This is a genomic window from Streptomyces sp. G-G2 (assembly GCF_030063135.1).
In the GTDB taxonomy this organism is placed as follows: domain Bacteria; phylum Actinomycetota; class Actinomycetes; order Streptomycetales; family Streptomycetaceae; genus Streptomyces.
On the sequence record NZ_JASISO010000047.1, the window covers coordinates 1 to 54,318 of the forward strand.

At 70.7% G+C, this 54,318-nt stretch carries 62 protein-coding genes (1 of these 62 only partly in view); 19 read left to right on the forward strand and 43 right to left on the reverse strand.

What is annotated here, in order from left to right:
- Positions 1-863 precede the first annotated feature (863 nt).
- Positions 864-3,392 (forward strand): DEAD/DEAH box helicase, encoded by a 2,529-nt coding sequence (locus tag QMF80_RS29875; protein WP_283458861.1) that lies wholly within the window; start codon positions 864-866, stop codon positions 3,390-3,392.
- Complete coding sequence (locus QMF80_RS29880) at positions 3,392-3,817, forward strand: hypothetical protein (RefSeq protein ID WP_283458863.1); 426 nt, start codon at positions 3,392-3,394, stop codon at positions 3,815-3,817. Before QMF80_RS29875 ends, QMF80_RS29880 begins: the two co-directional genes overlap by 1 nt.
- Positions 3,818-3,881: 64 nt before the next feature.
- Here QMF80_RS29880 and QMF80_RS29885 read toward each other — a convergent pair whose 3' ends face one another.
- Positions 3,882-4,157: a hypothetical protein gene (locus QMF80_RS29885; protein WP_133900393.1), complete on the reverse strand. Its 276-nt coding sequence runs from the start codon at positions 4,155-4,157 to the stop codon at positions 3,882-3,884.
- Between the two features lie 146 nt (positions 4,158-4,303).
- Here QMF80_RS29885 and QMF80_RS29890 point away from each other — a divergent pair, with 146 nt between their 5' ends.
- Positions 4,304-5,212, forward strand: a complete 909-nt coding sequence (locus QMF80_RS29890; RefSeq protein WP_283458868.1) for a hypothetical protein — start codon at positions 4,304-4,306, stop codon at positions 5,210-5,212.
- A 64-nt stretch (positions 5,213-5,276) separates the two neighbouring features.
- Here the strand turns inward: QMF80_RS29890 and QMF80_RS29895 are convergent, their stop codons facing one another.
- From QMF80_RS29895 to QMF80_RS29910, 4 genes are all read right to left on the reverse strand, one after another.
- Positions 5,277-5,747, reverse strand: coding sequence for a TroA family protein (locus QMF80_RS29895; RefSeq protein WP_283458870.1), 471 nt, complete (start codon positions 5,745-5,747; stop codon positions 5,277-5,279).
- A gap of 696 nt (positions 5,748-6,443) precedes the next feature.
- Positions 6,444-6,728, reverse strand: coding sequence for a hypothetical protein (locus tag QMF80_RS29900; RefSeq protein ID WP_283458872.1), 285 nt, complete (start codon positions 6,726-6,728; stop codon positions 6,444-6,446).
- Between the two features lie 330 nt (positions 6,729-7,058).
- Positions 7,059-7,577 (reverse strand): hypothetical protein, encoded by a 519-nt coding sequence (locus QMF80_RS29905; RefSeq protein WP_283458874.1) that lies wholly within the window; start codon positions 7,575-7,577, stop codon positions 7,059-7,061.
- Positions 7,578-8,085: 508 nt separating this feature from the next.
- Entirely contained in the window at positions 8,086-9,792 is a 1,707-nt protein-coding gene (locus QMF80_RS29910) for a replication-relaxation family protein (RefSeq protein WP_283458876.1), read from the reverse strand.
- Between the two features lie 702 nt (positions 9,793-10,494).
- On the opposite strand from QMF80_RS29910, the gene QMF80_RS29915 reads away from it, so the two are divergent.
- Positions 10,495-10,986, forward strand: coding sequence for a hypothetical protein (locus tag QMF80_RS29915; protein WP_283458878.1), 492 nt, complete (start codon positions 10,495-10,497; stop codon positions 10,984-10,986).
- A 421-nt stretch (positions 10,987-11,407) separates the two neighbouring features.
- Here the strand turns inward: QMF80_RS29915 and mobF are convergent, their stop codons facing one another.
- From mobF to QMF80_RS29935, 4 genes are all read right to left on the reverse strand, one after another.
- Positions 11,408-13,366 (reverse strand): MobF family relaxase, encoded by a 1,959-nt coding sequence (gene mobF, locus QMF80_RS29920; RefSeq protein WP_283458880.1) that lies wholly within the window; start codon positions 13,364-13,366, stop codon positions 11,408-11,410.
- Positions 13,367-13,679: 313 nt separating this feature from the next.
- On the reverse strand, positions 13,680-13,898 hold the full coding sequence (locus QMF80_RS29925) for a hypothetical protein (RefSeq protein ID WP_283458882.1): 219 nt from the start codon (positions 13,896-13,898) through the stop codon (positions 13,680-13,682).
- Positions 13,895-14,911, reverse strand: a complete 1,017-nt coding sequence (gene dapF / locus QMF80_RS29930; RefSeq protein WP_283458884.1) for a diaminopimelate epimerase — start codon at positions 14,909-14,911, stop codon at positions 13,895-13,897. Before dapF ends, QMF80_RS29925 begins: the two co-directional genes overlap by 4 nt.
- On the reverse strand, positions 14,908-15,156 hold the full coding sequence (locus QMF80_RS29935; protein ID WP_283458886.1) for a hypothetical protein: 249 nt from the start codon (positions 15,154-15,156) through the stop codon (positions 14,908-14,910). The genes dapF and QMF80_RS29935 overlap by 4 nt, the downstream gene beginning before the upstream one ends.
- Positions 15,157-15,299: 143 nt before the next feature.
- Between QMF80_RS29935 and QMF80_RS29940 the strand changes: the two genes are divergently transcribed.
- The 4 genes from QMF80_RS29940 to QMF80_RS29955 all read left to right on the forward strand — a co-directional run bounded on the left by QMF80_RS29940 (position 15,300) and on the right by QMF80_RS29955 (position 18,970).
- Positions 15,300-16,061 carry a GntR family transcriptional regulator gene (locus QMF80_RS29940; protein ID WP_283458888.1) on the forward strand — a complete coding sequence of 254 codons (762 nt, stop codon included), beginning with the start codon at positions 15,300-15,302 and terminating at the stop codon, positions 16,059-16,061.
- Between the two features lie 133 nt (positions 16,062-16,194).
- The gene (locus QMF80_RS29945; RefSeq protein WP_283458890.1) at positions 16,195-17,100 is read left to right on the forward strand and encodes a hypothetical protein; all 906 of its coding nucleotides are present in this window, start codon (positions 16,195-16,197) and stop codon (positions 17,098-17,100) included.
- 166 nt (positions 17,101-17,266) lie between these two features.
- Complete coding sequence (locus QMF80_RS29950) at positions 17,267-18,310, forward strand: fatty acid desaturase (protein ID WP_283458892.1); 1,044 nt, start codon at positions 17,267-17,269, stop codon at positions 18,308-18,310.
- A 105-nt stretch (positions 18,311-18,415) separates the two neighbouring features.
- Positions 18,416-18,970 (forward strand): GNAT family N-acetyltransferase, encoded by a 555-nt coding sequence (locus QMF80_RS29955; protein WP_283458894.1) that lies wholly within the window; start codon positions 18,416-18,418, stop codon positions 18,968-18,970.
- A gap of 122 nt (positions 18,971-19,092) precedes the next feature.
- Here QMF80_RS29955 and QMF80_RS29960 read toward each other — a convergent pair whose 3' ends face one another.
- The 23 genes from QMF80_RS29960 to QMF80_RS30070 all read right to left on the reverse strand — a co-directional run bounded on the left by QMF80_RS29960 (position 19,093) and on the right by QMF80_RS30070 (position 34,806).
- Entirely contained in the window at positions 19,093-20,184 is a 1,092-nt protein-coding gene (locus QMF80_RS29960; protein WP_283458896.1) for a ParB/RepB/Spo0J family partition protein, read from the reverse strand.
- Entirely contained in the window at positions 20,184-20,939 is a 756-nt protein-coding gene (locus tag QMF80_RS29965; protein ID WP_283458898.1) for a ParA family protein, read from the reverse strand. The genes QMF80_RS29960 and QMF80_RS29965 overlap by 1 nt, the downstream gene beginning before the upstream one ends.
- 270 nt (positions 20,940-21,209) lie before the next feature.
- Positions 21,210-21,584: a hypothetical protein gene (locus QMF80_RS29970; RefSeq protein WP_283458900.1), complete on the reverse strand. Its 375-nt coding sequence runs from the start codon at positions 21,582-21,584 to the stop codon at positions 21,210-21,212.
- A complete protein-coding gene (locus QMF80_RS29975) occupies positions 21,575-22,168 on the reverse strand; it encodes a hypothetical protein (RefSeq protein ID WP_283458902.1) in 594 nt (197 codons plus the stop codon). The genes QMF80_RS29970 and QMF80_RS29975 overlap by 10 nt, the downstream gene beginning before the upstream one ends.
- Positions 22,169-22,230: 62 nt before the next feature.
- On the reverse strand, positions 22,231-22,947 hold the full coding sequence (locus tag QMF80_RS29980; RefSeq protein WP_283458904.1) for a hypothetical protein: 717 nt from the start codon (positions 22,945-22,947) through the stop codon (positions 22,231-22,233).
- Between the two features lie 4 nt (positions 22,948-22,951).
- Complete coding sequence (locus QMF80_RS29985; RefSeq protein ID WP_283458906.1) at positions 22,952-23,434, reverse strand: hypothetical protein; 483 nt, start codon at positions 23,432-23,434, stop codon at positions 22,952-22,954.
- Positions 23,435-23,436: 2 nt separating this feature from the next.
- Entirely contained in the window at positions 23,437-24,264 is an 828-nt protein-coding gene (locus QMF80_RS29990; protein ID WP_283458908.1) for an Lsr2 family DNA-binding protein, read from the reverse strand.
- Positions 24,264-24,824 carry a WhiB family transcriptional regulator gene (locus QMF80_RS29995; RefSeq protein WP_283458910.1) on the reverse strand — a complete coding sequence of 187 codons (561 nt, stop codon included), beginning with the start codon at positions 24,822-24,824 and terminating at the stop codon, positions 24,264-24,266. The genes QMF80_RS29990 and QMF80_RS29995 overlap by 1 nt, the downstream gene beginning before the upstream one ends.
- The gene (locus tag QMF80_RS30000) at positions 24,821-25,267 is read right to left on the reverse strand and encodes an ASCH domain-containing protein (protein WP_283458912.1); all 447 of its coding nucleotides are present in this window, start codon (positions 25,265-25,267) and stop codon (positions 24,821-24,823) included. The genes QMF80_RS29995 and QMF80_RS30000 overlap by 4 nt, the downstream gene beginning before the upstream one ends.
- Positions 25,264-25,950 (reverse strand): GGDEF domain-containing protein, encoded by a 687-nt coding sequence (locus QMF80_RS30005; RefSeq protein ID WP_283458914.1) that lies wholly within the window; start codon positions 25,948-25,950, stop codon positions 25,264-25,266. The genes QMF80_RS30000 and QMF80_RS30005 overlap by 4 nt, the downstream gene beginning before the upstream one ends.
- A gap of 89 nt (positions 25,951-26,039) precedes the next feature.
- Positions 26,040-26,345 carry a hypothetical protein gene (locus QMF80_RS30010; protein ID WP_283458916.1) on the reverse strand — a complete coding sequence of 102 codons (306 nt, stop codon included), beginning with the start codon at positions 26,343-26,345 and terminating at the stop codon, positions 26,040-26,042.
- 88 nt (positions 26,346-26,433) lie between these two features.
- A complete protein-coding gene (locus tag QMF80_RS30015) occupies positions 26,434-27,231 on the reverse strand; it encodes a hypothetical protein (RefSeq protein WP_283458918.1) in 798 nt (265 codons plus the stop codon).
- A gap of 101 nt (positions 27,232-27,332) precedes the next feature.
- Positions 27,333-28,013, reverse strand: coding sequence for a hypothetical protein (locus QMF80_RS30020; RefSeq protein WP_283458919.1), 681 nt, complete (start codon positions 28,011-28,013; stop codon positions 27,333-27,335).
- A gap of 96 nt (positions 28,014-28,109) precedes the next feature.
- Positions 28,110-28,487, reverse strand: a complete 378-nt coding sequence (locus tag QMF80_RS30025) for a hypothetical protein (protein WP_283458921.1) — start codon at positions 28,485-28,487, stop codon at positions 28,110-28,112.
- 108 nt (positions 28,488-28,595) lie between these two features.
- Positions 28,596-29,147 (reverse strand): hypothetical protein, encoded by a 552-nt coding sequence (locus QMF80_RS30030; protein ID WP_283458923.1) that lies wholly within the window; start codon positions 29,145-29,147, stop codon positions 28,596-28,598.
- Positions 29,148-29,242: 95 nt separating this feature from the next.
- A complete protein-coding gene (locus QMF80_RS30035; RefSeq protein ID WP_283458925.1) occupies positions 29,243-29,725 on the reverse strand; it encodes a Pycsar system effector family protein in 483 nt (160 codons plus the stop codon).
- A 95-nt stretch (positions 29,726-29,820) separates the two neighbouring features.
- On the reverse strand, positions 29,821-30,282 hold the full coding sequence (locus QMF80_RS30040) for an RRQRL motif-containing zinc-binding protein (RefSeq protein ID WP_283458927.1): 462 nt from the start codon (positions 30,280-30,282) through the stop codon (positions 29,821-29,823).
- 180 nt (positions 30,283-30,462) lie between these two features.
- Complete coding sequence (locus QMF80_RS30045) at positions 30,463-30,771, reverse strand: hypothetical protein (protein ID WP_283458929.1); 309 nt, start codon at positions 30,769-30,771, stop codon at positions 30,463-30,465.
- Positions 30,772-31,079: 308 nt separating this feature from the next.
- Positions 31,080-31,244 carry a hypothetical protein gene (locus tag QMF80_RS30050; protein ID WP_283458933.1) on the reverse strand — a complete coding sequence of 55 codons (165 nt, stop codon included), beginning with the start codon at positions 31,242-31,244 and terminating at the stop codon, positions 31,080-31,082.
- A gap of 18 nt (positions 31,245-31,262) precedes the next feature.
- Positions 31,263-31,721, reverse strand: coding sequence for a DUF6197 family protein (locus QMF80_RS30055; RefSeq protein WP_283458935.1), 459 nt, complete (start codon positions 31,719-31,721; stop codon positions 31,263-31,265).
- The gene (locus QMF80_RS30060) at positions 31,718-33,913 is read right to left on the reverse strand and encodes an HTH domain-containing protein (protein WP_283458937.1); all 2,196 of its coding nucleotides are present in this window, start codon (positions 33,911-33,913) and stop codon (positions 31,718-31,720) included. The genes QMF80_RS30055 and QMF80_RS30060 overlap by 4 nt, the downstream gene beginning before the upstream one ends.
- Before the next feature lie 13 nt (positions 33,914-33,926).
- Positions 33,927-34,319, reverse strand: coding sequence for a hypothetical protein (locus QMF80_RS30065; RefSeq protein WP_267843865.1), 393 nt, complete (start codon positions 34,317-34,319; stop codon positions 33,927-33,929).
- 16 nt (positions 34,320-34,335) lie between these two features.
- Complete coding sequence (locus QMF80_RS30070) at positions 34,336-34,806, reverse strand: hypothetical protein (RefSeq protein WP_267843867.1); 471 nt, start codon at positions 34,804-34,806, stop codon at positions 34,336-34,338.
- Positions 34,807-34,936: 130 nt separating this feature from the next.
- Here QMF80_RS30070 and QMF80_RS30075 point away from each other — a divergent pair, with 130 nt between their 5' ends.
- Positions 34,937-35,122, forward strand: a complete 186-nt coding sequence (locus QMF80_RS30075) for a hypothetical protein (RefSeq protein WP_283458942.1) — start codon at positions 34,937-34,939, stop codon at positions 35,120-35,122.
- 383 nt (positions 35,123-35,505) lie between these two features.
- Here QMF80_RS30075 and QMF80_RS30080 read toward each other — a convergent pair whose 3' ends face one another.
- The 7 genes from QMF80_RS30080 to QMF80_RS30110 form a co-directional block, all read right to left on the reverse strand.
- Complete coding sequence (locus QMF80_RS30080) at positions 35,506-35,721, reverse strand: hypothetical protein (RefSeq protein ID WP_267843869.1); 216 nt, start codon at positions 35,719-35,721, stop codon at positions 35,506-35,508.
- A 1-nt stretch (position 35,722) separates the two neighbouring features.
- Positions 35,723-36,355 carry a hypothetical protein gene (locus tag QMF80_RS30085; protein WP_283458944.1) on the reverse strand — a complete coding sequence of 211 codons (633 nt, stop codon included), beginning with the start codon at positions 36,353-36,355 and terminating at the stop codon, positions 35,723-35,725.
- A 160-nt stretch (positions 36,356-36,515) separates the two neighbouring features.
- Entirely contained in the window at positions 36,516-38,534 is a 2,019-nt protein-coding gene (locus tag QMF80_RS30090) for a hypothetical protein (RefSeq protein WP_283458946.1), read from the reverse strand.
- Positions 38,535-38,624: 90 nt separating this feature from the next.
- Positions 38,625-38,990 carry a hypothetical protein gene (locus QMF80_RS30095; RefSeq protein WP_283458948.1) on the reverse strand — a complete coding sequence of 122 codons (366 nt, stop codon included), beginning with the start codon at positions 38,988-38,990 and terminating at the stop codon, positions 38,625-38,627.
- A gap of 102 nt (positions 38,991-39,092) precedes the next feature.
- On the reverse strand, positions 39,093-39,362 hold the full coding sequence (locus tag QMF80_RS30100) for a WhiB family transcriptional regulator (protein ID WP_283459006.1): 270 nt from the start codon (positions 39,360-39,362) through the stop codon (positions 39,093-39,095).
- A gap of 225 nt (positions 39,363-39,587) precedes the next feature.
- Entirely contained in the window at positions 39,588-40,376 is a 789-nt protein-coding gene (locus QMF80_RS30105; protein WP_283458949.1) for a hypothetical protein, read from the reverse strand.
- A gap of 643 nt (positions 40,377-41,019) precedes the next feature.
- Positions 41,020-41,400, reverse strand: coding sequence for a hypothetical protein (locus tag QMF80_RS30110; protein ID WP_283458951.1), 381 nt, complete (start codon positions 41,398-41,400; stop codon positions 41,020-41,022).
- A 189-nt stretch (positions 41,401-41,589) separates the two neighbouring features.
- Between QMF80_RS30110 and QMF80_RS30115 the strand changes: the two genes are divergently transcribed.
- The 4 genes from QMF80_RS30115 to QMF80_RS30130 all read left to right on the forward strand — a co-directional run bounded on the left by QMF80_RS30115 (position 41,590) and on the right by QMF80_RS30130 (position 45,001).
- Positions 41,590-41,949, forward strand: a complete 360-nt coding sequence (locus QMF80_RS30115; RefSeq protein WP_283458953.1) for a putative quinol monooxygenase — start codon at positions 41,590-41,592, stop codon at positions 41,947-41,949.
- Positions 41,946-43,199 carry a helix-turn-helix domain-containing protein gene (locus QMF80_RS30120; protein WP_283458955.1) on the forward strand — a complete coding sequence of 418 codons (1,254 nt, stop codon included), beginning with the start codon at positions 41,946-41,948 and terminating at the stop codon, positions 43,197-43,199. Before QMF80_RS30115 ends, QMF80_RS30120 begins: the two co-directional genes overlap by 4 nt.
- Positions 43,200-43,421: 222 nt before the next feature.
- Positions 43,422-44,435: an AAA family ATPase gene (locus tag QMF80_RS30125; RefSeq protein ID WP_283458956.1), complete on the forward strand. Its 1,014-nt coding sequence runs from the start codon at positions 43,422-43,424 to the stop codon at positions 44,433-44,435.
- Positions 44,432-45,001: a phosphotransferase-like protein gene (locus QMF80_RS30130; protein ID WP_283458958.1), complete on the forward strand. Its 570-nt coding sequence runs from the start codon at positions 44,432-44,434 to the stop codon at positions 44,999-45,001. The genes QMF80_RS30125 and QMF80_RS30130 overlap by 4 nt, the downstream gene beginning before the upstream one ends.
- Positions 45,002-45,008: 7 nt before the next feature.
- On the opposite strand, the gene QMF80_RS30135 is transcribed toward QMF80_RS30130, so the two are convergent.
- Together QMF80_RS30135 and QMF80_RS30140 are read right to left on the reverse strand one after the other, a co-directional pair.
- Complete coding sequence (locus QMF80_RS30135) at positions 45,009-45,848, reverse strand: DUF1932 domain-containing protein (protein ID WP_283458960.1); 840 nt, start codon at positions 45,846-45,848, stop codon at positions 45,009-45,011.
- Between the two features lie 4 nt (positions 45,849-45,852).
- Positions 45,853-46,503, reverse strand: coding sequence for an HAD family hydrolase (locus tag QMF80_RS30140; RefSeq protein ID WP_283458963.1), 651 nt, complete (start codon positions 46,501-46,503; stop codon positions 45,853-45,855).
- 102 nt (positions 46,504-46,605) lie between these two features.
- Here QMF80_RS30140 and QMF80_RS30145 point away from each other — a divergent pair, with 102 nt between their 5' ends.
- From QMF80_RS30145 to QMF80_RS30155, 3 genes are all read left to right on the forward strand, one after another.
- Positions 46,606-46,905: a helix-turn-helix domain-containing protein gene (locus QMF80_RS30145; RefSeq protein ID WP_283458965.1), complete on the forward strand. Its 300-nt coding sequence runs from the start codon at positions 46,606-46,608 to the stop codon at positions 46,903-46,905.
- Between the two features lie 911 nt (positions 46,906-47,816).
- Positions 47,817-49,628 carry a hypothetical protein gene (locus QMF80_RS30150; RefSeq protein WP_283458966.1) on the forward strand — a complete coding sequence of 604 codons (1,812 nt, stop codon included), beginning with the start codon at positions 47,817-47,819 and terminating at the stop codon, positions 49,626-49,628.
- Positions 49,628-50,458, forward strand: coding sequence for a DciA family protein (locus QMF80_RS30155; protein ID WP_283458968.1), 831 nt, complete (start codon positions 49,628-49,630; stop codon positions 50,456-50,458). The genes QMF80_RS30150 and QMF80_RS30155 overlap by 1 nt, the downstream gene beginning before the upstream one ends.
- A gap of 23 nt (positions 50,459-50,481) precedes the next feature.
- On the opposite strand, the gene QMF80_RS30160 is transcribed toward QMF80_RS30155, so the two are convergent.
- On the reverse strand, positions 50,482-51,102 hold the full coding sequence (locus tag QMF80_RS30160) for a hypothetical protein (RefSeq protein WP_283458970.1): 621 nt from the start codon (positions 51,100-51,102) through the stop codon (positions 50,482-50,484).
- 377 nt (positions 51,103-51,479) lie between these two features.
- On the opposite strand from QMF80_RS30160, the gene QMF80_RS30165 reads away from it, so the two are divergent.
- A complete protein-coding gene (locus QMF80_RS30165; RefSeq protein WP_283458972.1) occupies positions 51,480-51,698 on the forward strand; it encodes a hypothetical protein in 219 nt (72 codons plus the stop codon).
- The gene (locus QMF80_RS30170) at positions 51,688-52,167 is read left to right on the forward strand and encodes a hypothetical protein (protein ID WP_283458974.1); all 480 of its coding nucleotides are present in this window, start codon (positions 51,688-51,690) and stop codon (positions 52,165-52,167) included. Before QMF80_RS30165 ends, QMF80_RS30170 begins: the two co-directional genes overlap by 11 nt.
- A gap of 109 nt (positions 52,168-52,276) precedes the next feature.
- Here the strand turns inward: QMF80_RS30170 and QMF80_RS30175 are convergent, their stop codons facing one another.
- Positions 52,277-52,714 (reverse strand): hypothetical protein, encoded by a 438-nt coding sequence (locus QMF80_RS30175; RefSeq protein ID WP_283458976.1) that lies wholly within the window; start codon positions 52,712-52,714, stop codon positions 52,277-52,279.
- A gap of 535 nt (positions 52,715-53,249) precedes the next feature.
- On the opposite strand from QMF80_RS30175, the gene tap reads away from it, so the two are divergent.
- Positions 53,250-54,318 carry the beginning of a telomere-associated protein Tap gene (tap, locus tag QMF80_RS30180; protein WP_283458978.1) on the forward strand. The gene runs 1,160 nt beyond the window's last position, so 1,069 of the gene's 2,229 nt are visible here — the first part of the coding sequence; its start codon is at positions 53,250-53,252; the stop codon falls past the right edge of the window.

Genomic DNA, 54,318 nt, shown 5'->3' on the forward strand with positions numbered 1-54,318 from the left:
GCGGGGGGGGGGGGGGGCGGGGCGGGGTGCCCCGGGGCCGGCCGGGGGCCGGCCCCCGGGGGCCGAAGGCGTCCCGGCTTCACTGCGGTTGGCGGGTTCGCGGAGCGGGCCCGCCGGGCGGTGAGCGGAGCGAACCCGCTCCGCTCACGCGGAGCGGGAGCGGAGGGAGGGGCGGAGCGGGTCCCCCAGGGCTCCGCCCTGGACAGCGAGCGGTCGGGGCTCCGCCCCTCCCTCCGCTCCCGCTCCGCGTGAGCGGAGCGGTTTACTCCGCTCACCGCCCGGCGGGCCCGCTTCGCGAACCCGCCAACCGCAGTGAAGCCGGGGGGCCTTCGGCCCCCCGGGGGCCGGCCTCCGGCCGACCCGTGGCCTCCGCTCCGCTTCAGCCACCGCCCGCGCTCCGCACGGGCGTAGACCAGGCAGGCAGTAGACCAACCATCAGGCCGGATGAGGGTGAGGCGTAAGCGGCAGCAAGAGGAGAGGGGGTGACGGGCCGTTGGGGAAGGAGCAGGAACATGGGGCCAGCCTTCCAGAGGAAAGGGCCGGATTGAGAGGTCGTCAGGGGCCTTGCTTGGCTTGCAATAAGACCAGAGTAACAGCTTTACGCCACGTTAGAGGGAATCTCGGCAATCCGTGTGCGTCTTTTTGGGTGTGGAGATAGACTCTGGACTCAGAGCACACCAGCTGGGGGTGCTCTGGAAGCTTATCGAGATCCGCTGTACGGCCTCGCTGATGCTCCGGCGAGTCAAGCCAACCAGACATCAGCGCCAGTCCAAATCGTAGACCTCGCACAGAATCTAAGTGCAGGTTTCCCGCTCTTCGCCGCTCGGATCGACCGGATGGCACCCAGGAGGAAGCAGGCGGATATGTCGACCATAAACCGCACTGACCACCGCGAAACCGCCCAGCGAGAGGCCATTGACACGGTCCTCGCTGCCCTCGAATTGCCTGCAAGATCACTTGTGCCCGAACGAGGGCTTCGAACGCAAGTGATCATGGCGACCGGGTCCGGGAAAACCCGGGTGGCGGTCCGCAGCGCGGAGGAGCTCCACGCGGGCCGGGTGCTGGTCCTCGTACCGTCTCTGGACCTCCTGGCACAGACCGAGATCGCGTGGCGCGAGGGAGGCCGCCGGGGCCCGATGATCGGGGTGTCCTCCCTGCGGGGTGAGGATGTCTCCTTCCCCAACACCACGGACGTGGACGAGCTGGTGGAGTGGACTCGGGGCCTGGAGAAGGTCACCGTGTACGCCACGTACGCAAGCCTTGGACTGGGCACGCTGGAGCGGGCGCACGCCGGGGGCTTGGCGGCTTGGGACCTCATCGTCGTGGACGAAGCGCACCGCGTTTCGGGTCGGATCGGGAAGCCGTGGGCGGTCATCCACGACAACACCCGCATCCCCTCGCTGCGCCGGCTGTACATGACGGCCACGCCCCGGATGTGGCAGCTCGGAGACGAGGACGAGGCCGGCTCGCCGGGCGAGCTGGTCGCGAGCATGGATGACGACCCGGACGGCCCGTTCGGCAGCAGGTGCTTCACCTTGTCGCTCTCGGAAGCCATCGACCGGGGCATCTGCGCCCCCTACCAGGTCGTATGCGTGGACGTCACCGACACCCAGCTCCAGGCCGCGCAGCTCCTGGGCGCGGAGGGCCGCTCGGCCGAGGTCCGCGGGGCGCGGCTCGCCGCTCTGCAGACCGCGCTGGTGAAGGCGTCGGCGGAGGAGGGCTTCCGCAGGACGCTGGTCTTCCACCACGTGGTGAAAGAGGCCGAAGCGTTCGCGGCCGGCCTGACCGACGTCGCTGCCCAGTTGCACGCCAGCGACCGCGAGCTCTACCCGAAGACGGTGTGGGCGGACTGGCTGTGCGGGGAACACAAGCCGCTCCACCGCCGTCGGGTCCTCGCCGAGTTCGCCGAGGGGATCGCCACGGACGGCAGCGTCGTGGAGAAGGGCTACCTGGGGTCGGTGAAGGTCCTCGGGGAAGGCGTCGACACCAAGAACTGCGACTCCGTCTACTGGGCCGACGTGCGCGGCTCCATGCCCGACCTCGTCCAGGCCGTGGGGCGGGCCCTGCGGATGCAGCCCGGCGAAGGGAAGGTCGCCTCACTGGTGGTGCCGATCCTGCTCGGCCCCGGCGAGACGGCGGACAACATGCTCACCAGCCGGGCGTACGGCGGGCTCGCCAAGCTCCTCGAAGCACTCCGCGCGCACGACGCACGGATCGTGGAGACCCTCGCGGAGCAGCAGGCCCCGAGCCGCTACAAGCCCGTCAGCGAGGACGGCAGCCGTACGAGCGGCAACGGGACCGGCGGCGGCTCCGGAGGCGTCAGCGCGCCCGCCAAGGCCCTGCTGAAGTTCTCCACGCCCCGGGACCCGGCCGCGCTCGCCGCGTTCATCAACCTGCGGGTCCTCAACCCGGAACACGAGCACTGGCGGCGCGGGGTGGAAGCCGCCGTCATCTACGCCCGCGCCCACGGCGACCTGCGCGTCCCGTTCACCTTCCGCGTCCCGGCCGCCGACGACGCGAAAAGGGCGGGGTGGCCAGCCTCACTGGCGAACTTCCCGCTCGGGCAGTGGACCGCCGACGCCCGCCGCTTCTACAGCCGCGGCGACATGGACGAAGAGCGCGTCGTCCAGCTGGAGAAGCTCGGCATGGTCTGGTCTCACTTCGACGTCGCATGGGCGGAGGGCCTGTCGGCCGCGCGCGGGTGGGCGGCCGAGCACGGGCACCTCCTGGCGCCGTTGGACGCCGCCTTCCAGGGCGCGGCAGTGGGGATCTGGCTGAAGAACGCCCGGGTCGCTGCGCGGAAGGCGCAGGAGATCGAGCAGCGGCGTGCCGAGGGCCTGCCGGTGGAGTCGTCGGCGGGGGCGATGACGCGGGAGCGGCGCGAGCAGCTGGAGGAGATCGACCCGTCCTGGTGCCCGGCGTGGCCGGTGACGTGGCAGCGCTGCTTCCACCTCGTCCGGCAGCACCTGGACGCCGGCCAGGCGCTGCCCACCGTGGCGGGCGAGGTCGTGCGCCAGGGCGAGGACCTCGGCCGGTGGGTTACGTCCGTCCGGTACGGGTGGGATCAGCTCACTGGGGTCCAGCAGTGGATGTGCGAGCAGATCCTCGGCATCGAGCCCGCCACCGAGGACGAGAAGCCGAAGCCGCGCACCAGCCAGACAGACAAGTGGGCGATGCACCTCGCCGCCGCTGAGCAGTTCTTCGCGCGCGAGGGGCACCTGACGGTGCCGCGCAAGCACGTCGAGACCATCGCCATCGGCGGTGTCGGCCAGGCGCAGCGGGACGTGCCGCTGAAGCTCGGGACGTGGGTCGACAACCAACGCCGCCGGGCCGCCACCCTGACACCGGAACGAGTGGAGGAACTGTCCAAGGTCGGGATGAGGTGGGCGTGATGGGCGAACCGGCCCCGGCCCCGGCACTGGACGCGACGGAGGTCCTGGCGGCGGCGCAGCGGTGCACGTGGGCCTTGGCCGACCCGGGCGACTTCCTCAGCTCCGAGGCGTCGGAGGAGATCCTGACCGTGGCACTCAGCGCCGTACGCGAGGACGAGCGGGCCGGGTACGCGCAGCGCCTGGAGGCGTTCGCCGACCGGCACCGGGGGCGCCTGGAGGAGCTGCTGCGCGCGTACGGGCCCGGTAGTAAGCCCGCCTCGCACGGCCGGTACATGCTGGCCGGCCAGCCCGAGAGCCTGATCGTCTGCGAGCGCATGGAGACCGCCCCGTTCCTCCTCCGTGCCCGATGGGACGCGTCGCTGGAGGAGCTTCTGCTGGACGACCTCGAGTTCGCGTGGGGGCCGGCCACCCGCCTCAGCCGGTGAACCTCTGGAGCAGACGGCGACGGGCCGCACGGAGTCTTCCGTGCGGCCCGTCGCTGTACCCGGGTCAGGGTGTGTCGCCGGACCAGTCCCAGCGGTTCCGCTCGCCCGGGCGCGGGTCGTACAGGGCGCGGCCGCCGGGGCCGAACTGCCCGATCTCGGTCATCAGCGCGACGCCGGTCTGGATCTCGTCCGCTGTCCAGCCGGTGATGTCGAGGAGCAGGCCGTCCAGCGGGCCGCCGACCAGTTCGGCGTAGGTGCGGCCGGGCTTGGGGCCGGGCCGGGGATGGTCGTGGTCCTCGCCGTAGATCCGGCCGCGCAACAACTCCTCATCCCTGTCCATGCGTCCCAGCTGCTACCGACAGCGAGGCGCCCTGCGGTCGTACGGCCGGTACTGCTTCAGACGCTGGGGGGGTGACTTGTCTCGCGAGGCTTCTCACCCGCCTTTTCCCTCCACCTTGCGAACCGGTGGTCTTTAGCCTGGGAAGCATGCCGCAGCCCGAGTTCCGTGCAGACGACTATGTCAATCCCGAGGCCCCCGAGGACGAGCGCCGTCTCAGGCCGGACCACCCTCGTGTCCGTGACCACTCCTACGACTGTTCGCGCAGCACTCAGGAGGTGGACCTGTGGAAGGCATCGCTCGTCTCCACCGTGATGGAGCCCTGGGATGCCTACCCAGACCGGGGAGACGTCCCCGAGGACGCGGTCCCCGGCCCCTCGCTCACTCTGTTCGTCAAGGAACGGGGTCGCGGGCCTGGTTACGTCGCGGATTTCCTCTACGAGGCAGCTGACCTTCCGGTCACCGTGCACGGCATCCTGGCCAACCAGGGAGCCGGCCTCGGGCTGATCGAACTCGAGCTCTGGCGCCCGGACTGGGGGTACTGGGACGACTTCGGAGACTTCGTCGGTCCCCCCGAGGAGGATGCGCCGTTGCCCGTGTCCGCACCGATCACAAGCGATGTGCTGCGACGCATCCCGCTGGGCCAGATCATCGCCCGTGCCCAGGCCGAGCTCGCCGACCAATCCTGGAAAGAGGAAGGCATCACCGTCTTCGGTCGTCCGCGGGCGGCAGGACCAGAAATCGCTGCAGCGTCCCTCCAAGCTCTGGAGAATGCGAACGCACTGGCACAGCCCGCGCAGCGAGGGCGGCCGCCGCTCGAGGAAGAACTCCTTCACCGCGTGGCCCACGCCTATCTGCGTGAAGCCATCAACGGCCCCGGCCTCCACCGGCGCCTGGCCCACCTGTTCGACCGCCCTGAACCGACCATCAAGGACTGGATCAAAGCAGCCCGCGAGCGCGGCTACCTCTCCCCCGCCGTCCCAGGCCGCCGGGCCGCCGGCCCAGGCCCGCTCCTCAGTCCCCTTGCTGAGGAGAGCCCGCGTCCTCCGTCAGCTTGAGCTCGGCAACCGACACCGCAACGGGTCCCAGCCGTAAGGCGCCAGGACCCCCGCGGCGCAGGCGCTAGGTGGTCAGGAAGGCGTCCACTTCGTTCTTCATACGGGGCTCGACGTCTTCCAACCGTTCGTTGATCCAGGCTGCGACCTCCAACGGTGCAGCCTTCGACTCAACCCACTCCTGGAGCGCCTCGGCTAGGGAGTCGGGCAGTCCAGGGATCGAATCGACTTCGGGGAGCCCCGTCTCCTCCGAGAGGTTGTCCACCAAGATCCAGCAATTGTCCGGATCAGCCTTCGCCACGGCAGCAGAGTAGCCCTCGTAGTCGTCGCAGCCCGAGGCCAGCACGGCGCCCGTGCGCCAGTCGTTGATGGCCCAGGACGCGCGGCCGGCATCGTCGTAAGAGCCCGTCTGCCCTCCATCGATGAGGCGGTGCCCTGCGGCTTCCACTTCCGCGACCTTCTGGGCGAACTGCTCCTGCACGCGCTCGTTGGCATCGAGCCACTTACGGATGTAGCGCCTTGTCAGGTCGTCAGACACCGTTCTTACTCCAGAGCAGTAGGAGTTGGTCCGCGCGAACAACCGGCAGAGTTCATCGTCCCTCGGACGCCGCCTGGCCACGCCAGGTAGCAGTATGGCGGCTCACTCGATGAGGCGGGCCCTGCTTGAGGAAGCCAGCGCCGTCGAGACAAGCTTGCCCAGGGTCGCCTTGGGCTTGCCCACGCCGTCGGCGGGAGGCTTACCCAGGCATCAGGGGGCTTGCCCGAGGCGGAAGCGGGCCCGCCAGACGCGGGCCTTCTCGGCGGTCGTGGCTGTCGGCCTCCTGGGCAAGCCTGCTCGCCGGTGAGCTTGCCCAGGGAAGCCTTGGGCTTGCCCGACCGGGTGACCGAGCACGTGACCGGTCACCCGCGTCTGCGTGACCGATACGTCTCCCGCCATCGGCCAAACCACAGCTCAGCGCGTGACCGACCCGTGCAACTCCCCGTGGCAGATCCGGTCACCCGAAGCTGGGCAGCTGATAGCCGGACGGGTACAAGGCCATCCAGCACATGCCCGGGCCGGTGAGATGTGGCCACAGCAGCTTGACGTCGCGGGCGACCCGTGGACCACCGTGTCCGGCCGACTCCGGTGTCGTTGTCCGTGGGCGTGCACGATCCGTCCCCCGCGGAGCGCGCTGAGAGGCCCCAGCCTCCCCCCGGCCAGGGGCCCCTCACACCCGTTCAAGCGGGCAGGACGTCAGGCGCAGACGAGCCGGTCGGTCACGAGCCACTCGACGCGCACCCCGCGCCGGATCTGCTGGGCGATGCCGTAGACCTGGTCGGCGTGCGGCTGGCGCCTCGTGTAGCGACGCAGGGCGCGGCTAACCCCGTCGCGGAGCTCCGCGTCCGTCATCGTCTCCGGACGCTCCTGCAGTTCGTCCAGGAGCTGCCCGGCGCGGGCCGCACGGTCCAGCGCCGCATCGGCGAGCGGTCCTTCGGCGAAGCCGTTCCGTACGCGCAGGCCGTCCTCGATGTACGTCATGGTGCTCTTCCTCTCTGCCCGGGCGGGTGCCGTCTCCCGGATGGAGACGCGGTCACGGGACCGGGCGAGCGGGAACGTAGGGCACGGGCTTCGTTAGCGTCTCGTCCTCGCCGCCGGCCGGGCAGTGAAGCGCACCTCTTTCCCACGGCTACTGCGTGGGAAAGAGGTGTCGTTTTCCGAAACAGGCTTGCCCACCGGGCCTGACCTGCATCAACGAGCGGTCACCGGTTTGGGAGGTTCACACCTCCGGTCACACTCCCGGTCCCCCGCTGAAAACAACCGTCCAGACAACGGTCCAGCCCCCTTGCGGTGCAACCCTGTCCGCGGCTCCTACAGGCCGCCGCGGTGCTCGTAGACCGTGACCCGCAGTTCACTCATCGCCTCGGCCGCCGTCTCGGCATCCTTCCCCTGGTCTATGGCTTCCAAGGCTGCGGCCGCTGCCACCTGGACCTGGCGCGGCAGGCCCTCGTACGCGGAGAGCTGGTAAGCGACCGTCCGGCGGGCCTCGCACTCAGCAGCGCTCACCCCGCCCTGCGCCAGGGGAAATCGTGCGGCCTGGTACATGTACAGACCCGCCACCACGTTGCCGGTGTGAGCCTCCGCCTTCTCATCGCGCAGCCGGGATATCTCCCGGACGGGCCGAAGCAGCTCCTGAAAGAAGCCGACGACCTGCCGACGGGAGAGCAGCGCCCAGATCCCCGCCCCAAGACCGCCGGCCACAGCACCGACCACGGCCAGGATCCGCCCGGAGGACAGCGCCAGCCCGAGCGAGGCCCCGGCGAACGTCCCGGCCAGCGCCATCATGAACGTGATCATCAGGTGCAGGCGGACAGGCAACGGCGGCGTCATGCCCAGCAGTATGCACAACACCCCCGACACGGCGAGAGCAGCGGATGGGCAAGCCGGCTACGGCCTGGGCAAGCCGGCGGTCGGGGCTCCCTTTGGCTTGCCCGCGACGACGCGGGGCCTAGGCAGTGCTGTCGTCGACGGGCCGCACGGAGTCTTCCTTGCGGCCCGTCGCGTGTGTCGCTTCTCGTCCTGGCCGCTGGCCAGACGGGGAGGCGCTCCAGCGCCGCAAGGTGACCGCAGCGGACGTCGGTACGGGTACGGACTTCTCCAGGACCCCTCCACAGGAAGTAGTCGGCGTGCCTGCGCCCCTTCCTTGGGCGTGTGAGCTGCCTGTTTGGTGTTCCTCGGCGTGAATGGAACAGGACCCGAAACGGGACGCGAAACGCGACCTCAAAGGGGACCCGGAACGGGACTCCGAAGAGGACCCGAAACGGGACCCCCCCCCCGTCAGCCATGACCCCGCGCCCGGATCACGGTGGCGAACTACTCACGGGCGGGGCCAAGGACATCAGCGGGCTTGGCCGGGGCGGAAGCGGGAGAGCCATCCGCCGGCCTTCTGCTCGGGCAGGGCCTGCTCCTGCTCCTGCTCCTGCTCCTGCTCCTGCTCCTGCTCCTGCTCCTGCTCCTGCTCCTGCTCCTGCTCCTGCTCCTGCTGAGGGTGCCGGTCCCACCAGGCGTCGCGTATGCGGGCCTCGTACCGCTGGTCGCAGTCCTCACACAGGGTCGGGTTGGCCTCTGGAGTGAGGACGCCCCAGCCGACGCGCTCGACCGCCTTCCACCGTTCGTCGGTGAACGTGGCACCGCACTCGGTACAGACAGGCCGGCTGGTCCAACGCCGGAAGTCGTGCGGATCTGCCCCACGACTCACCGGCTCAGGCTGCTCCTGCCTGCCGGCCGCTTGGCCTTCGGTGGCAACGGCCCGTTGCTTGCAGCCGTCGCACAGATGCGGGTGGGTGTCCTTCGACCCTTCCCAGTCCGTCGCGCCGGCCACCTCCCACCGTTCGTCGGTGAACTGCGCCCCGCAGCCGGCGCAGACGGGACGACGGGCCTCACGCTCGGCTGCCTTCTTCTCAGCCTGCTGCGTGGCCGCACGCCGCAGTTGTGCCTGGTACTCCTCCTGTGCACGCCTGGTCTCGTCCCGGGCCCGGGCATCGGCCGCCTCACGCCGGGGATTGCCGACCGCTGCCCACAGGGGCTCCATGTGGTCGCGGCCGAAGCGGAGGAACACCGGGCTGTGCGGTCCGTGCTCGCGCAGCTTGGTCAGACCGGTCGCGATGATCGGGATCCTCCCCTCGTAGTCGTGGAATCCGCCCCTCTGCCGCTCGCCCTCCCACAAGTGCCGGGTGAGCTCGATCAGCCGCGGGATGGTCCGGTTGGGATTGCGCTCGCCGACACGGTTGAACACCAGCAGCACGGGCGGGTGCACCGCATCGCCGGACCAGGTGGCCGGAGCCGTCCAGCGGGTGCGCCACATCGGGCGCTCCTTGCCGTCGGTGTCCTTCATCTTCCGCCGGAAGAACCGGGCGTACTTCTCCAGCTTGAGTGCGAGCTCCTCCGCCGTCTCGTGGCAGTTGTCGACCTCGATGAACAGCAGCGGCATCCTGTCCTGCGGGGCGGTGAGGACAATGTCGGCCTGGGCGCCGCCCTTGCCGGGTGCGTTCCAGGTGCCGGTGGCGGGCAGCGGGACCTCGGTCCAGTACGAGGCGATCGTGCCGATGCCGCTGGGCGCGTCGACGGCGGCCTGGGCCGCTGCCCGCACTTCGGCCGGGTCCTCGGCGAGCTTGGCCATGTCCGGCTTCGGGCGCAGCATCGCGATGACGGTCTCGTTGACGGCTATCGGGTGGGAGCCGCCGCTGGAGCCCGCGCCGCGGGCGGTGGAGCCCATCTCCGTTACCGGGCGCCGCAGCTCGTGGGAGGCGGCCTCCAGGCCCTTGAGGGTCAGGTTCCGCAGCCTCTCCCCCGCCGTGGTGGAGCCGCCGGTCTCGGACAGGCCGTGCTTGCGCATGTCTGCGAGCGCGCCGGTGTGCGAGGCGGTACGGGCGGTCTTCTGCTCGGACGGGGTGCCCTTGTCGGCGTGCCGGTAGGTCAGGTGCGGAGCGCCGATCCGCTGGATCTGATCAGCCGTCGCGACCTTCAGCGCTCCGAGCACGCGCAGCACATCGCCGCGCAAGTTGTTCGTTGATCCCGCCGGGTTGGTCTTCCGCTTCCCCGCCATCAGCTGTGCTCCCTCGTTGCTCGCGACCGGCCGCCGGCCAGCCGCTGCCGGCCGCGCCACGCCGGGGAAGGCGTCCGGGCCCCCCGGAACCCGATGCTCTCCTCCAATACGGACATCAGTAGGAGAGAAGAGGGTTGTGACGCTGCGGTTTTCACGCCGATTCGCGCGCTGACCAGCACGTTTCCCGCCCTGCCGGGGGTCAGGCACCCAAGGGGGTTCCAAAGGACGGACCGAAGTGCCCCCTCAAGGAGCTCCCTTCGGCTTGCCCAGCCGACGCTGGGGTTGTCCGCGCCCAGCTCGGCGTGCGGCCAGCCCGGCGGCAGTGGACCGCGTCCTGGACGGCTGTGGATGGTCGCCATCGTCGTATCTCCTTCGCTTCCTTCACCGCCCCACGCAGGGGCCGTGGAAGGAGAGCGTGCAGAACGCCCCCTTGACCGCGGTCTAACGGTGGCTGGCAGCAAGGCAGGTCAAGGGGAAACGCGGTGTCCGCGTCCGTGCGGCGGCCCTGGTCAAGGGGGTCAGCGGCCGGGACCGCCATCGAGGGGGAGCCGGACAAGGGGGTCCGTTAGCCCCCCTTGTCCGCAGGGTTTGTCCGTTTCCACGGGGCGGAGAAATCTCCGGGCGCTGTCCACAGGCGGATTCGCCCACCCTCAGGGAAGCCGCCGTGATCGACACGGCGACCACCCTGTCGAGGAGACCTCTATGCCGTACCTGATCCCGCCCCGTACGCCCCTCACCCCGGAGCAGGTGGAGCGCGCGTTCGACTACCTGCTGGCCCTGCAGATGGGCGGCGGGTCCAATGTCGCCAGCCGCGCGGACGCCGACCCGGAACTGGCCTTCCTGCTGCTGCGGGTGGCCGAGGACGTCATCTGGCCCATGGCGGCCGTCGGCGAAGAATCCGATCCGCACTCCGACTCCTTCGCCCTGGAAGAGGTCGGGTGCATCCTGCTCTCCGCCCTACGGGACTGGGCACGGGACTCCCCCACCACCGGGGCACTGGGCATCGCCCGCAGCATCATCCGCTTCGTCGTGAACGTCTTCCCCGCCCCCGACGACGAGGACGTCATAATCCCCCGCTGGATGCCCGACACCGACAACCCCCACGGGGACACCGCCACCACCCTGGAAACGATCCGCGACGAGCACCTAGTGCTCGCCCACGCGGTGCACTCCGCCCCCGGAACGCACCGGTAACCGCCACCGCGCACCCGGTGCGCATCGGATGCGCATCCACTCGGTGGCATCCACTCGATCTGACGGCATCCACTCGGTGGCGCCCACCCGATGGCCTCCACCCGATGGCCTCCACCCGATGGACATCCACCCGGTGCACGATGCGCGCCGCGGATGGCCGGCGGGTGGAAGTGGCGCGCATCGGGTGGGCCCGGTGCGGTGTTCCGGGTGTGCCCAGTGCGGCGCGTTTCCCCTTGACACGGGCCTGTGTCAAGGGGAAGCGCGGCAGGGCGCCGGGGTGGATGCACGGCATCGTCCCGGCGATGTCGTGCATGGTCATCGCGATGTCGTGTACTCCGGGACGATGTCGAGCATCCATGCGGAGAGTGCACGACATCGTCGGTGGACACCGGCTGCATCGAGTGCACCGCACCGGATGCACTCAGCGGCCGGCTCCTGGCCCCTGGTGTCGGCCCGGCTGCTGAGGGCGGTGCACCCGCTGATCGTCCTCGCGCAACGGGTGCGGTGCGGGGGCGTCCTTGGGGGCGGTGTATTTCTTCGTCCTCGTGCGGGCTCCGTCGCCGGCCTTCGTGAAGGCGTCCGTCACGCGGCGCAGCTGCTCGGCGGTGAAGTCCAAGGCTTCGACATCTGTCCGCGATGCCTTCAGGGCCCGTAGCGCCGCCAGGTCGATCGCCGACCGGGGCTCGTCCTGCGGCTCCGGGCGGTCGGAGCCGGGGTCCTGGCCCGCGATCAGGAGCTCCGGCATCGCCGCTTGCTGGTGTGCGGCGACGTCGTACGTCCGGCCCCGCACGACGGTGGTGCGCAGCTTCTCCCGCACCGCCGCTGCGGCGAGCACCGCACGGTCGTAGCTCAACGGGACGCGGGGGATGTCCCACTCCTGCGCGCCCTGGCCGGGGAGCCGGGGCGCGGCCAAGGAGGAGGAGGCCGGGTCTGCCGGTGGCAGCCGGTCCGGGTTGGGCACGGGGGTCGGTGGGCGCCGGGCGGGGGCGAGATCGGACAGCGCCCACCGGGCGGTGTAGAGCCGGTAGTCCGCCTGCCGGCCGCGTGTGGTCTTCGGCTCGCTGATGTCCACGCAGTACATGGAGATGGCGGTGCGCACGATGTCCTCGTCCAGGCCGGGGTCGCGGCGGCGGCCGCGCAGGACCAGGGCGAGGTGGCGGCGGGCTTCGGCGAGCAGGTGCCGGCGGTGGAACCGGCCGCCGCCGTTCATCACGAACACCACTGCGGCGACGTCCACGGCCGCCAGGGCGACGTCGACCACGGCGGCGACCCGGGCCCGGATCCGGGCGGCTGCGGCGCGGGCGCGCTCAAGGAGCGAGTCGATGATGTCGGCGGCCACCTTGGAGGTGTCGATCGCGCTCTGCTTCCAGTCGGCGCGCAGCTGCGTGAGGGAGCGGGCCTTCGGCTTGGGCGGGCGGGTCTTGTGGGCGGCCATCCGCATCAGTTCCACCCGGGCCCGCTCGGAGACCGCGGGCAGGTACTTCAGCTCGCCGTCGTCGTCGACGGCGGTAACGTACTCGTGCTCCAGGTCGGTGAGGCAGGCGGCGATCTGCTCTCCGCGGATGGCGGTCCAGCGGATCAGCTCGTGGGGCACGCCCGCGATGTCCATGACGGGGCGGCGCCCGGCCGTGACGACCCGCGGCTCGGTCGCCAGTCCCAGCGCCTCACAGACCTCAGCGGCCACGATCTCGTTGTAGAGCGAGGACGCGGCGACCGTGTTCTCCAGCACGACCTCGGAGTGGATCGACCCCCACTTGCCGTCCAGGCGCTGCCCCTTCACCGACAGCAGCAGGTGGTCGTGGAGGAGCGGCATCCCGGAGCGTGCTTCGTAGTGGCGGAAGCGTGCGGCGACCAGACCGCCGGGCGGCCGGACCTTGTAGATGCCGTCCTTGCCGTACCGGATCACCGCCGCCTCGTCCTCGATCCACTCCAGCACCCGCTCGATCGCCCGCTCGTGCGCGGCCTCGATCACTTGCCGGGTCTCGTCATCACCCAGCGCCCACAGGAGGTAGATCGTCGGCTGCGGCCGGAAGACGAGATCGAAACCGGTGACCGTGACCCGGCGCCCGAGAGCGCCGGCTCGCACCGCCTGCTTCGGGGACTTCCCTGCGGCGAGCTCTTCGGCCTCGATGCGGTCCGCGTACGGGTGCCGGCCCCGCTCGCCGAACAGGTTCCGCAGCTGGCTCTCGGTGACCTCCTCACCCGGCGTCAGTCCGAGCACGGCAAGTCCCCGGCCCATCCATCGACCGGGCGGGACGCCGGCCTCCTCCTGAGCCTTACGGAGGGGGGTGCGGGCCGGGCGGCGGCCGTCACCGACGACGACCTGGCGCAGGTAGTAGCGGTACATCTGACCGGCTCGAATGATCGCGATATCCATCATGGAGACCACGCCACACGGCTCTGACCTGCAAGGAAAGGCCGATCAGTCGTACGTCCCGCCAGGCGGGAGCAGCGGCCGAACTTTCTTCCCCGCGTCCCGTCAGGCGGGAAGCGGCCCCGGGCGGGAGGCGAATGTCATCGCTCTCCGGCAGCCCTCCACACCACCCACCACCGTCACCTGACGAGTGGCCTTGCCCATGACCGACCAGGCGTCGCCGTCGGCAGGCGATCCGGCCTGTCTGGCCCGTAGGTACGACGAAGCCCCTGGCGGTCGCCAGGGGCTTTCGTGTCTTGCTCTCGTACGGCCAGCCTGCTCAGGATGCGCCGAGGGGTTCGATGTTGGCGAGGGCGGTGGGGAGCTCCCTGCCTCCGTCTGTGGGGCGGATGTACGCGCGCCGGGTCGTGCGGGGGGTGCCGGTGTGGGTCGGGAGGTCTTCTTGGACTACGGCCATCAGCCGGCCCTCGGTGCCGGAGGCGATGTCGCGAACGAGGCGGCCGATCAACGGGTGTGCCTCGTGTCCGTCGCCTTTCACCGGTCTGCCTCCGCCCTGTCCTGGTGCCCGTGTTCGCCGCTGACGAGGCGGCTGAGGCCGTGGCTGGCCCGAGCCAGCAGGGCGGGTGTGGAAGCCCCGTAGGCGGGCCTCTGGAGTCCCCTTTCGCCCTGCGCGGCGGCCGTGGGCCATGCGGTGCGGAGGCGGACGGTGCCCTGGGCGGTGAGGTAGGCCGGGCCGGTGAGTCTCATGGTCCCGTCGGTGGCGACGTCGACCAGGAGGCGCCCTCCGGGGGCGTCGACGGTGTAGCGGACGGGACCGCCCGGACGGGGCGTGCGGTGGAGGGCTGCCGCGACCGCGGCGCAGGCGCCCGTTCCGCACGAGGGGGTCTCGCCGACGCGGCGTTCGTGGACTCGGAGCACCAGGTGGCGGGAGCCGATGTCGCGGACGAACTCGACGGTTGTGCCGTGCGGGTAGGCGCTGTGCGGTGTGACGGCCGGGGCGGTGTCGAGGGTGCCGGCGTGGTCGAGGTCGTCTACGAAGGCCACGGCGTGCGGGTTGCCGACGTCGACGTGGAGGGCGGGCCAGCGTCGTTTGCCGACGGCGACGGTGATCCGGTCCGGTCCGGGAAGGGCCGGGATGCCCATGGTGACGCTGACGTCGCCGTGGTGGGCGTCTTCTCCGACCAGCACGTGCAGTTCGCGTACCCCGGCCCGGGTGGCGAGGGTGAGGGGGCCGCCCTGGTGGAGTCCGGTGGCGGCGAGGTAGCGGGCCAGGACGCGGGCGCCGTTGCCGCACATCGCGCCGAGCGAGCCGTCCGCGTTGCGGTAGTCCATGAACCATTCCGCCCGGTCGGCCATGGCGAAGGCTTCCGGGGCGGCGGTGCAGCGGACGAGGCGCAGTACGCCGTCGGCTCCTATCCCCCTGCGGCGGTCGCACAGCTGGATGGTGTCGGCGGGGGTGAGGTCGAGCGCGTCGCCGGGGTCCTCGAGGATGAGGAAGTCGTTGCCGGTGCCGTGGCCTTTGGCGAAGGGGATGCCGATCGGGATGTTCATGGGCGGGTTGTCTCTCCCAGCTCGATGCGCAGCCAGACGACGCTCGCGCCGGCGGCGGTGGTGGTCATGCCGTAGGAGGTGCCGGTTTCGAGGACCGCGACGAGGCGGTGCCAGTGTTCGGCCGGGACGCGGGAGGGGTCGGCCTGGAGGATCAGGAGGCCGTCCTGCTCGGCGGTTTCGGGTGGCTCGCCGGTGAGTTCGGTGAGTGCGGCTATGGCCGCAGCGGCGCCTAAGAGTTCGTCCATCGCTCGCCCCGACTCATCCGTCAGTTACTTGATGCACTTCTAGTCAACTAGTTTTGAGCTAGTGGACTAGATTGTCAAACGAATCGGATGTACGAGTGGAGAGCGCGCTGACCCCCGGTCAGCTGCGGCAGGCAAGGGAGACCATGTCCTACAAGAGGCGCGCAGCCCCGTACCTGGGGGTCGCGGAGACCTTCCGCAGGCTCATCGCTGAGGGCGAATGGCCCGTCGGCTCCCGACTCCCCTCCCGGGACTTCCTCGGCGAGACCTACCAGGTCGGCGAGAACGTGATCCGCCGCGCCCAGGAACTCCTCATCACCGAGGGCCTACTCGAAGGCCGCCCAGGGGCGGGCACCTACGTCCGCGCCCCCAAGGAGCGGCTGCGCATGCTGCGCTGCCCGGCGCCCGGCCACCCCAGCGCCCCGCTCGCCCCCGCCGGCATCTCCACCTGGGACGCCCAGAGCACCGCCAAAGTCCCCGCCCCCGACCCCATCGCGGCCCGGCTGGGGATCCAGCCGGGCGAGCACTGCGTACGCACCGCGTACGAGTTCCTCGATGAGGACCAGCGGCCCGCGATGAGCAGCGTCAGCTGGGAGCCGATGTCCATCACCGGCAAGAGCGCCGTGGTCCTGCCCGACGGCGGCCCCTTCGCCGGCCGCAGCGTTGTGGAGCGGATGGCGCACCTGGGCATCGCCGTGGTCCGAGCCGTGGAACGGACCCGGCCCATCCAGGCCGATCGCGACCAGGCCCAGCAGCTCGGCGTGGCCGCCGGCTCCCTCGTGACCCTGATCGAGCGGACCTACTTCGACAGCGACGACCGCCCGGTGGAAACCGCCGACCTGGTCATCCCAGCCGACCGGTGGAACATCGACTACGACATCGCCCTGAGCGACACCCCCACCGGCTGAAACCCGACCCGCCGAGTGCACCGAACTGGCCGATGACCACGGCGAATCCCCCGATCGCTTGAGGCCGCACCGACCCCTCGGGAATCATGAAACCCGCGGCCCGGCCCGGGGCCCGCCCAGGGGGAGGAACCACATGTCCACAGCACAGCCGAGTCCACGCGGCAGGGTCACCGCCGTACTGAATTCGCCGGCCCTCCAAACGGTCCTGACCATCGCCGGGTTCGCCGTCCCCGTCGTCGGCTGGGCCATGGACCGGGTCAACCTGAAGGTGCTGCTCGTCGTCCAGGCGGTGCTCATCCTCATCCTGGCCTCCGGCCACTACTGGACGCGCAGGACCTACATCCAGCTGCGCCGGGTGACTAACCTCAAGGCCATGGATGACGTCCAGTACTACGACCGGGTCCGCTCTCAACTCGAAGCAGAACTCATTTCGGACTACGGCGAGATCGCCGACGGCCACCTGCGCGTGTACGCGTCCGAAGTCCCGCGCCTGTCCACCCTCCTGGTGAACACGGTCACCGAGGCCCAGGCCCAGCCGCAGCGCATCCTGGCGGCCGACCTGACGACCAACCCGACGCTGCTCACCAGCCGTCGCGAGTACATCGCCGCGCAGCGCCGGTTCACCGAGGCCGGCGGGCGCATCGACCGCCTGTTCATCGTCTTCGCCGCCGACCTCGCCAAGCAGGAGTTCGCCGCTTCCCTGCTCGCACTCGTCGGCCAGCACCGCGACCTCGGCGTCACCTGCGGACTCGCCGTCCGCGACCGGCTGCGCGCCGACCAGGCCGTGGACGTCGTCGTGTTCGCGAGCGCCGCCGCCCTGGTCGAGGAGGAGCAGGGTGACGCCGACTACCAGCGCGGCCGTTCCTCCGTGTACTTCAAGGGCGTCGGCCGGTGGGCCGGCCGCTTCGAGAGCGTCTGGGGCCACGGCGCCGACTCCGCGCCCCGCGTCCTGCAGGCGTACGAGGCCGCCGCCCGGCCGATGATCGACGCCGGAACCTGGGACGAGCGCCGCATCGGCACAACGGTCGCCGGCTTGTAGAAGTCCTTCCACCGCCAAAGAGGCGGCCCACCTGACCGGTGGGCCGCCTCTTTCGTGTTCCGGGGCGCTGATTCCGCCCCCACCCCACCGTAATTAGTGCACTAGATGTACTTTGGGTGATCGTCGGGTGGGAGATGCCCGCCCCTGCTCACCATGGGACCGCCGCATGCTGCTCGCTTTATCCCTGCTCACAGCCGGAATTCTGCTGCGCCAGGCCGACCGGGTCCGCTTCCGCCTGGGGCGTCCCCGTACCGCGAACGCGGCGCAGCTCATAGCCGTCCAGCGCGCCCGGGCCAACAACTGGACCCCGACCGCCCTTCTGGCCGGGCAGTGGGTGCAGATCGCCGGGTACTGGCTGCTCGCCGCGCACGGCTGGCTGGGCGCCGTGATCGCGGCGGCCGGTGTCGCCGTCCAGTTCCGCCACCTTCAGGAGATCAGCCACCACGCCGTGCACGGGGTGCTGGCCCGGACCCGCCGCGCCAACCACGTCCTGGCCGAGCTCGGCGCGCACCTGCCCCTCGGCCTGGCCCCGGTCGCGGTACGCCGACGCCGCCACGTCCGCGACCACCACCCCAACGCCACCCTGGCCTCCGACCCCAACCTTGCCGAGCTCGCCCAGGCCGGCCTGGGCCCGGGGGCCGCACGCCGCCGCTTCGCCGCCGCGCTGCTCTTCCCGCTCACGGCCCGGGGCATCCGCACCACGGCCGTCACCCTCGCCGCCAACCTGCGCCCGCAGCCCGGCCGGTACGCCGCAGCCCCCGCGATGATCGCCGTTCTCGGCGCCGCGTACCTGACCGGCGGATGGGCGGCCCTCCTCGCCGGGGTACTCATCCCGCGCCTGCTGCTCTACCCCCTGCTGGCGTGGTGGAGCCTGCTGGTGGAGCACACGTGGTTCGACCCCGAGCACCGCACCGGCACCGCGGCCGAGATCGAAGCCGGCCGCTGCCTGCGCCTCTACCCGCACAACCCCGCCCTGGCCACGCTCGCCGCCGCCACCTGGCTCCCCTACGGCGACCTCCACCACTACGCCCACTCCGCGCACCCGGGCCTGCGCTGGAACTACCTGCCCGCCCTCGAACGCCACCTCCCCCCGGCCCACTTCACCCCTGGCGCCCTGTTCCTCAGCCCGGCCTCCGTCGCCCGCCGCCACTACCGCGCCCTGACTGTCCAGGCCGAGGACAGCCGCCGCCAGCCTGCGCCCCGCCCATAGCCCGCCCCGCACTTCGGCCCCGGCCCCCGACACACCCGGGGGCCGGGGCCGCGGCAGTTCACGGCACCTGTCCCACGCCCTCAACCCGCGTGGCACGCTGACTTGATGATCGAGACTCCGCGCCTGCTGCTTCGACGTTTCCGGCCCGATGACGCCCCGGTCCTCGGTGCCTACCGGTCCGACCCGGACATAGCCCGCTACCAGGTCTGGCCCTCGCCTCTCACCCCGGCGGAGGCCGCTGAGACCGTCCGCGGATACGCCGAGGCCCAGCCCGAGGACCCGGGCTGGTTCCAGTACGCGATCGAGCTGCAGGCCGACGGCCGACTGATCGGCGATCTCGGAGTCAACCTCCACGAGAACCGGCTGCAGGCCGACATCGGCTTCACCCTCGCCCCGGCACAGCACGGCCACGGCTACGCCACCGAGGCCGTCCAGGCCGTCATAGGCCATCTCGTCGCCCAGGGCCTGCACCGTTTCGCGGCCTACTGCGATGCCCGCAACACCGCCTCCATCCGCGTCCTGGAACGCACAGGCTTCCGCCTCGAAGGACATGCCGTCGAAGCCGTGCTGATCCGCGGCGAATGGACCGACACCTACACCTTCGGACTCCTCGCCCGTCACTGGAAAGACTCCGCGCCATCACCCGCGCTGCTCGCGTGACAGCCCTCGTTCTCTAGGGACGGCAGATATTCAGCAGGTCAGAACGGTCTCCGCTGCGGTGCAAGCACGGCGGCGGCCCCATCAGCGGGGGCCGCCGCCGTAGACGCGCTCACGTCGGCCGGTCAACCGGCAAAGACGGTCTGACTTTCCTTGTGCTGAATGAGGAGGTCCAGCATTGTGCTGAACTCATCAGTCGGCATCTTGAGGATCAGGTAGCGCGCCGCGTCGACGCCATCTTCGTAGGGGAACAGCTTGGGCTGTTGATCCTTCCCCTCCGCGCCGGCTTCACCAGGGCTGGCCTGTCCCGGTACGGATGGCGTGCCCTCCAGCGCTGCGCTGGCGGGCGGCTGCTCCGTTACCTCCGATTCTGCTGACTCTGGGTTGGCGGTCTCCGTTTTACGGCCGTAAAACTGATCGGCGCCCGGCTGGTGAGGTCCGGCAGCCGTTGGGCCTGTCAGCTGCTTGGGAGCGGCGGAGGTCTTGGCCGCCTTCTTGGTGGCCGACCGCTCGGCGGATGCTGCCGCCCGCTGCTTCTGCTCGTCTTGCCACCATGCCAGCTGTTCCGTGCTGTCCCAGCCGTTGTCCCGGGCCAGCTTGCCCAGCGACCGCGCGACCTCGAGCGGCATGGTCTTCTTCCGCACCAGCTCCTGAGCCTTGGGAGCCAGATGGGTGAGGAGGATGCGCTGGGTGACCCATCCGTCGACCCGCTCGAAGTGCTGAGCAACGGCGCGGTTGGAGCCGAACTCGGCAACGAGGGATTGGACGGCGTACGCCTCTTCGATGGGGTTGAAGTTCTGCCGGTCGACGTTCTCTGAGACCACGGTCTCTACGAACGTTTTGCGGTCTTTGGCGCACCCGTCATCGACAACACAGTTCAGGGTGGAGCTGCCGACGGCTGTGGCGCCGCGGTACCGACGCTCACCGGTAACGAGGACGTAGTCGACATCACCGATCTGCGTCGCGTGGTCGGGCCACAGTTTCAGGTAGGCGCTGCGGCTGACGGCGGGGCACGCCTGGATCTGGCGGCGTTGCAGGCTCCGCCCAAGGTCGATCAACTCGTCTTCGGTGCCGAAATCGGTACGCGGGTTGACCAGGTTGGGGGCAAGCCGGCTGAGCGGGATACGGAGCAGTCGGCCGTCAGCTCGGGTGTCGACGACTGGAGAGTCGTCAGCGTCCTCGCCGAAGAAGTCGTCGAACTCATCGCGCTTGGCCATCATCGGCCTCCTGCGTACTTCTGGCGGCGGAGCTGGTGCTCCAAGGCGAGAGACACGAAGTCCTGCTTGGCCTTGGTGGCGATGTGGTTGGACTCGTACTGGGTGCAGAACCGCCCGTTGGTGATGCCGCGGGTGTGCGGCTTGTAGTGCCGGACGGTGGCGTTGTACAGCTCCCAGTTTCGCCGTTTGGCGAGGCTGATGGTGCGATCCCTGTCGGCGGTGCCGTCCCGAGGGTCCCAGTTGTTGACGAAGACGCCGTAGGGAAGCTGGCGGGGGATCAGGACTCGCTCGATGGTGACCCTGGTCGGGGTGAAGGCCGACCCTTCAGCTTCGAGAGGGACGATGACGTCGTCGGCAACGTCGAGGACAGCGCGCAGCGCGTCTCCGGTTGTTCCATCGCCCAGAGGGTCGATGGACTCGTCCTCGTCGTCTTCAGCCTTCAGAGGCATGAAACCAGGGGTGTCGACGATGATGATGTCCGCCTTGGCGCGGCGAAGGCGCCGCAGCCTCTCGACGTCCTGGCTCGCGTCGACGACGCGGAAGGGGACTGGCCTACCGGCCTGCCGGACCTTCTCGGCGTGTTCGATGCTGGTGCCTTGGGGGTCTATCGAGACGACCGCCACGGACGGGCCATCGCCTGCGACCTCTCCTTCGACGCAGCCGAGGATTTCGGCGTAGACCGCAGCGAGGTTGACCGACACAAGCGACTTGCCGACCCCGCCCTTACGGTTCAGGACAACGGTGATGTAGGGCATGTACTGCTCTCCGACTACTTCCCGGGAACCCGGTACTTCGGATGGACGGGGAGCATCCTCTCAGATGATCAGAGGGGTTCAGGTGAGGCGTCGGAGCGTCCTCGTTTTACGGCCGTAAAACCGAGCGTGTCTCAGAGGGCTGGACGCCCTATCGAGCAGCCCCAACGCATCGTGTTTTACGGCCGTAAAACAGCTGGCCTCCCTAGAACGCAAAAAGGCGGCCCCCGCCGCCCGGATCGAGGTCCGGGCGGCGGGGGCCGCTTAATGTGCTCAGCTGCTCAGTTCGATTTCGGGTGGGAGGTCGCGCCCGGCAAGGGCGTGGGTGAGGAGTCGGTAGGGCTCGGTCCACGCGCCATGGATTCGAGTCCTGGTGCAGTGGAGTGTGCTGGTGAGGGCGGTCCCGGTGTCGGGGTGGATGAGGACCAGGGCGACGGGATCAGCGTCCGGTTGCTGCTCGGGGAGCGGGCGTCCACGCTCCAGGCCGCGCTCGCCGATCCGTACGGCGACGTCGCCGCGGCCGGTCCAGGGGGCCGGCCTCTGGCGGGCGGCGAGCATGGCGGTGAACTCCGCGACGGCCTTCTGGTCGCCAGGGTGCAGGGGGCCGTTGCCGTGTCCGCAGCGGCGGAAGCGGGCCGTCACAAGCATGCCCGCTGGCGACGGCGCAGCCGCGTCCGGATCCGGTAGCGGAGGGAGGCGTGCTCCTCGCGCTTCTCGATGGCGTCGGCGAGGAGCTCTTCCAGCTCGGTCATCTGCTCTTCGGCGAACCAGTCGGGCTGGTAGTCGTCGCCGTGGCAGACCGGGCACAGGTGATCGTGTCCGGCGAACTCGAGCCACGGTGCGCAGCCGACGTCCTGGCAGTCCGGTCGGGTGGGGTCCTCGCCGATGCCGGAGCAGTAGGGGCAGCGGGTGAAGCGGTAGTCGACGGGGGCACCGTGGTGGAGGTCGGAGTGGAGCTGGGCGAGGCCGCGGACTCCGAGCTCGCGCAGCAGGGCGTCGGCGGCGAGGACTTGGCGGTCGATGCCGGTGTCGTGGTGGTCGGCGAGCATCTGGACGGCGGTGCACCAGGCGAGGGTGGAGCGGTCGATCGGGACGGCGTAGCTGCTGGCCCATGGGTCGGTGGGATCGGCAGTTGGTGCGGTCGGCGCGGTGAATGGGATGTCTTGGGCGGCGAGGCGGGTGGTGACGTCGGTGACGCGGCGGGTGAACTGGTCGAAGACGGTGGTGGGCATCGGCCCTCACATTCGACGGGGCCGCCGGGGCCGTGGTGGTTCCGGCGGCCGGGCGGGTGGGGTCAGCGGGTGGCCGGGGTGAGCGCGGCCTTGTGGCTGTCGCGGTGCGCGCTCTGCGCCGGCTCGGCGAGGACCCGCAGGGTGCGCGGCTCGCCGACCGGGCCGCAGGCGCTGCACACGACGGCGTAGTTGCGGCGGCCGGCGCATCCGGAGTCGGGGTCGCGGGGCTTGCCGGTGGAGGTGACCGGGTGGGTGCATTCGGTGCCGTCGGGGTGGAGCGGGGCGATCTTCACGGTGATGCGGGCCATGGGCTTCGTCTCCTGGTCGTGGTCAGGTAAGGGCAGCTGGTGGAGTGCGACCGCGGGGGCGCGGCCTCGGGCGGGGCGCGGCGGGGTGGGTGGCTCGGTGCGGGCGAGCGCGGTCTCGGGGAGGAGTCCGAGTTGTCCGGCGGCGGCCGCGCGGGCGGCGAGGGTGAGGGAGCGGGTGACCCGGTGGTGTCCGTGGTCGATCCGCAGGTGGCAGAGCTGGCAGGCGGCGAGCAGGTTGGTCTCTCGCACGTCTTCGGGGGTGTGGTTGAGGTGGGCGGTGGTAAGGCCGACCACGGATCCGGTGTCCGGGTGGATCTCTTCATGGACGGCCGGGCAGCGGTCGCCGGGGTGCGCCAGGCCGCAGTGGCCCGTGCACTCGCAGCGGCCGCCTGCCCGCTCGAACCGGATCCGCGCGCTGATCTTGTTCCAGTCGCGCGGGTAGCGGTGCAGGTTCTCGGGACGGATGGGCACGGGTTCACTCGCCGCCGGTGGCCTGGCGCTGTTCGAACGCTTCGAGCAGTTCGCCGAGGTCGTTGGGTGCGGGTGCGGTGCCGACCCACGTGCCGTCCTCGGTGAACACCTCCACGCCGGTGGTGTCGGCGTCGAACCAGCAGACGTACGACCCGTACCGCTCGATGACTGCCGTGGCGGCCGGGTCGGACAGCAGGGGCGCGGTCTCCAGCACGGTGAGCGTGTTGACGACCAGCCACATCGGCTCGTCCGGCGTGCGGGGCAGCCGGAGGTAGCCGGTGACCCGGAGCTTGTCGCCGGGGACCAGGTCGTGGATGACCGCGTGCGCCAGCTCGGAGTCGGCGACGCTGCAGGGCAGGATCATCTCGTCCGTGCGCTCGTCCGTGGGGGAGACGGTGAGCCGGAACCGCGCCGTCGACCCGTGCAGGTCGCCGGGCACGGTCTCCTCGTCCAGGAAACCGTCCAGGGCTATCGCGTCGTCGGCCACGGTCAGCCGGCCTTCCGGACCGGCGCCTGGTGCGCGGCGTCGTACGCCTCCAGGACCGCCTTGCGGACGATGCCCGCGTCCGCGACCTGGTGGCCGTTGGCGCGCGCCCAGGTCCTGATGGCGGTGAGCTCCTCCCGGCTGCGGCCGCTGCCCAGGCCCGCGCGGATCGGGGTCGGCGCGGCGGCCGCCGTGGTCGTGGTGCGGGTGCCGGCCTTCACCGTGCGCAGCTCCTCCTGCGCCCGCTCCAGTTCGGCCTTGGCCTTGGCGACCTTCTCTTCGGCCTCGCGCTGGGCGGCCTCGGTGTCGCGGCGCTCGGACAGCTCGGAGAGGTCGGCGGTGATGCGGGCGGCGCGGCTGCGGACCTGGGCGGCCGGGTGCGCGGCGGCCCAGGCGAGCAGCTTCTGAACGTCGGTGGAGACGGCGAGCGGGATGACCGGGACGTCGGCGGCCGCGCGGGGCAGCCCGAGGACCTGGTCGGCGATGAGGTCGCTGTACTCCTTCTCGCTCAGGCCGGTGGCCTCGCAGATGACGTCGGCGCCGTCGCCGTTGTTGTGCATGGAGATCGCCATGGCCTCGTGCGCGGACGGGGCCGGGGCGGCGGGGGTGTTCGTCATGGTGGGTGCGTCTCCGGTTTCCGGAAGGAGGGGGAGCAGGGCGGTGAGGGTGTCGGTGTCGGTGGGCAGCCCGAGGGCGTCCAGCAGCAGCGCCATGTCGTCGGTGTCGCGGGAGCTGCGGGCGCAGGTCCGGGCCGCGGCGGCGAGCTGTTGCGCCGGGGTCGGCTCCAGGGGCAGCGACTCGGCTTCGAGGGCTTCGGTCCAGTCGGTGAACATCACGCGGCCTTGCTGCTGGTGGCCAGCTCCAGCACGTGGCGGTTGGTCGCCGCCTGCCGGGGGGTGATCGGCTGCGTCCAGCGGTTGTACGGCGTAGGACGGGTGGGGATGTCCTCCAGCTCCAGCCGGGCGAGGGCCAGCTCGCGGGCGGTCGGCGGGACGACGCGCGCGGCACGCTGCCGCTGCCGCCGGAGCCGGTCCTGTTCGGCCACCACACCGATCCAGTCCTTCCCAAGCCGCGCCACGAGCTGCTTGCGCAGCTGGTTGCGCTCCCGGACGTTGGTCGCCGCCCACATCCCGGTGCGGGTCAGGCCGGGGTTGGCGAGGGCCCACTTCAGGCAGCCGGTGACGATCGGGCAGCCGGAGCATGCGTGCTTGGCCTTGACGAGTGCCTTCTCGCGGGCGCGGGGGTCTTCGTCGGTGTCGTGGATGTCCTCGATCGCGAACAGGTCGGGTTCCGTGCGGCAGCGCAGGACCTGTTCGGTGTGGGGGAAGGGGATGCGGTCGTCGGCGGTGCGGATGGCCGGCGGGTTGGGGACGCCGGTGCGGTTGCCGTTCATGAGAGTCCCTCCGGTGCGCGTAGGTCGGGGAGCTGGAGGCGGACCTGGTCGACGAGGTCCTCGCTGGGCTTCCACGGTCCGAGCGCGCCCGCCGGGATGGGGATGGGGAGGGCGAGCTTCTGGACGTCGGTGAAGACCAGGTGGAAGGGGCTGGCGGGTTCGGCCCACTCGGTGCAGCGCCCGTCGCCGGGGTGGACGTCGGCGAGGCGGGCGACGCCGATGATCGCGCCCCGCTCCAGCTGGCGGCCGCGGATCGTGGTGGCGACCGGCGGCAGGCGCAGCGCGGTCTGTTCGACGGCGAGTCCGGCGTGCAGGAGGTAGAGGCCCAGCGGCCAGCCCGGGGAGGGCCGGTTCTCGATCGTCTTGTTGCCGGTGAGGAGGCAGGTTGCCCAGGGCTGGCGGACCGTGATGCCTCGGATCCAGTCGACGCGGGTCTGGCTCATGCCGCCCTCGCCGGCGCGTGGGTACCGATGCGTCCGGCACGCCGGCCGTTCACGCTCGCGGCGTTGGCGTGCTCGGGCCCGGCCTGGACGGCGACGCCGCCGTGCTTGCCCTTGAACATCGCGACGTCCGCGGCTCGCATCAGCGTCGACCGGTCGCGGGTGCCGATCGCGTCGGGCGTCGCGGCGCCGACGGACACGCCGACGTCGACCAGGCGGCCGTCGTCGGTCGTGATGGGTGCGCTCAGCGCCTGCATGAGCTGCTGGAGGAGGGACGCGCGCCGGGCGGCGGGGACATGGGCGGCGACGAGGAATTCGTCACCGCCGTCTCCTCCGAGCCGTCCCACGATGCCGCGGCTGCCCGCCCACTGGCTGATCCGGGCGGCCGTTACCGCCAGGACCCGATCACCCATGGCGTGGCCGAACTGGTCGTTGAACCGCTTGAAGTGGTCGACGTCGCAGACCAGGACCATGGCCTGGTCGCGGTGGCGGTTGATGAACCGCTGCACCCGGGGCTCGAAGGACTCGCGGCGCAGGGCGCCGGTGAGCTTGTCGCGCTGGGCGTGGGCGAGCTGGCGGTGCAGGGCCACCGCGTGGACGGTCCAGCCGGTGAGCGGGACCGCGAGGGTGGTGATGAGGAGCGCGCGTTGCCCGGGACGGGCCTGTACGCGGGCGATGGAGGTCATACTGGGCTCTCCCTCTCGTCTTGTACGGGATGGGTGGCCCGGGACGGCCGACTGGTTTTCCGGCCTTTGGCGGCCGTCCCGGGGCGGATCTACAGCTGGAAGTAGCCGCGTTCGCGGGTCCAGCCGTAGGGGTTGTTCCAGGGGCCGGCCTTCGCGGCCTGCCAGTCGAGCGCCCAGTCGGGCCGAAGCCCACGCGCTCCCCAGCCCCCGGCCTGCATGCCGGGAATTTCGAGGCCGGCCTGCTGCGCGGCGAGCGCCGCGTCGTACACCGCGTGCGCGATGCGCAGGGCCTCGCTCTTGGACGACGCCTCGCCGGTGAAGACGTGTACGCCGTGCAGCTGGTGGTTGGTGGTGTGGTGTATCGGGACGTCAACCTCGAAGTAGCGAAGCGGCATGACGACCCTCTCCCTTCCGTGCTCGTGCCTGACGGGGCCACCACGCTGCCCCGGCCCGTGTCCCGGGCCGGGGCAGCACAGAAGGCCGTCAGACGGCGACGGAGGCAGGGGTGTCGAGGCCGGCACCGAGCAGCAGGCCGCGAATCGACTGCTCGTACTCGCCGGTGCGGATCCGGTCGAACATGAGCTGTCCGGCGACCAGGCAGCAGGCCCGCAGCCGGATCAGGGCGACGGCGTGGGGTTCGCCGCCGACGTCGGCGGCGGCCTGCCCGGCGGCGTCACTGGCGAGCTGGTTGGCCGCCTGGAGACCGGCCTCGCGGCGGGAGTACCGCGCCCGGCAGAACGCCCAGGAGGTCAGCGCCCTGGTGTCGTCCACCCGCGCCTCCCACGCCTTGTACCTACGGCGGGTGCCTTCGGGGTCGGCGGCCCACTCCGTCGCCCACTGCCGGGCGAGGTCGGGCAGCTGGGCGATGGCGGCCAAGGTCTGCGCACCGCGGTACCCGAACGCACGCCACGCCTCGGTCTCCTCCACGACGCGGAGCTGGTGGGACATCAGCCAGTACGGGGCGAATTCGGCGCCCCAGTTACCGGTCTTCCCGAGCGGCTCCACGACGAACAGCCGTACCGGCCAGCCGTCCTCGATGCGCTCCAGGATCTCGCCGGGCCGGGAGTACATGTGGAAGTAGCTGAAGGGCTTGTCGGTGTACCACTTCTGGCCGGGGCTGGGGTGGTCGACGGTCTCGCCGATGTGGTCGGTGAGGTTGACGGTCGGGATGGTCTCGCCCAGGCCGCTGTAGTAGGCGGCGAGGTGGGGCGAGGTGGGCGGGACGGTGCCGTCGGGGCGGGTCGCGATGTAGTGGACGGCGGGCCGGGCGCTGCGTGCCATGGGAGTTCCTCCAGGTCGGGTCAGGACGTGCAATCGATCGGTGGGCTGATTGGCCACCGCACCGCCCCGGCCGCGAAGGCCGGGGCGGAACGGGCAGTCCGTCAGACCGCGTGGACGCCGGTGAGGTCGTCGTCCAGGACGTCGGCCACGTCGCTGTCGGCGGTCACCGGGACAGCGGGGAGGCCGGCGGCGCGAGCGGCGAGGTGGTGGCGGATCTGCTCCACGCCGGTGATGACCACCGGCTGTTCACCGTCGCCGGTCAGCAGCGTGAAGCGGGGGTCGCCGTAGCCGTGCTTGTCCTTGTCGTTGCGGTAGTGGAGCCAGACGCCGGGGGCGAGGTAGAAGGACGCCTCGCCGTTCTCGTAGCCGCGCCACCGGTCCTCGTTGCGCAGGAAGTTGTCGCCGTGGTCGATCCGGATCGAGGCGCTGGCGGCGCGGTTCGCGGCGTCGTCCTCGGTCGCGGCGGCGACCTGGGTGAGGGCCTCGTCCAGGGTGCTGGCCGGGGCCGGGGCCGGGGCGCGGGTGACGCTGAGCGGGGTGCGTCGCATCAGCCGGCGCAGGGGGGCGAGGAGGAGTTCGGCGAGTCCGTCGACGGCGATGGCGCCGACGACGGCGGCCGCCCCGGCGAACGCGATGCGGGCTCCTTCGGACCAGGAGGCGGGGGCGAGCTGGTAGCCGAGGTAGGCGCCACCGGCGCCGCCGATCAGCGCGGACGCCGTGCTCGCGCCTTCGATCATCGTGTTGGCGACGGTGTTGGCCGTCTGGGACAGGGTTGCGGTCATGATGTTGGGGCTCCTTCTTCTGTCAGTGCGCTCTGGGAGGGGAGGGGGCATTGCTCCGGGGCGGCCAGGTTCGATGCCTGCGGCCGCCCCGGGCGCTCAGCTGGCCGCGTGGAGGGCGGTGGTGCGGACGGTGTCCGCGAGGAGCACGGTCAGCTCGTGGCCGTGGTCGACGGCGTCCTCCAGTCGCTCGATGAGCTCCGGGGGCAGGCCGCGGTTGCGGGCGCCGGTCAGGACGCCCTCGAGGTAGAGAACGTCGGCGAGGACGCGGCCGCGGACGTCCAGGACGCCGGGCTGCACGGCGAGGACGTCGGTGTTCTTGACGGTCGCGAGGGCGGCGTGGTCGACGGTGTCGGTGTACGCGGTCTCGGTCTGCTCGGTCAGCAGACCGTCGACGTCGGCGGTGTCGGCGTAGGCGCGGCGCCATCCGAAGCGGGCGGCGGCGGCTTCCATCAGGGTGCGGCGGGCGAGGGACACGGTGACCTCCGGGGGAGGGCCGGTCGCCTGGTCTCGGCTGACCGGGCGGACACCGCCCGGCCCCGGCCGCCGGCGCGCGACGGGCGGGGCCGGACGGCGAGCGGCCGGTCAGCTCTCGGGAAGCTTCTGCAGGTAGAACTCCGTGCCCCACTCGTTGACCGACACCTTCAGGACCTCGGGTTCGTCGTCGGCCAGACGCTCCAGCTCGCCCACGAGCCACTCGTTGGTCCGCTGGAGGCTAAGGCGGTGCGTGTCGAGGTGGTACAGGCACAGGCGCAGGCCCTCGTCCCGGCAGCGCAGGCCGCGCACGAGGGTGCGCAGCAGGTCGCGAGCGGCTTCGTCGTCGGGGCGGGCGTGGATCTCTCGGGGCAGCGCCCGGCAGCCGGCCGCGTGGGTGTTGGCGAGTTCGGCTGCCTGCTCCAGGGTGAGCGGGCTGATGTCGCGCTTGCGGTACGCGGTCGCCTGGTAGTGGCAGCCGAGGCAGGACACCACGTGGTAGCCGCTGCTGCGGTGGACGAGGACAACCGCGTTGCCGAGGTTGTAGTACCGCTCGATGACGTTGACGCCCTCGGGCTTCCAGGTCTCGCCGATCTCGGGCCACGGCTCGGGGGCGGGCGCTTCGACGGGCTCGGGACGGCGGGCAAACAGGGTGAGGGCCATGGGTTACTGCTCCTTGTCGGTGCCGGGGCGTGCGGGGTGGGTGTACCGGGCGGCCACGGGGGTGAGGACCAGGGCGAGCGCGTACGGCCAGCTGCTCATCCGGTGACCGCGAGGACGGCGGCGACCAGGAGTAGGGCAAGCGCGGTGAGGATCGTGTCGACCGCGAGGGCCAGGCGCGCGTATTTGGTGACCGCGATGGTGGACAGGTCCTTGATGCGGGCGGCGCGGGTGTCGGTGTCCATGGAGGCCCGGATGGCGTCGGCGTCCAGCCGCGCCCAGTGCGGGAACGATCCGGGCGCCGGGGTGCGGCCTCCGAGGTTGGGCCGCACGACCAGGAGCAGCAGCACGGCGGCGGCCGCGAGTGCGAGGCCGGCGGCGCCGCCGATGAGCTGGGCGGCCAGGGGCAGCTTCTTGTCGGCGAGGCTGGCGAGTCCGGCGAGGACCGCGCCGTCGAAGGCCAGTAACAGCGACGCCTTGCTGTCGGTTCGGGCGATCTCGCTGGTGACCGTGGTGCAGGCCGCGTCCAGGTTCTTGCCCGGGTCGCCGGTCAGCGGTGCGGTGTCGGTGCCGAGGGTCATGTCCAACTCCTTTCCGGCCGGGCTGTCCGGCTCCCCGTCACCGCCCGGGCCGCAAAGCAGTACGGGTGGATCAGGCAGCCGTCAGAGGTGAACGGTCAGGCGGCGACGGCAAGGTGGCCGACGCTGTGGTGCAGGTAGCTGTCTGGCGCGGCCGGGGTGCCGTCGTAGCACTCCAGGCACGAGCCGAGGGTGCGTAAAGGGAGGCAGTGGTAGTAGCGCCGCGAGCACTTCGGGCAGGTCTGCCGGGCGGCCATCGCCTTGTCGAGCGCGACTTCCATAGCGAAGGTCATCGGCCGAATCGGCTTGGCCTTCTCGATCTCATACAGAAAGGCCATGCGCTTGCCGCCCCGGCACTCGATGACCGCGACCGGGTCTTGGCCGCCCGGCCGTAAGCGTCGCTCCCGTAGTTGCCGCCTGGTCGCGAGCCCCTTGGGGGCCTGCCTCCAGCGGTGTACGGGGATCGTCGCCTCGGGTTCGGCAGGCGCGTAGGGGTCGACGTCGACCAGGTCCGTGGGGCGCGGGCGGCCGATCCTGCGGCGCGACCGGGGGATGGGCACGATGAACCCTCCAAGTCGAAGCAGTGGCTGGCACGTACGGGGGGCGCCCGCCGTCCCCAGGCCGGGCGGCAGGCGCGGGGTTGAGTTGAGGCCGGTCGGCCTGCCCGTGCCACCGGGACCGGCCGACCCGGCGCGGGACGGCGGCAGTGCCGGTGGCCAGGCGGAGCGGCCGGAGCTTGGTCAGCGGCTGAGTGCGGCGGACAGAACGCCGAGGACGATGGCGGCCGCGGCGGCGATGGCGAGGGCGGCTGCGGCGGAGGCTCCCAGCGGGCGCCCCATGCCCTTGGGGTCGCGCAGGTCGGCGAGGTTGTCGGCGATCCGCGCGTGCAGGGCGGTGAGCTGGCCCAGGGAGGCGTACCAGCGGCCGAGTCTGTCTATCTCGCCGGCGCTTTCGCCGTCGGGGAAGTGACCGCCGTGGATGGCTTGGCGGTGGGCGACAGCCTCGTCGGCGACTTCGTCCAGGCCGTGGGCCACCGGGGAAGTCGTCAAGCAGACGGGGCACCTGTACAGGTAGCGACGCACGGGGTTTGGTCTCCTGTTGCTCGGGGCGAATCTGGGCAGGACAGCGCGACGCCCCGCCGGGAAGGGCTCTCCAGGCAGGGCGCGGGGTGGAGCTATAGGGGGTTCGGGACGTCTGCGGCCTTCGGCCGAGGTGTTCCAGAGGAGCTATCGGCCGAGGTGGGTGAGGACGTGGATCTCGTCCTCACCCACCTCCGGGCCGGGCCCGCCGGGTCATGGCGGCGACTGGTCTGCGCGGCGGCCTACAGGGTGGCTGGCTTGCCGCATGTGGCGACGGCTCAGTTGCTGATCTGCCTGCGCACGTCGGCGACCAGGCGCAGGATCTCGTGTGCCATGTCGGTGATCGTCTGGAGCTGCTGTTCCACGTCTGCCGTATCCGGCCCGGTAAAGGAGAACGACCGGTCGTCGCGGTTCGGCTTGGGGTCGGTGAACGAGAACGACACGGGGCAGCTCCAGCCGGTTCAGATGTTCATGTGGTGTGCGCGCCGGATGGCGGCCTCCCACACGCTACGCACCTGCGCTCCGCTGTGGCGGTCGTTCCACAAGGGGATCGATTCCCACTGCTTTCCGTGCTGGTTGCGGGCTTCGTCCAGGAGGAGGTTCCCGGCGTCGCAGTAGGCGCCGTTGCGGGCGCCGGCCGCGGCCCGCAGCGCGCCGATCGAGCAGCGGGCGCCCTCGGGGCTGATGAGCGTGCCCTTGGCCCAGCCGTTGGTGTCGAGGAAGGCGAGGGCGTCGGTGAGGGTCTTCTCGACGGGGCCGGTCTGGCGTACCGGCGGGGCGGGGAGGGTGAAGGGGACCGGTGTGAGAGCGGCGGGGGTCGCGGGATCGATGGGTTCGGGGGCGGGGTCGAGGAGTTGGAATGCCTTGGCGTACAGGGCGGGGTCGATGGGGGTGAAGCCGGTTTCGGTACGGGTGTTCATGCTGCTGCCCTCCACAGGGTGTTCTCGTTGATTACCTCGTCGCGCCCTTTCAGTTCGGACAGGCGCGGCCTGATGTGTCTCACGGAAGTGCCCAGCTTCCGGGCGATGGTCTCCGCGGTCATCGGGCTGCTCCCGTTCCGCAGGAGCTCGAGGATCCGCGGCTTGAGCAGCTCCCGACCGTCCCCACCGGCGGGGCCGGCGGGGCCCGCCTGGGCCTGCTGCGGCCCGGCGGGCTGTCCCTGCTCTGTGGCAGAGGGGGGTGCTTGCTGCGCCTTGGCGAGGAGATCGGCGAGGCTGCCGATCAGGTTCTTGCCCCGCTGGTCGACCATCGGGGTGCGCGTGATCGCCTCGCGGTGGCGCCAGGCTTCGCAGTCCTCGACCGCGACGGGCTCCAGGTCCCCGGCCAGGGAGGCGGGCGGGACGTCCAGGTACAGGGAGCGGAACTGGACGGCCTGCGAGCCGGGGGTCAGGAGGTAGCCGAGGCCGAAGGTGCCGTCCTCCGGCTTGGCGACCGCTGTGGTGTCCAGGCCGGACATGTCCCGGTTGGCCACCTTGGCGTACTGGCCCGGCCACTGCGGGGGGATCATCGACAGGTCGAGGCCCTCGGCGCCCTCGACCGCGTTCACTCCGACCAGCGAGCCCTGGCCCCTGGCGCAGCGCAGGAACACCGCGCCGCCGCCGATGAGGAGCTGGGATCGGATGATGCTGGAGTTGCCGAGGTCTTCGGCGAGCGGGGTCTGGGTGGCCAGGATGACGCCGATGCCCCGCTTGAGGGAGCGGCGGGTGAGCTGCTCGACGATCGCTTTGGCCTCCGCGTGGTGCGGAGAGGAGGCCGCCAGCAGCATGTGGGCTTCGTCGATGACGATCAGAAGGAGCGGGTCGGTGAAGGGGAAGGCGGGGGAGCGGTAGCGCGATTCGCGGTCGAGTAGCATCGCGTAGGCCAGGCGCAGGGCGCCCATCGCCTCGTCCAGGCCGTCACCGCAGAAGGCGGCCAGTCCGGCGCCGGCGATGGTGGCGGTCTGCGGGGAGGCCAGGATCGCCGCGATGCGTGACTTGTGGGCGGAGAGCAGGATCTGTTCCAGGACTCCGGACTTTCCGGAGCGGGAGCCGCCCACCAGGTAGAGGTGGCGGGCTCCGGAGCCGGGCTGCGCGAGGGGGACCAGGGCGGCGTTCGCGTCGATGTAGGTGCCCAGGCGGACGTATCCGCGCGAGTCCATGGCCAGTTCGTCCACCACCCCGGAGAGCATCGTGCCGTGCATCAGCGCGTGTTCCTTCATCACGCGCACCCCCATCTGCGAGGGCTTGTCGGTGGGGGCGAGAGCGATCTGGATGCTGGAGAGGTTGAGGTTCCCGGCGAGGTCCTGAAGGTTGACGGTGCCGATCGCCTTGCGGTTGCGGGTGGCGATCCCTTCCCAGTCATGCGGCCCGTCGTAGCGGGTGAGGGTCAGGGTGGTGCCGGGCATCGCGCCGTCCGGGATGGCGACGTGCGCGGCCCACAGCTCCTCCGCGGTGGTGGGGACGCCGGGTGCGATCTGCGGCTGCTCCGGCGCCTTCCTCAGGTGCACGGTGACGGGCAGCGCGTTCGGCGCGTAGTGCTTGGGATCGCCCATCTCGACCTGGGAGACGGGGATCCCGTAGACGGAAGCGATGTTCGTGGGCGTGACCCTCACCTGCTGGCCCTGGGGCAGCGTGATGATCCCGGTGAACGACATGTGCTCGTCCCCGACATCGAGGCCGAGATGCGCGAGGACCGCGCCGGCCTGGATCAGCTTGCGGCCCTCGGTCTGGGTCGGCCCCGAGATGAACTCCATCCAGTAGGCCGTGATGACCTGCGCCTGCGAGCTCTGCCCCGCCCCGGCCGTGGCCGTGGTTGTAGCGGGGAGCGCGGGAAGGAGTTCGCCTGCGATGTTGCGGTGGTGGGCCAAGGCGGCCGCCCCGGCCGGGACCGCGAGCCCGAGGGCGAACAGCGGGTTCATGCCGCTGCTGAGGACCTGGTGGGCGGCGATACCGCAGCCGGTGGCGGTGATCCCGCAGGCGATCAACGAGCGCAGGGCGGGGGCGGAGGTCTTGATGACCCACGCCCCCGCTCCGGCCGCTCCGGCTGCGAGAGCGGACCAGGGGCCGGCGGTGAGGGATACCACCGCGAGAGCGGCGGGCGCGTACTGGATGAACTGTGCTCGGGTCGGCCCCATGATCCTGCTCTCCTTACTGCTGGGCGTAGAAGGCGGCTTCGGCCATCTCGACGGGGGAGGAGCCCACCGCGTCCGCGATGCCGCCGTGGTCGGACTCGGTGGTGGTCTTCGCGTCGTCGGCGGCCGCGGCCGCGCTGTCGGCGGCGGCCGTGTACTCGCCAGCCGCTTCCTTCGCGCCGGTCATGGTGAGCGCGGCGTCCGCGAACTCGGCGGTGGTGGCCGCATCCACGGCCAACGCCTTCATCGTCTCGGAGGCGTCCTGCATCTGCTCGGCCGCGTCGTCGACCTCGGCGGCGAGCTTGGTGACGGTCTCGCCGTGGACGTGGACCTGATGGGTGAGCCAGGCGAGCTTGGTACGCAGCGCCGCGTAGTTCGCGGCGTCCTTGAGGGATTCGGTGACAGACATGCGGGCCTCTCCTCTTCTATCGGGCGTTGTAGAAGTCGCGTTCGGCGGGCTTGGTCAGCGGGGAGTCGGCAACCGCGCGGAAGATCTGGCCGTGGCGGACCTCGGCGTTCGCGGACGCGGTGCGGCAGGCTTCCTCGCCGCCCTGGATCTGGTCGTGGAGCTTCTTGGCCGCGGCGGCCTGGAGGGAGAGCTGCTCCTGGAGGAACACGCACTTGTCGATGAGGTTCGCGCCGACGCCCTTCTCCGTGATCTCGGCGATCAGCACGTCACAGTCCGAGGCCAGCTCCGTGGACTCGTCCACGAGCCCCAGGCAGGTCTCCGAGCTCGACTGGCACAGGGTCGCCGAACCTTCGGCGAGGTCGATGACCTGGGTGAGGGTCATGACCTCACCGCCGCTGTAGGTACGGGACTTCCCGGCGGCGGTGGTGACGTGGACGCCCTTGTCGTCGACGGTCGCGGTGTGCGGAACGGGCGGGTTGGGCTGCATCGCGGGGTCCTTCCTGATGTGGTCGGGCAGCGTGACGGTGGGGGGCGGGGGAACCGTGCCGGGCGGCGGGATGGTCGAACCCGGCGGCGGAGCGGCGGGGGGCGCGGCCGGCGGCGGAGGAGTCGGCGCCGTGGGCGGCGCGGTCGGCTTCGGCGGCGGTGTGGGGGCCGTGGGCGGCTTCGGCGGCGGCGCCGATGCCGTCGGGGGCGTGGTGGGCTTCGGCGGCATCGTGGTCCCCGAAACCGGCGCGGAAGCCCCAGCGGGAGATGTACCGGAAGACGAACCGGAAGGCTTGGCTCCCGTCTTCTTCAGGTAGGCGGAACGCCATCCGTCCCGCAGGCCACCAGCCCAGTGGGCACCCGCGAGAAGCCCGTAATGCGTTTTCGCCGCCGCATTGTAGGAGGAATTCCGGAAGGTGTCCGGCGTCTTCTTCGGCGCCCATTTGTCTTTCGGTTTCGGCGGGGGTTTCTTGATTCCCGCCTGCTCGTATTTGTCGTGCGTGTTGTCGACGCCGACGAGGTAGGTGATGGCGAGAAGGATGAGAAGTTCCACGAGCCTCCTTCCGTGACGCTGTGTAGTTGCGGAGGGTTACTGGTTACCGGTTACAGGCCCTGTGGACGCCGGTTCGGGCCGTCCACAGCGCGGTTCGGGGGACTTCTGGGGCCTGTAACCGGTAACCGGTAACCGCGTCGAGGTTGCCTAGCGTGACGTGCCGACGTTGGCGACCGTGGTGTTCGCCGTGTTGAAGACCGACTCGAGAGTTCCTCGGATCTCCTCACTGAACGGCGTGTACGGCAGGAAGATCCCGGAGACGATCAGCATCAGGCAGACCGCCATCTGCTTTCCTTTTGTCTTCTTGAAGGTGAAGAACAGCGCCCAGCAGAACAGGGCCAGGGCAAAGAACTGGAGCGTCATTTCATGCACCCTTCTCGAAGGTGAATCCCTTGTTGTTCGCAGAGACGGCAGCACTGGAACCGGAGGTGGAAATGGAGGAGGTGGAAGGCGCGGAGAGCTTCTTGTAGGCGAAGAGGCCGGCGCCGCCGACCAGGGCCACCCACAGCCAGGGGCTGGAGGTGATGGCGTCGCCGGCCCCGGTGGTCTCCGGCGCCGCCTTGGGGGCCGTGCCGCCGAGGGTCGGGGCGGCGCAGCCGGGGACCCTGGCGACGTCGTACGAGGCAGCCTTGGCCACCGCTGCCGCCCGGATCTTCATGCACTCCAGGTAGACGGCCATCTCCCGCTCGTAGAGCGTCTTGGCCGCGGTTTCCTCGGTCTGGGCCCGCTGCTTGTCGGCCTCTGCCTCGACCAGGGCGTTCGCGGCGTTCTCCTGGGCCCGCGCACGGTCCTGGGCAGCCTGCTCGCCCTGCATGTTGGTGACGGCAACGACCGTGCCGCACACCGCGAGGACAGCGATCGTGCCGCACACGGCGAGTGCGGCTGTGTTGCGGCGGACCCCGCCGAGCTTGACGGAGAACTTGGACGACGTGCTGGGCTTCTCCGGGGTTTCAGGGTTCATACGGTTGAACTCCTCGTCCCAGTCGATTCCGGACATTGCGGTTCCTCCTTCCAGTGCTGTGGATGTGGCCGTTGGCCGTTCAAGCCCGCCCCCGGCAGGTGCCGGGGACGAGGTTCAGCGGTCGATGCCGGGGCACGGGTTGTCGTTGGTGCGCGTTGGGACGGGATGCCGACGCGGCCTGAGTGGCTGCGTCGTCTCACGAGACGTTCTTGAACCGGGACCGTGCGATCTCAAGGCGGCGGCCGGCGGTGGCCCGTGAGACGCCGAGGATGTCCTTGGCCTCATCGACTGAGACGCTGTCGATGCCCTGCCGCCGGTACATCAGGCTCAGGAGCGAGGTGACCTGTCCCTCGATCTCAGCGTCCCGGGCCAGAGCGGGGCGGCTCGTCTCAACGGAGCGCAGCGGCAGCGCGACCGCACCCCCGGTGCCGGTGTTCGTCTCACGGTCTGACCTGCGGGTCTCACTCGTGTGAGACGTCGTCTCAGTCGTGCTCACCAGGCCGCTGGTCTCACCGGATGCCGTCTCAAGGGCCCACCGCGTCTCACCCTCGCCCGTCTCAGGCAGAGGCGCCGGAGCCGTACGCGGGTGCGGGACCGTCTCACCGGGGGTGGTGAGATCGGCGGACCGGGCGGTGTCGGTCTCACCGGGAGTTTCGGTGCGGTCCGTCTCAACCGGCCGCAAGGACTTCGCCGTGCCGGTCTCACCGGGCTCCGTCTCACCCTCCTTGGTGATCTGGTGGATGCGCCACATCACCCACGGCGCGATGGCGGCGACCGCGACGATCAGCCACCACAGCGGCTTCGCCGTCTCACCGACGGGCGTCTCAACGCCGACGAGCCCGGCGGCCGCGAGGTGGTAGGCGGCGTTCGCGGCGACCATGAGGATCAGGGCGGCGGCGACATCGCGGTGCCGGCGGAACGCCTGCACCACGTACACGTCGATCGCCAGCGGCAGCGCCCACGCGACCTCGGCCGGCCAGCCGGTCAGCTTCGCCAGGGCGAACTCGCCAGACGCGGTGAGGACGATCGTCGCGCCGAGAGCCACCCGCGGGCCCCAAGTGTTGACGAAGTTCTTCCGCTTCTCCTGGCGCGCGATGAGCGCTTCGGCCTTCGCGACCTCCTCGCGAGTGGCCACCAGCTCCTGCCACACCTCCTGCTGCTCGGCCCGCGCATGGGAGCGGACGGCAGCCGCCTGCGACTCGGCCTCGGCGACCAGGCGGGCGGCCTCCTTCTCGGCCGACACGATCCGCTCGGCGGCCGCGGCCTCCGCGCCAGTGATGACTCCAGCAGCCTTCGCCTCGGCCAGCGAGCGGACCTTCAAGACCTCGTCCTCGGCCTGCTCCTGCGCCGCCTGGAGCGTCTGCTGCGCCTCCGTGCGGCGGTCGTCGGCGTCTTCCTCGGCCTCCCTCAGGACCTCGCGGGCCTGGCCGCGGGCCACGTCCAGGACCCGCGCCGCGTCCTCTTCGGCGGCGGCCACTCCGTCGCGAGCCTGCGTGCGCAACTGCTCGGAGTCCTTCTCCGCCTGCTCGCGCATCTGGGCCGCGGCCTCGCGCCGGGCGTCCGCGTCGGCCTCGGCGGCCGCGATGAGGTCCGCGGCCCGCTGCTTGGCCTCGGTCACCAGGTGCGCGGCGTGCGCGGCGGTGGCGTCGGATTCGGTCTGGGCGCGGGTCTTGTCCTCCTCGGCTTCGGCCCGGATCTGCTCGGCGCGGGTGCGGCCCGCTTCCACGATCCGGCCGGCTTCGGCCTCGGCCTCCGTCTGGAGCTTCTCGGCGGCCTGGCGGCGGCGGGCCAGGGTCTGCTCGGCGGCGGCCAGGTCGCCGTCGGCGATCGTGCGGGCGCGCTGCACGGTCTCCTCGGCCGCCGTGATCTGCTCGTCGGTGAGCTTGCGCATCCGCTCCGCCTGCGCGGTCGCGGCCGCGAGGATCTCCTCCGCCTCGGTCTGCGCCCGGGAAGCTGCGGCGTCCGCGTCGACGACCTGCTGCCGGGCCTGGTCCACCAGCGCCTCGGCTTCGGTACGGGCGGCGGCGAGCAGCTGGTCGGCCTCGGCGCGGGCGGCAGTCACCAGCGCCTCGGTGTCCTCCGCCGGGACGGCGCTGGCGGTGGGCTCCTGTGCGGTGACCACGGCGGTGGCGGTCTCGACGGGCTGGTCGGTGGTGGTGATCTTCTTCGTCGTGGTCTTCGTGGCGGGCCGGCGGGCAGGGCGTCGGGTGGTCACAGCGGGAAGTCCTTTCTGGCGGTGCGCTTCCTCCGTCTGCCGACCGGGGGCCGGTCGGCAGACGGAGGAAGAGGCGGGACAGCGGCCGGGTCAGCCGCTGTAGGGCGGCAGTTCCGGGCGCCGGGAGACGGTGGCGGCCTGCTGGGTGAGCCAGGCGACGGCGGCCGGGGTCATGTCGGCGGCCGCCGCGGTGTTGAGCGGAGCGGTGTCGATGTCGCACATCGCGTCGATCGCCGGCAACGGCCGCATGTAGTCGGGGCTCGCGGCGTTGACCTGACGGCCCGACGGCAGCGGGGCCAGGTCGTAGGTGACGCCGCCCACGCAGATCCGCTCGACACGGCAGACGAAGGTGTGACCCTCCTGACCGGTCCAGAACATCTCCGGATTGCGGTACAGGACGTACTGACCCCGCTTGTAGGTGATCGCGGGGGTGGTGCTCTGGGCGGTGTCGCGCACGGCAACTCCTCGGTCGCGTGGTCCGGGCTGTCCGGCTCCCAGTCACCGCCCGACACCGGCCACCGGGGTGCGGCGGCCGGTGTCGGGCGGATCAGGCAGCCGTCAGGCCGCCACCCGCTTCTCCGCCTGGAGGCGGTTACGGGCGGCGCGGCGCTTCATCGCGCGCCGCTCGTCCTCGGACAGTCCGCCCCAGACGCCGTCGGTCTGGTTGGCGTCCAGCGCCCACTGGAGGCACTGATCCATGACGGGGCAGCGGCGGCGGCAGACGGCCTTGGCCTCCTCGATCTGCAGGAGCGCGGGGCCGGTGTTGCCGATCGGGAAGAAGAGTTCAGGGTCGGTCTCTCGACAGGCCGCGTGGTGTCGCCAGTCCACGGCGCTCACTTCCCGGAGCGGACGCGGCGCAAGGCCTCGTCCATGTCGGTGTCAGAGTCGCCGTTGGTGCGTGCGATGCTGTTGTCGTACATCCGGGCCTCCAGATAGGTCCGTCAGACAGCCCCAGGGATGGCCCCCTGGGGCTGTCGTCGTTTCGGCTGTCGTACGAGCAGCCACGGCCGCCCCCACCGGTTGAGCTGGTGGGGACCGCCGTGGCCCCTCGTCTCAGTGGCCGGCGATCGAGCCGGACAGCCGCCCGACCTTGGCGACGTGGGCATCCTGCTCCTCGACCAGGCGCCGGACCCGCTCTTCCAGCGGCGGGTGGGTGTCCCAGGCGCTGTAGTGGCTCCGGTCGTAGCGGTCGAAGTCGGCGACGGGCCAGTCCGTGGCCTCCGGGAAGCCGGCGGCCGCCAGCGCGGCGTCGTGGCCCAAGTCGGCGTAGAGGTGCTTGCTGTGGACTCGGGCGATCTCCTGGCCCCGCTCGTCGAACGCGGCGGCCGCGGCCTTGGTGCGGTCCTGAGCGTCGATCAGACGCGAGAGTGCCGACGGCCACTCGGACGCGGCGTCGGGGGTTCGGAGGTAGTCGTACGCCGTGTCCAGGGCCTTGGCCTCGTGCTGGTAGGTCTTCCAGCGGGCGCCGGCGTCCTTGACCGTCGTCTTCAGGTCCGCGACGTAGGCCGCGTCCTTCCACTCCCGCCGGGCGTCCTCGTACAGGTTGTCCAGGACGACCCGGGCCTTCTCCCGGAGGAGGTGCTCCGCCTCGTCGTCCGACTCCAGCACCCAGGTGAGCTTCGGATCCTCGAGGGTGGAGGGCGCCCACGGCTCCCCCTCGCGGCCGGTGAACGGCTCGAACTCGAAGCGGAGGCTGTATCCCTGGGCGTCGATCTTCTTCAGGTACTTCGGGAGGTACGGCTGGAGGCGGGCGAGGATCTCCGTCAGCTCCTCCGGGGTGATCTGGAAGCTGTATCCGAGCGGCATGTCGATCTCCTTCGTGGAGGCTGCTTGGTCGGGCACGAACGAGCTGCTGTGGTGCGGCTGCTCCTCCGCGCTCTCCACCGCCCACCGAACCGACCCGAAGGCCGGGCGGCGGGCGACTGGGCAGCGCGGGGCTGCAAAAACAGGGGGCGCGGTAGCGCGCCTGTCGCCTTCTGCAGGCGGTGCCGGGTCGGGTCCCGGTGCGTCATGTCGAGCTGTGACGCGCGCCGCGGTTGGTACGGCGCATCAGCTGCGGCTTCACTCCACCGGACTGGTGGAGGTGACGGGCAAGGTCAGGCCGCGGGACAAGGCTTCACCCGGCTTGTCTCGGGGGCGATCTGTCTCATCTCGCCTCATGCTGGGGGCCACGCTGGTCGATCCGCTTGCCGTCCAGCCGGTAGTTCACCGTGCTGGTCAGGTCCCGGTCCTTCCCCACGTCCCCGGTCGCCCGGAAACGGCTTTGCCTCGCTTAGGGGGAGAGCAGGCGTGCCTCTCGCGCCAGCCCCGCATGATCACTGTTCAGTTCTTAAGGAACGGCCGCTTCCTTTCCACACCCCCGAGGTCGGGGGAGGGTCCGGGCGGATGGTGTCGGGGCCGCTTTCGGCTCCCACATCCGGCGCCGCCAGGGGCGGTTCCGGGTGAAGGAGCCGGGTCCGAAGACCCGGCGTGGTGCGGGGGAGGGTCAGGCCGCGAGCGGCAGGGGCGCCGCGGCGGCTGGCTTCGTGATGCGCAGCTGCGCGGCGTAGGGGAGGAGGACGTCGACCAGGCGCTCACGGACCTGCGCGGCGATGGTCGGGTCGTCGGCGGCGATGTCGCGAGCGGCCAGCATCCGGTTCTCCCGGGTCTCGATCGCGGTGATCGCGGCCGCCAGGTCCAGGCCCTCCAGCCGCTCGTGGGGGAGGGGGCCGGCCTCGTACATCGCCAGCGGCGTGCCGAACGCGATGTCCAGGTCGATGTCACCGAAATCCGGCAGCTCCACATCGATCGCGGCCAGCAGCTCCTGGGTCTCCGTGTCGAAGTGCTCGGTGGCGAGGCTGGCAGCGGGGCGGCGGATGACGTTCATGAGGTGGTGCTCCCTTCGGTAGCCCGCACAGAAGCGGGTCATCAGGTGCGTTCGAGCAGGCCAAAGAAGCGCCTTCTGGCGGTGCATCCCTTGCGGGGTGGAACACCTTGGACAGTAGTAGCACTGCGAGTGCGAGTCAACACTGTGACTGCTATCTAGCACTCTGACTTTAGGTGTGAGAATGTGTGCATGACTACGCGACGTGGAGAGGAAGACTTCGTGACCAGCGGATACGCACTGGTGGTGCGCTTCACCCTGCGAGACACCTCGGCAGCCCTGCAGTTCGATGGCTTGGTTGCCCAGACCATCGAGGGGATTCGCACCGAGGACGGCACGCTCGTCTACGCCGTGCACACGCCGGTGGACGAGCCTCTGGTGCGGGTCTTCTACGAGCTGTACGCCGACCGCGACGCGTTCCAGGCCCACGAGGACCAGGCCCACACCCAGCGCTTCCTCGCGGCCCGGGAGGAACTCCTGAGCAACGTCGAAGTGACGTTCCTCAATGAGCTGGAGGGACTGAGTAAGCGCCCTGGGACGGAGCAGTCGTGAAGCCGAGCGGCAGGGACGTCGATCCGCAGGATCGGGCCTTCGGCCAGCGCGTCCAGAGATTCCGGAAGGATCGCGGCCGCACGCAAGCCGAGTTCGCGGCAGCGCTTGGGAAGACCAGCAGCTGGCTTTCCCAGGTCGAGCGGGGTGTGCAACCCGTCCAGCGAATGGACTTGCTTCAGGAGATCGCGGACGAGCTGGGCGTGTCCGTCCAGCAGCTGCGTCCCAGCATTCCGGCAGACGGGCCGTCACAGACACCCACCGCCCAGTCGCTCTCCAATGATTTGGACGAGACCCGCCGGTTGCTGTCCGGCCACCCCGCGCTTCAGACCCTGCTGTCCGGCGTGGACGAGTCCGGACCGACGCGAGCCCTTGGCCTTCTGCAGCGTGACGTCGATGACCTCTGGGACCTGACTCACGCCGGTCAGCTGGCGCAGGTCAGCGCCCTTGCGGTACAGCTGCTCCCCGAGCTGGAGCGCACCGTCCGGGCTGATTCCGACGAGCACCCGGCGGAGCTGTGGTTGCTGCTGTCCCGGGCCTACCAGGCCCTGTCCGCGGCATTCGTGCGGCAGGACGAGGCAGATGCCGCCTGGGTAGCCGCCGACCGCGCGATCTTCGCAGCCGAGCGATCCGGCGATCCGCTGCACGTCTGCGCCAGCGTGTTCCGCATGGTGCAGGCGTTCGTCCGGCTGCGCCGCCTCGGACAGGCCGAACACGCTGCCCAGACCGCGATCGACGCGCTGGGAGAGCAGGGCAGCCAGTCGCCGGAGTCCTTGTCCGTCCTCGGCTCCCTCCACCTGGCCCTGGCGCTCGTCCGAGCCCGTGCCAGCGCGCGGACCGAAGCCAAGGAAGAGATCGCCCAGGCCCGCTCGATCGCCGCGCAGCTCGGGGTGAACCGCAATGACTTCAATCTGGAGTTCGGCCCGGTCAACGTCGAGATCCAGGCGGTCAGCACCGCCGTGGATCTGGGCGACGCAGGCGAGGCCCTGGACATCGGCCTCACCATCGACGCCGCCGAACTCTCGCCCGAGCGCCAGGGCCGGCTCCTGATGGACTTGGGTCGCGCCCACGCGCAGAGGCGCCACGGCGGCGAGGCTCTCCGCTGCCTGCTGGACGCTGAGGCCATCGCTCCCGAGATCATCCAGACCCACCAGGCCGCCCGCGCAGCCATCCGAGAGCTCGTCTTGGTGGCAGGGCCGAACGCATCGCGTGAGCTGCTGGAACTCGCTGAAAGGGCGGCTGCCTTGGACTAGTTCGGATCCGCTGCGATGGTCGATAGCCACTGGTCTGCACCCCCTGCCAACCGCGTCGTTGTGTGGGGGCAATCACACCGGCGGCGGCGGAGATGGAACATCACAGAGGCTTGTCGAAGCCCATGCACACTTCCATTCACGGGTTTTCAACATCCACGTACACATGGGATTTGGGGTCCGAGCCATAGGCTCGCGGCCATGCATATGACGGAGGGGCAGAGGGTGGGAAAGCGGCGTGCAGGGTGGAGGCCGGATCGACTGCGTGAACAGCGGGAGGCCCATGGCCTGACTCTGGAGAAGGCCGGCGAGCGCCTACGCGATGTTGCCGAAAAGGCCAAGCTCAAGGGCATCCCGGCCGCAAATCCCCAGACCCTGTGGCAGCACGAACAGGGCGAGGTCTACCCGGGCCCTCACTATCGGCGCGCCTACTGCCTTCTCTACCGGGCCACCGAACCCGACCTGGGCTTCCGCACCGCCCTGCCCGGCGAGGAGAGCACCTTCAAGCTCACGCCGATGACCGACAGCGTCAACGGTGCGCACGTCCTGGCTGTTGAGCGTGCGATTCACCGGATCGCGCCGGGCTCGGGAGAAGCCGACCACTTCGACTTGCAGCAACGGATCATCGATGCCTGGAAACGGCGGCACACGGGCGGCGATCCGCACCGGCCGGTGCTCATCCTGGTCGGCGGATTCGCCGGCAGCGGGAAGACCGAGCTCGCCCGGTTCTTCGTCCAGCTCACCGGCTGGCCGCTGCTCGACAAGGACCCTCTCACCCGCCCGCTCGTGGAACGACTCCTGGTCGCGCTGGACGGCGACGCGAACGACCGGCACACCGATCTCTACCGGGAGAAGGTTCGTCCGGTGGAGTACGACTGCCTGATGCAGTCGGCCATGGCCAACATCAAATGCGGGATCTCCACGGTGCTGACCGCGCCGTTCATCGCGGAGATGACCGACCCGGCCTGGATGCAGCGCCTGACCAACCGCGCGAACTCAATGGGCGTCGACGTCTTCCCGGTGTGGGTGCGGTGCGACGAGGAGTCGATGCGCGAATACATCGGGTTCCGCTCCGCAGCCCGGGACGCCTGGAAGCTGGCCCGGTGGGACGAGTACATGGCCACGATCGACCTGGAGCTGCGCCCCGCGGTTCCGCACCTGGTCGTCGACAACCGGCTGGGAACCGCAGTGACGCTCGCGGACCAGGCCCGGCAGGCGATGGGGGCGATGTACGCGTGAACGGGAAGCGAGGAGTCGTCCTCTACGGCCCGCCGGCCTCGGGCAAGGACACCGTCACGGCGGCGCTCGCCGAACTCAGCCCGAGGTACACGCAGTTCGCGCGGCTCAAGGTCGGGACGGGCAAGAGCACGGGCTACCGGATGGGCACCGCTGAGCAGCTGCACGAGCTGGAGGCCGCGGGCGCCGTCGTCTACGCGAACTCCCGGTACGGCAACACCTATGCCATCGACAAGCCCGGCTTGGACGACGCGTTCGAGGCCGGCTTCCCGGTGGTCCACCTCGGGCAGGTCGACGGCATCCGCTCCCTGGTCGACGGCTACCCGGCCGACTGGACCGTGGTGCTGCTGTGGTGCCCCCGTGAGGTGACCGAGCAGCGGTCCGAAGACCGGGGCGACGGGGACACTTCGGCGCGCCTGGCGGCTTGGGAGGCGACCCGCGAAGACCTGGACGCGCACCCGGGCATGTCCTGGGATCTGACCGTGGACACCGTGGCGGCGTCACCGCAGGAGGCAGCCCGCCTCATCGACCAGCTGCTGGCCCAGCGAACGGGAGCGGCGACGGCATGAGCGCGGGCTACGGCTGGGCGAGTCGGTCCAAGGCGTCGGTGAGCGTGAGCTCGCTGTCGTCCTTGGCGTCGCTCCACCGTGCCAGCGTGGAGGCTGCCGCGCGCAGCATCTCCGGTGGGAGGCCGGCGGCCGCGAGGGTGTCGGCGGCTTCCTCCAGCTCCGGGCCCCAGCGCCAGGCGCGCGCTGCGGTCTTGGCGACGTATTCCGGTTCCGCGAGGTACGAGTCGGTCCGCCGGGAGGCGACCTCGAGGAGCTCCTGGTCGACGCCGTACTCCCGCGCCATCCCGACCGCTAGCGCCACCAGCACCCGGCTCGTCTTCTGGAACGAGGCGTACGAGAGCTTGAGCGCGGACGCCTTCCCGATCTCGGTACCCAGCGTCGTCGTCCGCACGGCGGTGCCCGCGAAGAGCGCTTCAATCCGCGACGTCGCGGCGGCCGGACCGGACAGGTACAGCACGGGGGACTTGCCGCGTACGGGCGGGGAGCCGACAACCCCGCCGTCCACGACGGTCGCGGCCGGTTCGAGCAGGCCCCCGATCCGCTTCGTACGCTCGGGGTTGATGGCGTTCGCCTCCACGTACACGCCGGTGAAACCGTGCTCCGCGACATCACGCGCCAGGTCCTCGGCTGCGGCCGGCGGGCAAAGGCTGATGACGATGTCGCTACGGTCCAGCAGGTCGGGCAGCGTGGCCACCGGCGTCAGGCCGGTCTCTATGGCGCGCGCTGCGGATGTGCTGCTGCGCCCGGCCTCGCACCAAAGGACCGCGGTTGCGTTCGCCCCAGCGCAGGCCGCGACGGCGGCCCCCATGCTGCCGGGGTGGAGGATGCCGACGGTGGGCTGGTCCATGGTGCTACTCCGAGGTCTCGTTGAGCAGGATGTTGATGGCGTCGGTGACGTCGTCGACGACATGGTGCGCAGTGGTGAGGCCGTCGGGCCAGGGTCGGCCGCGCAGCCAGATCGTGTGCAGGCCGACTTGGTGGCCGCCGCCGATATCTCCGGCAGGGTTGTCGCCGATCATCCAGCCGCCGTCCGCGAGGCTCACGCCGCAGCGGGAGGCTGCGAGTTCGAAGATGCGACGGTCCGGCTTGCTGATCTCCAGGTCACCAGAGACCGCGACGCCGTCGACCATGTCGGTGAGGCCGGTCGCGGCGAGCTTCGCACGTTGAATGTCGCTGGCGCCGTTGGTGACGATCCCGAGGGTCCACGCAGCCGCGCGCAGGCGCGCCAGGCCCTCGAGGACCGCTGGTCGACAGATGACGGCAGCCGCCATCAGGTCGACGTACTCCTGCCACAACTGGGCTCCGGGCACCGCCAGGTCGAAGGTGTCGCGCAGCCGGGTGAAGTCTGCGGCGCTCGCACGGTCGGCGAGCTCGGTGAGCAGCCAGTGCTCCATATTCGGCGTGAAGGAGTACGTGCGGCACAGCTGCAGCACGGCATCGCTGAACGCCGACTGTCTGTCGACCAGCGTGCCGTCCAGATCGAAGAGCGCGAGGCAGGGCACGACCACGGACCTTATCCGCTCGGAAATCTAGCGAGGGACCGCGCACGAGATCGCTCACATTGTGTATCTTTCAGGCAACTGTCGATCATGAGAGGCTGCCCGATGCCAGATCCGGACCCACTGGAGCGAGTCGACGCTCTACTGGACGACGTCCTGCCGCCGCCGCATGTCCGGCAGCAGCTGCGTCTCGCCGCGGGGCTCACCCAGCTGGAGGTCGCGGAGGCCGTGGGCGTAAAGCGTCTCGCGGTGGCTCGATGGGAGCTGGGGGAGACGTTCCCGCGTCGACCCCACCGGGCGATCTACAAGCATTTCCTCAAGCGGCTCGCGGAGCGCTATCCCGAGGCCGCGGCAGCGGATGCGGGCATGACGACGCCGGCCTCTGGATCCAGGGGGTCGGGATGACCTAGTGGCCATCGGCCGCGCGTGCCAAGAAGCGGAATAACCTCCCGCTGGCCTCGCGCGGCCCGTCTCGCTCAGGTCCCAGTTGTCCGCTGGTCCTGAGCTGCGGCTCACCGAGCCGCTCGTTCTTCCACAGGCCCCTCACCAGGGCCATTAGCACCACCGGCCACTTACCACGGCCACCACAGCTGTAGCAGTACCGCCCGCTTCACCGGAGGCCCCCACCACAGGGGTCTTCGCGCTCCACAGGCAATCAAGAGGGGGGAGAAATCTCCCTCCGCCCGATCGGTGTCTGCCCCGCTTCTCACGAAGGGGGGCTTACCCGACACATCCACACACCTGGCCGGGGGTCCAGCCCCGAGGGGCAGGTCGGTCCAGCTATATGGAAGGTAGGTCGTTCTCATAGTGCACGAGAGTGGTGTCCCTTGTCAGGTCGACCCTGTCCGTTTCACCCCGGTTCAGGCTCGGCAGGCGTCCCGCGTGACGGGATCGCCGTCCAGTTCATTCACCTTTACGCAGTTCGTACCGGAAGTTGGATTTCCGGTAGGAAGCTACAGCAGCAGCACCTTCGGGGCGGGATCGAAGAGCGTGGTCGCGGCATCTGCCGCCCCTCTCATGCACCCGCTGCCGGAGGTCATCAACAACTGCGTCGACGGCGGTGTCCGCGAGGGCAGCGTCCCGTGTGGCGGGACGGGTTTCAAGATTGTTGCCCGCCGTGCGGGAGCGCTGGGGGGTATCGGGGCTGAGTGGTCTCTGTCCACAGGCCGCCTGTTGCAGGGTCGGCGGGTGGATCACGAAACAGCTGCAAACGGGGGTGTCCGCTTTGGCGTGTACACCTGCCCGATGGCTACTCAGACGACGTTGGGAAGTTCGGCTTCTGCGGTGTTCACCGCTCCTTTCGGGGCGGTGGGCCGATGAGCGCCCTGGCGGCGGCCGCCGCCCTGGTCCCCGCTCAGCGCTCGTCCATGTCCCCTGTCGCGGCCAACGCTGCCCAGACGGTGCGTCGCCAGCGGGTGCGGGTGCCGATGCGGCTGGTGTCGTCGCCGTTCTACGCGGACGTCGCGCTGTCGGTGTACGTGAAGGTGGCGGCACTGGCGGCTCGGCCGGAGGGATGCGAGGCACGGTCGGCGACGATCGCCTCCTACCTGGGGTTGTCGGTCGCGTCGGCGGAGCGCGGGATGAAGCAGCTGACCCGTCCGGGACCGGACGGGATCGTGGAGCTGCGGTCGCACCGTCGGACCCTGCCGGGCGGCAAGGGCCAGTCCGCGCTGCGGAGGGTGAGGGCGATGACGCGGACGGAGAAGTTCGTGTGGCTGCCGGTGGCGGCCGCGGAGGACCTCACACCCCGGCAGCTGCGCGCGTACGCAGTCATCGTGTTCGCGGAGAAGATGGGCATCGCGCTGACCGGGGGAGAGCTGGCGGACTACCTGCGCCACCACTCGGGGAGGAAGGCCGGGCAGCCCATCTCGGCGGCGGCGGCCAGTGAGGTCGTCGACGGCCTCGAGGCGGCGCGATGGGTGACGGTGCAGCGGCGCGCCGGCTTGCAGGGCCGTCACCGCTACATCGCCCACGACATCGCCCCCGAGGCCGTCGTGAACGCTGGCGAGCAGGTTGCGGACATGGCGCCGGAGGAGGTTCAGGAGGGCGCGGAGCAGCCTGTGGAAGGTGTGGCTGACGGGGCGGCATGTCCGTTGGTTGGTGAGGGATCGGGTGTGCGGGTTGGTGAGGGATCCCTCGCGAATAAGGAACTACCTAGGACTGACTCACCTGATGACGAGGGCGCACTCATCTCACCCGCCGTAGGCGAGGTACAGGTAGTTGAGGGCGCTGAGGTTGTGGAAAACCCGGCTGACGCGCAGGCGCGTTCGGAAGGCGAGGGTGGTGTCGCGCTGCGCGCGGGTGAGATCAGCCAGCCCTCCTCGAAGCCGAACGGCGAAAAGCGCAGCAGCAAGGGCGGGGGGTCGTCCCGGTCGTCGTACACCGGACCGCAGCTGGCCATGAGCCCCGAGATCTATGCCGTGCTGGAGCCGGTCCACGTGCTGCTGAAGCGTGTGAACAACGACTTCGTCGTCCGGAAGATCGCCCGCGAGGTGGGCCGTCAGCTGCGCGAGGGAACCGTTGCCGACCGTCTCCACCACCGGCTCACGGCCCGCCTGGCCAAGGTGATGATCTCCGACATCCGCGACCCCGGCCGGTGGCTCCTCGGGGTGGCCCTGCCCCGCTGGGGCTGCGGCCACCAGGACTGCGAGGCTGGCATCATCTGGCGGACCGGCGCGGCCTGCGAGCTGTGCGCCGAGACCGTCCAGGACCGGTACGCCGCCCGCCAGCGCGAGCAGCGCCTGGAGCAGGGCCTGTGCCCCCAGCACGGCACCCGGCCCGGCCCGTCCGGGCACTGCGCCGACTGCGAGCTGGAGACCGCCATCCGGCGCCCGGCGCGGGTTCCGGCTCCCCGGGAGCCCGAAGGCCCGCAGCGCTCCTCGTGCGGCGGCTGCGGATGCGTGATCTTCCTGACCGGCCGGGCCGTCGACACCGGCCTGTGCAGGATCTGCCGCGAGGAGGCCGACGCCCTGGCCGCCGTCGAGCCCGCGGCTCCCGCTGCGCCGTCGGTGCCGGGGACCTGCTCCGGCCGTGACGGTGAGACGCTCTGCACCCGCAGGGCCCTGCCGACCCGCAGCGTCTGCCTCACCCACCGCTCCCAGGAGCTCGCCCAGGAGGTGGTGGCGTGATGAGCCAGACACCCCAGCCCAGCGGCGTGGACCTGGCCCGCGTCGCGCTGCGGGCGGCGCGGGAGGCCGCGAAGAAGACCGGCGCCCGAACGGCGAAGGGCAAGCCGCGGCCGGCCCGGACGGTCCGGCGCGACGGCCGCGCCCCCATGGGCCTCGGCGAGGCGTTCACCGCGCTCATGGCCGAACGCGGCTGGGACATCCCGGCGGCCGGCGCCGGCCTGTGCGAACGGTGGGCGGCCCTCGCCCCCGACCTCGCCGAACACGTCGCGGCGGTCGGCTACGACGCCGAGCGCCGGGAGCTGACGCTGCGCCCGGACTCCACGACCTGGGCGACGAAGGCCCGCCTCGAGGCGCCACGGATCATCGCCGACGCCAACCGGTCCGCGCGCACCGACGCGGTCCGTACGGTCCGCGTGCTGTCACCCGGCCCTCTGCCCGCGCCCAGCGCGGCCGCCGACCCGGCCCCGGTGAGGACCCCGGCCCCGCAGGCGCCGGTGCGCACTCGGGAGACAGCGGCGGCCGGCTACCACCGCGCACTCGAAGCCCACCAACAGGTTCACACGCAGCGGCAGCCAGACCCGGCCATCGCAGCCGCGGTGGAGCGGCAGAACCGGGTCCTTCGGGAGGCGAGCCGCCGCGCGTTCCCGGAGTCGGAGGCGGCCCGTGACAAGCAGCCGGCACCGATCGATGCCGCCCTCGCTCAGCGGCGCCGTGACGCCGAAGCCGTCCGGCGCAGCGCGCTGCACCGGGCCCGAGCCGAGAGGGCCGGACTCGCCCAGCTGCCCGTCCGGGTCCCGACCGCCCCTCACCCGCTGGAGCAGACCGGATGAGCAACTGGTCCACCAGGTGCTGCTCAGGGGCTGGTGGTGCGGTCACTGAGGTAGCGCTGGTCGGCGGTCCTTACCCGACGCCGTTCCTTGTCCAGACGCCACTCCTGGACACATGCGTGCAGCACGCCAAGGATGACGAAACCGAAGGCAATGCCAGCCCCGATATGCGTGACCTTCTCCATCGCTGTCGAGTCACCCGTAGCTGCAGGTCCTCCAGCGGAACCCGCTGTGGCGCTGGCCACGAACGCCCACACGATGGTGGCCATGACGCCGGCCGCGCACCACAGCGTGGCCACGGTCATGGGGCGTCGCAGACGCCGTTCGGTAGGAAGCCCCAGTTCTGTACGCATCGCCCGTACTTCCGAGTCGTCGCGTCGCATCGCCACCTTCTTGGCGACAGCGCACGCGATGGACCCCAGACCCAGCGGTGTGGCCAAGTAGAAGAAGATGAGGGGATCGACGGGCAGTCGCAACAGGACCGTCGACATCACCGCGAAGCCCACGCATGCCAGTGCCCCGGACATCGCGTCCCATTTCCGGTTCCACAACTGGTCGGCACCGTTGCGCCAGATTCTGCGGCACCGCAGCACCATCCAGACCGCGCCTGCCCAGATCGCCGTGCACATGACCACTGCCGCCACCATGGGGTGGCCCCCCTCCCTAGGCACCAACACCAGCCGGCCAGGATGCCCAGCCGCAGGTTCGCGGCCCCCGCCTGGCTGGCGTTGTTCAGGATGCTAGAGGAGCCCCGGCGGCCCGCAGCTGGTGGCCTCATCCGTAGTGCCGGTTCCCTGCATCGGGGCCTTCACCCAACGGGTGAAGGCCCTCTCTTTTCCCCAGGCATCCCGTCGGTCGTCAAGCACGGCGAGGACAGGCCGCGCCTTCGGGTGAACACGGGGCTGGCAGCCGATGCGGGGGCGGTTTCCTCAGCACACTCGCGATCGTGACCGCTACGACACCGAATGAGCCGGGCCGCCCCGGTCAGGACCCTGACAGCGCGCCCCTTCCAACGGGGGAGACGGTGTCCGGTACGGGCCGGGTGCGGCTTTCGACGTGGCTGTGGCGCTGGGTGCTCGCTCCGAGGACGACGTGGCAGGCTCGCCGCCTGGCGGCCGACTTCGGCCCGGGCATGGACGCGCGCACCGCCTGGGTGATGGCCCGCCTGGCACGGCACCCCGACGAGCACGGCTACGCGATGCACCACCTGGACCCGGCGAAGAACACTCCTCGTGACGAGTGATTTCCGCACCGATGGCCTGATCACCCAAGAGCAGGCATGCACCAACTTCCGCCGCATCCTGGACGCGGCCCGCGAACGCAGGGACCGTGACCGGGCCCGCGATGTGCTCCCGCCCCAGGTCGAATTCATGCTGCGCCGCCTCGAACACAAGCAGCACACCCAGCCCGCCCCCCACGCCACTGACGCGGACGTCGTGCTCCTGCACCTCGCAGGCCATTGGTCATCCCCAGCGGCGCCCTATACGTCCCTGGTGCGGCTGGCAGAGGCCACCGGACTGGTCCTTGCCGCGCTCCGCGATGCCCTGACCCACCTCACCGCCGCTTCAGAGGTGCAACTGTCCCGCGGGAACTCGCCGGCGCCGGTCAACCCGATGGACGTGCCCAAGACCGCCGGCTTCGAGGTCCTTGCGGACTGGCACCTGATCAACCACAGACGCCCAGGCCCGCAAGCACAGTCTTCTGCGGGGTGAGCCTGCCCGGCGGATCCCGGGTGAGGCGTCCTCACCCACCACCTCACTCGCGACGGCGGCCGCCGCCGGTAGACGCACCGCGCTTCACCGCCGGTACGGGCGCTGCAGGTCAGACAGCCGCCGTTTGGCCGGTGGCGGCACCGCTGCGCTGGGCGGCGTCCCACTCGTCCAGGGCTGCGCGCACCGCGGCGGCGTCGTCGGGCTCGGTGCCCGTGTGGCCGGCGTACCAGCGCAGGTACGGCCCGGCTCCCTGGAGCAGGCCGGATCGGGGGTGCTCCTGGACCAGGCCGCGGTGGGTGCCGGGGGAGGAGAGGTGGTTCCAGGCGTCGAAGCAGGGGCGGTCGGCGACGGGGATGTGGCCATCGACGAAGGAGTCGTCACGGCTCGTGCAGCGCCAGGTCGTGCCCATGGCGCACGCCCGGCAGGCGAGGGTGCCGACCATGGCGGGGAAGCGGCGCTGCCATTCCGCGTCCAGTGCGAACACGTCGCCGGTGGGCGGGATGTTCTTGCGGCACAGGCAGCAGCTGATGCGGAACGCGACGGACACGGCGGAGCTCCCAAAAGGCCGGCGGGGCAGGACGGCGACAGCCTGGCACCCGGCCGCGCGCCGGGCCCGGAGCCATGCCGACCGCGCCGTCGCCGTTGCGGCTGCCCGCAACAGTGCAACGCGACCTTGCAACACCCGCTGCAACAGACCCTTGCAACAGGCCCCGTTGCGCCTCTGACCTGCGACAACTCCCGTGTGACCGAGAGCGGTTGTTGGCGGATCATGCTCGCTCCGCCGCAGGTCAGAGACATGCGAAGGAAGCCAGTTGGCGGATCTTGAGGGTGATAGTTGGCGGAACACGTCACCGGAACCTCCCAGCACCCGAGGATCGCCGCAGAGCAGCGCGTTGATCGTCGATCGCGCATCAAGATCCGCCATCTACTGCGCTCGTCCGCCAAGTACGAACCTCGGTCGCATCCCGTTGCACGGCCCCTGTCACCCCCGTGTTGCACCGCACCATTCGTGAGCGATTCATGCGCGATCTATGCGCGATTCATGAGCGACTGGGGTATGATGGTGAGTGGAGGTGACCTCTGTGTCCACGGATGAGAACGAGCTGTTCGGCGCGGTCGATGCGCTGCTGGAGCAGGTCGCGCAGGATGAACTGCCGGCCCCCGCAGAGCGCAGGCGGCTGCGCGAGGCGGCAGGGCTGAGTCAGGATCAGATCGCCAAGGTGTTGCAGGCCCGCCGTGAGGCGGTGGGGAACTGGGAGACCGGCCGGACCGAGCCGCGGCCGCCGAAGCGCGCCGCGTACGCCCGGCTCCTGGAGGGCCTTGCCGCGCGCTTCCCGTCCCCGGCCGCCGCCGCGACGGCGCCTACGTCCTGGTACGGGCAGACGAGCACACCCGCTCTCGACATTCCGTCCCCGCCCGCCCCTACCGCCGTGGACACTCCGGTGCCGGAAGTACCGGCGGCCGTGAAGACCCCGCCCCGTCCGGCGGCGGACACCAAGCCGTCTACGTCGTCGCGGCGCCCGGGTGCGAAGAAGGCCGTCGCGAAGCCCGCGCCCGCTCGGGCCGCCGTCGACCCGCGGTTCGAGAACGGGCCGCTCGCCGTCCTCGACGTCGAGGACGGCCAGGTCGTGGCGTACTGCGTCGGCGGGCTGGTCCTCGACGTGCCCGCCAAGACCCTGCCGGCCCTGGTCGACTGGACGCTGACCGAGGCGAAGCTCGGGCAGGCCCGCCTGCACCGCAGCGGCTACGACGCCGACCCGATGCTCGTTCTCACCCCGGCCGCGCTGGAGCGCTACGGCCTGCCCACCGCCCTCACGCCGGAGGAGCGCAGCGCCGGACGCCTGGGCGACGGTCATAAGGTCATCAAGCAGGTTGAGCGTGCTGGGCTGGAGCTCACCAAGCGCGGCTTCGGTGCGTGGACGCGGATCTTCTACCGGCCCGAGGACGGCAAGCGGCGCTGCGTGCAGCTGTGCATTCCGGCCTGGGGCGCGCTGCCCACGAGCGAGTGGGACGACAAGAAGGACCCGCAGTTGCCGACGATGTCGGCGGCGGACCTCGCGCGGTTCCTCGGCTCGTACGCGGAGCGGGTGATCACGCCGCGCGGCTTCACGGCGACCACCGGCCTGGCGCTGATGACGGCGCTGCGCCCGC

Bases quoted from the DNA above. Each gene is read 5' to 3' on its own strand.
- QMF80_RS29990 (WP_283458908.1), bottom strand. From the start codon at position 24,264: ATGTTCACCGACTGGACCGAAGCCCTCGAAGCCGAGTCGCTGCCCCTG.
- QMF80_RS30030 (WP_283458923.1), bottom strand. From the start codon at position 29,147: ATGGCCCTCACCCTGTTTGCCCGCCGTCCCGAGCCCGTCGAAGCGCCC.
- QMF80_RS29960 (WP_283458896.1), bottom strand. From the start codon at position 20,184: ATGGCCAAGCGCGATGAGTTCGACGACTTCTTCGGCGAGGACGCTGAC.
- QMF80_RS29950 (WP_283458892.1), top strand. From the start codon at position 17,267: ATGCTGCTCGCTTTATCCCTGCTCACAGCCGGAATTCTGCTGCGCCAG.
- QMF80_RS29940 (WP_283458888.1), top strand. From the start codon at position 15,300: ATGTCCTACAAGAGGCGCGCAGCCCCGTACCTGGGGGTCGCGGAGACC.
- QMF80_RS30115 (WP_283458953.1), top strand. From the start codon at position 41,590: ATGACTACGCGACGTGGAGAGGAAGACTTCGTGACCAGCGGATACGCA.
- QMF80_RS30060 (WP_283458937.1), bottom strand. From the start codon at position 33,913: ATGGGGCCGACCCGAGCACAGTTCATCCAGTACGCGCCCGCCGCTCTC.
- QMF80_RS29915 (WP_283458878.1), top strand. From the start codon at position 10,495: ATGCCGTACCTGATCCCGCCCCGTACGCCCCTCACCCCGGAGCAGGTG.
- QMF80_RS30020 (WP_283458919.1), bottom strand. From the start codon at position 28,013: ATGACCGCAACCCTGTCCCAGACGGCCAACACCGTCGCCAACACGATG.
- QMF80_RS29955 (WP_283458894.1), top strand. From the start codon at position 18,416: ATGATCGAGACTCCGCGCCTGCTGCTTCGACGTTTCCGGCCCGATGAC.
- QMF80_RS29935 (WP_283458886.1), bottom strand. From the start codon at position 15,156: ATGGACGAACTCTTAGGCGCCGCTGCGGCCATAGCCGCACTCACCGAA.
- QMF80_RS29885 (WP_133900393.1), bottom strand. From the start codon at position 4,157: ATGGACAGGGATGAGGAGTTGTTGCGCGGCCGGATCTACGGCGAGGAC.
- QMF80_RS29995 (WP_283458910.1), bottom strand. From the start codon at position 24,824: ATGAACGGCAACCGCACCGGCGTCCCCAACCCGCCGGCCATCCGCACC.
- QMF80_RS29945 (WP_283458890.1), top strand. From the start codon at position 16,195: ATGTCCACAGCACAGCCGAGTCCACGCGGCAGGGTCACCGCCGTACTG.
- QMF80_RS30155 (WP_283458968.1), top strand. From the start codon at position 49,628: ATGAGCCAGACACCCCAGCCCAGCGGCGTGGACCTGGCCCGCGTCGCG.
- QMF80_RS29875 (WP_283458861.1), top strand. From the start codon at position 864: ATGTCGACCATAAACCGCACTGACCACCGCGAAACCGCCCAGCGAGAG.
- mobF (WP_283458880.1), bottom strand. From the start codon at position 13,366: ATGATGGATATCGCGATCATTCGAGCCGGTCAGATGTACCGCTACTAC.
- QMF80_RS29975 (WP_283458902.1), bottom strand. From the start codon at position 22,168: ATGCCCACCACCGTCTTCGACCAGTTCACCCGCCGCGTCACCGACGTC.
- QMF80_RS30135 (WP_283458960.1), bottom strand. From the start codon at position 45,848: ATGGACCAGCCCACCGTCGGCATCCTCCACCCCGGCAGCATGGGGGCC.
- QMF80_RS30010 (WP_283458916.1), bottom strand. From the start codon at position 26,345: ATGCCGCTTCGCTACTTCGAGGTTGACGTCCCGATACACCACACCACC.
- QMF80_RS30015 (WP_283458918.1), bottom strand. From the start codon at position 27,231: ATGGCACGCAGCGCCCGGCCCGCCGTCCACTACATCGCGACCCGCCCC.
- QMF80_RS29910 (WP_283458876.1), bottom strand. From the start codon at position 9,792: ATGGCGGGGAAGCGGAAGACCAACCCGGCGGGATCAACGAACAACTTG.
- QMF80_RS30070 (WP_267843867.1), bottom strand. From the start codon at position 34,806: ATGCAGCCCAACCCGCCCGTTCCGCACACCGCGACCGTCGACGACAAG.
- QMF80_RS30065 (WP_267843865.1), bottom strand. From the start codon at position 34,319: ATGTCTGTCACCGAATCCCTCAAGGACGCCGCGAACTACGCGGCGCTG.
- QMF80_RS29900 (WP_283458872.1), bottom strand. From the start codon at position 6,728: ATGACGTACATCGAGGACGGCCTGCGCGTACGGAACGGCTTCGCCGAA.
- QMF80_RS29905 (WP_283458874.1), bottom strand. From the start codon at position 7,577: ATGACGCCGCCGTTGCCTGTCCGCCTGCACCTGATGATCACGTTCATG.
- QMF80_RS30160 (WP_283458970.1), bottom strand. From the start codon at position 51,102: ATGGTGGCGGCAGTGGTCATGTGCACGGCGATCTGGGCAGGCGCGGTC.
- QMF80_RS29970 (WP_283458900.1), bottom strand. From the start codon at position 21,584: ATGCTTGTGACGGCCCGCTTCCGCCGCTGCGGACACGGCAACGGCCCC.
- QMF80_RS30000 (WP_283458912.1), bottom strand. From the start codon at position 25,267: ATGAGCCAGACCCGCGTCGACTGGATCCGAGGCATCACGGTCCGCCAG.
- QMF80_RS30110 (WP_283458951.1), bottom strand. From the start codon at position 41,400: ATGAACGTCATCCGCCGCCCCGCTGCCAGCCTCGCCACCGAGCACTTC.
- QMF80_RS29965 (WP_283458898.1), bottom strand. From the start codon at position 20,939: ATGCCCTACATCACCGTTGTCCTGAACCGTAAGGGCGGGGTCGGCAAG.
- QMF80_RS30005 (WP_283458914.1), bottom strand. From the start codon at position 25,950: ATGACCTCCATCGCCCGCGTACAGGCCCGTCCCGGGCAACGCGCGCTC.
- QMF80_RS30085 (WP_283458944.1), bottom strand. From the start codon at position 36,355: ATGTCCGGAATCGACTGGGACGAGGAGTTCAACCGTATGAACCCTGAA.
- QMF80_RS30145 (WP_283458965.1), top strand. From the start codon at position 46,606: ATGCCAGATCCGGACCCACTGGAGCGAGTCGACGCTCTACTGGACGAC.
- dapF (WP_283458884.1), bottom strand. From the start codon at position 14,911: ATGAACATCCCGATCGGCATCCCCTTCGCCAAAGGCCACGGCACCGGC.
- QMF80_RS30080 (WP_267843869.1), bottom strand. From the start codon at position 35,721: ATGACGCTCCAGTTCTTTGCCCTGGCCCTGTTCTGCTGGGCGCTGTTC.
- QMF80_RS30035 (WP_283458925.1), bottom strand. From the start codon at position 29,725: ATGACCCTCGGCACCGACACCGCACCGCTGACCGGCGACCCGGGCAAG.
- QMF80_RS29890 (WP_283458868.1), top strand. From the start codon at position 4,304: ATGCCGCAGCCCGAGTTCCGTGCAGACGACTATGTCAATCCCGAGGCC.
- QMF80_RS30150 (WP_283458966.1), top strand. From the start codon at position 47,817: ATGAGCGCCCTGGCGGCGGCCGCCGCCCTGGTCCCCGCTCAGCGCTCG.
- QMF80_RS30055 (WP_283458935.1), bottom strand. From the start codon at position 31,721: ATGAACACCCGTACCGAAACCGGCTTCACCCCCATCGACCCCGCCCTG.
- QMF80_RS29880 (WP_283458863.1), top strand. From the start codon at position 3,392: ATGGGCGAACCGGCCCCGGCCCCGGCACTGGACGCGACGGAGGTCCTG.